This is a genomic window from Janthinobacterium sp. SUN128 (assembly GCF_030587275.1).
Taxonomy (GTDB): domain Bacteria; phylum Pseudomonadota; class Gammaproteobacteria; order Burkholderiales; family Burkholderiaceae_D; genus Janthinobacterium; species Janthinobacterium lividum.
In genome coordinates, this window is record NZ_JAPWHY010000002.1 from 56,282 (window position 1) to 113,952 (window position 57,671).

At 61.0% G+C, this 57,671-nt stretch carries 44 protein-coding genes and 1 tRNA gene (2 of these 45 running past the window's edge); 4 read left to right on the plus strand and 41 right to left on the minus strand.

Annotated elements, in window-relative coordinates; translation table 11 throughout:
* Positions 1-3,079, plus strand: partial view of a S8 family peptidase gene (locus O3297_RS20250; RefSeq protein WP_151093286.1) — the 3' portion only. It extends 74 nt beyond the left edge of the window; 3,079 of the gene's 3,153 nt are visible here — the last part of the coding sequence; its start codon lies off the left edge, out of view; it ends in the stop codon at positions 3,077-3,079.
* A gap of 112 nt (positions 3,080-3,191) precedes the next feature.
* Complete coding sequence (locus O3297_RS20255; protein ID WP_034782162.1) at positions 3,192-3,611, plus strand: protease inhibitor I9 family protein; 420 nt, start codon at positions 3,192-3,194, stop codon at positions 3,609-3,611.
* Here the strand turns inward: O3297_RS20255 and O3297_RS20260 are convergent.
* From O3297_RS20260 to O3297_RS20275, 4 genes are all read right to left on the minus strand, one after another.
* A complete protein-coding gene (locus tag O3297_RS20260) occupies positions 3,608-4,279 on the minus strand; it encodes a LuxR C-terminal-related transcriptional regulator (RefSeq protein ID WP_305049797.1) in 672 nt (223 codons plus the stop codon). The two genes, O3297_RS20255 and O3297_RS20260, sit on opposite strands and share 4 nt — an antisense overlap.
* Positions 4,276-4,974, minus strand: a complete 699-nt coding sequence (locus O3297_RS20265) for a winged helix-turn-helix domain-containing protein (RefSeq protein WP_305049799.1) — start codon at positions 4,972-4,974, stop codon at positions 4,276-4,278. The genes O3297_RS20260 and O3297_RS20265 overlap by 4 nt, the downstream gene beginning before the upstream one ends.
* A 346-nt stretch (positions 4,975-5,320) precedes the next feature.
* Positions 5,321-5,959 carry an NF038129 family PEP-CTERM protein gene (locus O3297_RS20270; RefSeq protein WP_305049800.1) on the minus strand — a complete coding sequence of 213 codons (639 nt, stop codon included), beginning with the start codon at positions 5,957-5,959 and terminating at the stop codon, positions 5,321-5,323.
* 10 nt (positions 5,960-5,969) lie between these two features.
* Positions 5,970-8,963, minus strand: coding sequence for an ExeM/NucH family extracellular endonuclease (locus O3297_RS20275; RefSeq protein ID WP_305049802.1), 2,994 nt, complete (start codon positions 8,961-8,963; stop codon positions 5,970-5,972).
* A gap of 429 nt (positions 8,964-9,392) precedes the next feature.
* On the opposite strand from O3297_RS20275, the gene O3297_RS20280 reads away from it, so the two are divergent.
* Positions 9,393-10,121 carry a PEPxxWA-CTERM sorting domain-containing protein gene (locus O3297_RS20280; protein WP_070282754.1) on the plus strand — a complete coding sequence of 243 codons (729 nt, stop codon included), beginning with the start codon at positions 9,393-9,395 and terminating at the stop codon, positions 10,119-10,121.
* 46 nt (positions 10,122-10,167) lie between these two features.
* Here the strand turns inward: O3297_RS20280 and O3297_RS20285 are convergent, their stop codons facing one another.
* The 12 genes from O3297_RS20285 to O3297_RS20340 form a co-directional block, all read right to left on the minus strand.
* Positions 10,168-11,190, minus strand: a complete 1,023-nt coding sequence (locus O3297_RS20285) for a TIGR03790 family protein (protein ID WP_318526564.1) — start codon at positions 11,188-11,190, stop codon at positions 10,168-10,170.
* 139 nt (positions 11,191-11,329) lie between these two features.
* The gene (locus tag O3297_RS20290; protein ID WP_305049803.1) at positions 11,330-11,908 is read right to left on the minus strand and encodes an FxDxF family PEP-CTERM protein; all 579 of its coding nucleotides are present in this window, start codon (positions 11,906-11,908) and stop codon (positions 11,330-11,332) included.
* Between the two features lie 84 nt (positions 11,909-11,992).
* The gene (locus tag O3297_RS20295; protein ID WP_034782143.1) at positions 11,993-12,550 is read right to left on the minus strand and encodes an FxDxF family PEP-CTERM protein; all 558 of its coding nucleotides are present in this window, start codon (positions 12,548-12,550) and stop codon (positions 11,993-11,995) included.
* Between the two features lie 182 nt (positions 12,551-12,732).
* The gene (locus O3297_RS20300) at positions 12,733-14,187 is read right to left on the minus strand and encodes a mannose-1-phosphate guanylyltransferase/mannose-6-phosphate isomerase (RefSeq protein WP_305049806.1); all 1,455 of its coding nucleotides are present in this window, start codon (positions 14,185-14,187) and stop codon (positions 12,733-12,735) included.
* A gap of 97 nt (positions 14,188-14,284) precedes the next feature.
* Positions 14,285-15,550: a glycosyltransferase family 4 protein gene (locus O3297_RS20305; RefSeq protein ID WP_305049808.1), complete on the minus strand. Its 1,266-nt coding sequence runs from the start codon at positions 15,548-15,550 to the stop codon at positions 14,285-14,287.
* Positions 15,531-16,841 carry a nucleotide sugar dehydrogenase gene (locus tag O3297_RS20310; RefSeq protein WP_034782139.1) on the minus strand — a complete coding sequence of 437 codons (1,311 nt, stop codon included), beginning with the start codon at positions 16,839-16,841 and terminating at the stop codon, positions 15,531-15,533. The genes O3297_RS20305 and O3297_RS20310 overlap by 20 nt, the downstream gene beginning before the upstream one ends.
* Positions 16,838-18,853, minus strand: coding sequence for an alginate lyase family protein (locus tag O3297_RS20315; RefSeq protein WP_305049809.1), 2,016 nt, complete (start codon positions 18,851-18,853; stop codon positions 16,838-16,840). The genes O3297_RS20310 and O3297_RS20315 overlap by 4 nt, the downstream gene beginning before the upstream one ends.
* Before the next feature lie 7 nt (positions 18,854-18,860).
* A complete protein-coding gene (asnB, locus tag O3297_RS20320; protein ID WP_305049810.1) occupies positions 18,861-20,729 on the minus strand; it encodes an asparagine synthase (glutamine-hydrolyzing) in 1,869 nt (622 codons plus the stop codon).
* Between the two features lie 26 nt (positions 20,730-20,755).
* On the minus strand, positions 20,756-21,838 hold the full coding sequence (locus tag O3297_RS20325) for a glycosyltransferase family 4 protein (protein WP_080753338.1): 1,083 nt from the start codon (positions 21,836-21,838) through the stop codon (positions 20,756-20,758).
* A 119-nt stretch (positions 21,839-21,957) separates the two neighbouring features.
* Positions 21,958-22,644 carry an acyltransferase gene (locus tag O3297_RS20330; RefSeq protein ID WP_305049813.1) on the minus strand — a complete coding sequence of 229 codons (687 nt, stop codon included), beginning with the start codon at positions 22,642-22,644 and terminating at the stop codon, positions 21,958-21,960.
* A gap of 61 nt (positions 22,645-22,705) precedes the next feature.
* A complete protein-coding gene (locus O3297_RS20335; RefSeq protein WP_305049814.1) occupies positions 22,706-23,689 on the minus strand; it encodes an acyltransferase family protein in 984 nt (327 codons plus the stop codon).
* A gap of 37 nt (positions 23,690-23,726) precedes the next feature.
* Positions 23,727-24,932, minus strand: coding sequence for a glycosyltransferase family 4 protein (locus O3297_RS20340; protein ID WP_305049815.1), 1,206 nt, complete (start codon positions 24,930-24,932; stop codon positions 23,727-23,729).
* Positions 24,933-25,086: 154 nt separating this feature from the next.
* Between O3297_RS20340 and O3297_RS20345 the strand changes: the two genes are divergently transcribed.
* Complete coding sequence (locus tag O3297_RS20345) at positions 25,087-25,620, plus strand: serine O-acetyltransferase (RefSeq protein ID WP_305049816.1); 534 nt, start codon at positions 25,087-25,089, stop codon at positions 25,618-25,620.
* Between the two features lie 59 nt (positions 25,621-25,679).
* Here O3297_RS20345 and O3297_RS20350 read toward each other — a convergent pair whose 3' ends face one another.
* The 25 genes from O3297_RS20350 to O3297_RS20470 form a co-directional block, all read right to left on the minus strand.
* Complete coding sequence (locus O3297_RS20350) at positions 25,680-27,899, minus strand: heparinase II/III family protein (RefSeq protein WP_305049817.1); 2,220 nt, start codon at positions 27,897-27,899, stop codon at positions 25,680-25,682.
* 378 nt (positions 27,900-28,277) lie between these two features.
* A complete protein-coding gene (locus O3297_RS20355) occupies positions 28,278-28,952 on the minus strand; it encodes a glycosyltransferase family 32 protein (protein WP_052140108.1) in 675 nt (224 codons plus the stop codon).
* Positions 28,953-28,999: 47 nt separating this feature from the next.
* A complete protein-coding gene (locus O3297_RS20360; protein WP_305049820.1) occupies positions 29,000-30,262 on the minus strand; it encodes a lipopolysaccharide biosynthesis protein in 1,263 nt (420 codons plus the stop codon).
* Positions 30,259-31,851, minus strand: coding sequence for a hypothetical protein (locus O3297_RS20365; protein WP_305049821.1), 1,593 nt, complete (start codon positions 31,849-31,851; stop codon positions 30,259-30,261). The genes O3297_RS20360 and O3297_RS20365 overlap by 4 nt, the downstream gene beginning before the upstream one ends.
* Positions 31,852-31,929: 78 nt before the next feature.
* Complete coding sequence (epsI, locus tag O3297_RS20370) at positions 31,930-32,631, minus strand: exosortase-associated protein EpsI, B-type (protein ID WP_305049822.1); 702 nt, start codon at positions 32,629-32,631, stop codon at positions 31,930-31,932.
* Positions 32,628-33,536 (minus strand): exosortase B, encoded by a 909-nt coding sequence (gene xrtB, locus O3297_RS20375; RefSeq protein WP_070282731.1) that lies wholly within the window; start codon positions 33,534-33,536, stop codon positions 32,628-32,630. Before xrtB ends, epsI begins: the two co-directional genes overlap by 4 nt.
* A complete protein-coding gene (gene epsG / locus O3297_RS20380; RefSeq protein ID WP_034782117.1) occupies positions 33,536-34,414 on the minus strand; it encodes a chain length determinant protein tyrosine kinase EpsG in 879 nt (292 codons plus the stop codon). The genes xrtB and epsG overlap by 1 nt, the downstream gene beginning before the upstream one ends.
* A gap of 18 nt (positions 34,415-34,432) precedes the next feature.
* Positions 34,433-35,842 (minus strand): chain length determinant protein EpsF, encoded by a 1,410-nt coding sequence (epsF, locus tag O3297_RS20385; RefSeq protein WP_034782114.1) that lies wholly within the window; start codon positions 35,840-35,842, stop codon positions 34,433-34,435.
* 62 nt (positions 35,843-35,904) lie between these two features.
* Positions 35,905-36,693 carry a polysaccharide export protein EpsE gene (gene epsE, locus O3297_RS20390; RefSeq protein ID WP_034782113.1) on the minus strand — a complete coding sequence of 263 codons (789 nt, stop codon included), beginning with the start codon at positions 36,691-36,693 and terminating at the stop codon, positions 35,905-35,907.
* Between the two features lie 45 nt (positions 36,694-36,738).
* Positions 36,739-37,722, minus strand: coding sequence for an EpsD family peptidyl-prolyl cis-trans isomerase (locus tag O3297_RS20395; RefSeq protein ID WP_342355193.1), 984 nt, complete (start codon positions 37,720-37,722; stop codon positions 36,739-36,741).
* Between the two features lie 630 nt (positions 37,723-38,352).
* Positions 38,353-39,735, minus strand: coding sequence for an undecaprenyl-phosphate glucose phosphotransferase (locus O3297_RS20400; protein WP_034782111.1), 1,383 nt, complete (start codon positions 39,733-39,735; stop codon positions 38,353-38,355).
* 8 nt (positions 39,736-39,743) lie between these two features.
* Positions 39,744-41,015, minus strand: coding sequence for an XrtB/PEP-CTERM-associated polysaccharide biosynthesis outer membrane protein EpsL (gene epsL, locus O3297_RS20405; protein ID WP_305049823.1), 1,272 nt, complete (start codon positions 41,013-41,015; stop codon positions 39,744-39,746).
* Between the two features lie 40 nt (positions 41,016-41,055).
* Entirely contained in the window at positions 41,056-41,745 is a 690-nt protein-coding gene (locus O3297_RS20410) for a CAAX prenyl protease-related protein (protein WP_305049824.1), read from the minus strand.
* Positions 41,746-41,894: 149 nt separating this feature from the next.
* Positions 41,895-43,787 carry an ATP-binding cassette domain-containing protein gene (locus tag O3297_RS20415; protein WP_305049826.1) on the minus strand — a complete coding sequence of 631 codons (1,893 nt, stop codon included), beginning with the start codon at positions 43,785-43,787 and terminating at the stop codon, positions 41,895-41,897.
* Between the two features lie 172 nt (positions 43,788-43,959).
* Positions 43,960-44,034, minus strand: a tRNA-Arg gene (locus O3297_RS20420).
* Between the two features lie 70 nt (positions 44,035-44,104).
* Positions 44,105-44,839 (minus strand): PEP_CTERM-anchored TLD domain-containing protein, encoded by a 735-nt coding sequence (locus O3297_RS20425; protein WP_305049827.1) that lies wholly within the window; start codon positions 44,837-44,839, stop codon positions 44,105-44,107.
* Between the two features lie 122 nt (positions 44,840-44,961).
* Complete coding sequence (locus tag O3297_RS20430) at positions 44,962-45,354, minus strand: RidA family protein (RefSeq protein WP_305049829.1); 393 nt, start codon at positions 45,352-45,354, stop codon at positions 44,962-44,964.
* Between the two features lie 26 nt (positions 45,355-45,380).
* Positions 45,381-46,541: an acyl-CoA dehydrogenase family protein gene (locus tag O3297_RS20435; RefSeq protein ID WP_305049830.1), complete on the minus strand. Its 1,161-nt coding sequence runs from the start codon at positions 46,539-46,541 to the stop codon at positions 45,381-45,383.
* Between the two features lies 1 nt (position 46,542).
* Positions 46,543-47,397 carry an enoyl-CoA hydratase family protein gene (locus O3297_RS20440; RefSeq protein ID WP_151093258.1) on the minus strand — a complete coding sequence of 285 codons (855 nt, stop codon included), beginning with the start codon at positions 47,395-47,397 and terminating at the stop codon, positions 46,543-46,545.
* Positions 47,398-47,399: 2 nt separating this feature from the next.
* On the minus strand, positions 47,400-47,912 hold the full coding sequence (locus O3297_RS20445; RefSeq protein ID WP_081345395.1) for a MarR family winged helix-turn-helix transcriptional regulator: 513 nt from the start codon (positions 47,910-47,912) through the stop codon (positions 47,400-47,402).
* Positions 47,913-47,925: 13 nt separating this feature from the next.
* On the minus strand, positions 47,926-48,714 hold the full coding sequence (locus O3297_RS20450) for an SDR family NAD(P)-dependent oxidoreductase (protein WP_305049834.1): 789 nt from the start codon (positions 48,712-48,714) through the stop codon (positions 47,926-47,928).
* A gap of 1 nt (position 48,715) precedes the next feature.
* Entirely contained in the window at positions 48,716-51,097 is a 2,382-nt protein-coding gene (locus tag O3297_RS20455) for a bifunctional salicylyl-CoA 5-hydroxylase/oxidoreductase (RefSeq protein WP_305049836.1), read from the minus strand.
* Entirely contained in the window at positions 51,094-52,713 is a 1,620-nt protein-coding gene (locus O3297_RS20460) for an AMP-binding protein (RefSeq protein WP_305049837.1), read from the minus strand. Before O3297_RS20460 ends, O3297_RS20455 begins: the two co-directional genes overlap by 4 nt.
* A 93-nt stretch (positions 52,714-52,806) precedes the next feature.
* The gene (locus tag O3297_RS20465) at positions 52,807-53,517 is read right to left on the minus strand and encodes a response regulator (protein WP_034782102.1); all 711 of its coding nucleotides are present in this window, start codon (positions 53,515-53,517) and stop codon (positions 52,807-52,809) included.
* Positions 53,518-53,603: 86 nt separating this feature from the next.
* On the minus strand, positions 53,604-57,671 hold the 3' portion of the coding sequence (locus O3297_RS20470) for a two-component regulator propeller domain-containing protein (RefSeq protein WP_225317213.1). Its footprint extends 162 nt past the window's final position; 4,068 of the gene's 4,230 nt are visible here — the last part of the coding sequence; its start codon lies beyond the right edge, outside the window; it ends in the stop codon at positions 53,604-53,606.

Here is a 57,671-nt window from a genome sequence, read left to right on the forward strand (position 1 = left end):
CCACGCCGACGACCTGCGCCGCCCCTACATCGTGCAACTGAACGACAAACCGATCGCTTCCTACACCGGCTCGGTGGAAGGCCTGGGTGCCACCCAGCCTGCCGCCGGCGGCCGCCTCGACCTGGCCAGCACACAAGTGCAGCTGTACGGCGACTACCTTGAACAGAAACAGGCCCGGGTACAAGCCCTCGTCGCCGCCGCGCCCGTGCAATACCAGTACAAGATCGTCCTCAACGGCTTCTCCGCCCTGCTGACCGACGCCGAAGTGCGCCAGTTGCAGGCGAGCGGCGAAGTGGCCAGCATCGCCCCCGACGAACCGCGCGCCCTGCAGACAAACTACACGCCCACCTTCCTGGGCCTGGACCAGCCGGGCGGCCTGTGGAGCCAGCTGGGCGGCAAGCAGCATGCGGGCGAAGACATCATCATCGGCATCGTCGATGGCGGCGTGTGGCCGGAAAACCTGTCATATGCGGACAAGGTCGACGCCAACGGCGCCCCGACCTTCGACCCGAACGCCACCCTGGCCTACGGCGCCGCGCCGGCCGCCTGGAAAGGCAGCTGCCAGACGGGCGAAGGCTTTACGCAAGACCACTGCAACAACAAGCTGCTCGGTGCGCAATACTTCAATGCCGTGCGCCTGACCGAGACGGACAAGATCCAGCACTGGAGCGAATTCACCTCGCCGCGCGATTCCATCGGCGACCCGAATGGCGAAGGCGGCCACGGCACGCACACCTCGTCCACCGCGGGCGGCAATGCGGGCGTGCCCGTCACGGCCAACGGCACGCCGCTGGGCGCCATTTCCGGCGTGGCGCCGCGCGCCCGCCTGTCCGTCTACAAGGTGTGCTGGTCGTACAATCTGGCTACCCAGCCGACCGGTGCGAAGAACGGCTGCTACGGCGGCGACAGCGTGGCGGCGATTGAAAAAGCCGTGCAGGATGGCGTACACGTCATCAATTACTCGATCAGCGGCGGCGGCACCGTCAACGATCCCGTCGAGCAAGCCTTTTTGCACGCCTCGAATGCGGGCGTCTTCGTTGCCGCTTCGGCCGGCAATGCGGGACCGGCCAATACCGTGGCCCACGTCAGCCCATGGATCACCACGGTGGCCGCCTCGACGCACAACCGCGCCAACCAGGCCAAGGTGACCTTGAGCAACGGCGCCAGCTACACGGGCGCCTCGCTCAACTACAATCCGCTGCCGGCCACCACCCTGATCCGCGCGCAAGACGCGGGCCTGGCCGGCGCCGATGCGCAAAAACTGGCCCTGTGCTACCGCGCCGGCGACAACGGCGGCGTGGCCCTGCTGGATCCGGCCAAGGTCGCCGGCAAGGTCGTCAGCTGCCTGCGCGGCACCACGGCGCGCACCGACAAGGGCGTCGCCGTGCTCGAAGCGGGCGGCGCCGGCATGGTGCTGGTCGACACGGGCGTGGGCCTGGTGTCCGACCCGCACGTACTGCCGGCCGTGCACGTGAGCGCCGCCGATGGTGCGCTGATCAATGCACAGGCGCAAACGGGCACGGCCACGGCCGCCATCTCGCGCTTCGTCACCAACGGCAACGGCCCTGCCGCGCCCGTGGTGGCCGACTTCTCGTCGCGCGGCCCGAACCTGTACGACGCCAACCTGCTCAAGCCGGACGTCACCGCGCCTGGCGTGGACATCCTGGCCGGCGGCACGCCTGCCCTGTCGCGCGCCCAGCGCGACGCCGTGCAGGATGGCAGCCTGGTACCTGCGCAAGCCTACATCTTCCTGCAAGGCACCTCGATGGCCAGCCCGCACGTGGCCGGCCTGGCCGCCCTGCTGCGCCAGCAGCATCCGGACTGGAGCCCGGCCGCCATCAAGTCGGCCCTGATGACGACCGGCAGCACCACCTTGCCCGACATCCAGGCAGGCGACGCGCGCGGCATCCTGCCATGGGGCCAGGGCGCCGGCCACGTGACGCCGAACAAGGCGACCGATCCCGGCCTCGTGTATGACGCCAACCTGGCCGACTACAAAAAATACATGTGCGGCGTCGGCATGACGGCCGAGTGCGCGGGCGGCACCCTGGCCGGCTACAACCTGAACATGCCGTCCATCACCATCGGCAACGTGCTGGGCACGCAAACGGTAACGCGCCGCGTCACCAACGTGGGCAGCAGCAGCGCCACCTACACGGCCAGCGCCTCGCTCAGCGGCTACAGCGTTGCGGTGGCGCCTGCCACCCTGGCGCTGGCGCCCGGCGAAACCAAGTCCTTCACCGTCACCCTGACGCGCACCACGGCGCCGGACAACGCCTGGCAGTATGGCGCCCTCGTGTGGAGCGACGGCGTGCATACGGTACGCAGCCCCGTCACGGCCCGCTCGGGCCGCGCGGTGCAGTCGCCGGCATTGCTGCAGGCCGACAAGGTCAGCGGCCTGCGTTCGCTGACCCTGTCCACCGGCTTTGCCGGCAAGGTCGGCGCGGCGACGGGCGGCCTGAAGGAAGTGGCGCGCAGCGCGCAAACCATCAGCCAGGCCGCGCCGGGCAGCGTGGAAACGCTGGTGCAGATGGCCGACGCGTGCAAGGCGGGCGGCAGCGGCGTGCGGGTCGTCAATGTCAGCATTCCCGCCAGCACCGTCGTGGCGCGCTTCGAAATCTTCGACCGCGACACCAGCGAAGGCGCGGGCAATGACCTCGACCTGCTGCTGCTCAACAGCGCGGGCGCGACCGTTGCCACCTCGGCCACGGCCGGCTCGAACGAGGCGATCACCGTGACCACCCCGGCGGCAGGCAGCTACAAGGTGTGCGTGGTCGGCTATGAGCTGGCGAATGGCGCGTCGACCGGCTTCGGCCTGTCGTCGGCCGTCGTCACGACAGCCGACAAGGGCGGCAACCTGAAAGCCACCCTGCCTACCAAGGTGTATGTGGGCGGCAGCGCCACGGCCGGCGTCAGCTGGTCGGGGCTGGAAACGGGCAAGCGCTACCTGGGCGGCGTAGTCTTCCTTGATGGCAACAACGCGGCAGCGTCCACCACCGTGCTGTCGGTGGAGACCAACAGCCCGTTGCCGCTGGCCGTCCCCAGCCAGCGCAACGTGAAGGCGGACGCCAAGCTGTAACGGTATCGCTCCAGGCGGTAACACGACGCGCCCTGCGGGGCGCGTTTTTTATGCGTAACACGCGTACAATCGGCGCACGGGCAACTCGTCCGCCATGCGCAAAGGAGTTTGCATGTCCGCATTTCGCCTCAGCATTGCCATCCTGGCCGGCATGGCCAGCCTCCATGCACTGCCTGTCGCGGCGCAGGCCGCTGCGGCGCGACTATCCTATCTGGTGCAATTGCGCGCCCCGCCGCTGGCCTCGCAAGCGGACGGCGTGCATAGGCTCGATACGGACAGCGACGCGGCGCGGCGCTACACGGCCCAGCTGGAAGCGCAGCAGCGCGCCGTGCTGGCGCTGGTGCCCGATGCCCCAGTGCAATACCGCTACACGGTGGCCTTCAATGGCTTTGCCGCCATGCTGACACGCGCCGAAGTGGCGCGCCTGCAAGCGAGCCCGGACGTGGCACGGGTATCACCCGGCAGCATCGAACACACGCAAGATGGCGGCGGCAGTGGCAAGCCGCAGGCCAGGCCGCAGGACCAGCGCTAATGGCTGAGCAAGCGCAGCGCGATGCCGCGCGACACGGCTTGCATGCGATTGCTCACGCCCAATAATTTGTAGATACGCTGCAAATGGCTTTTCACGGTGGCGCCGCTGATACCGAGAATTTCCCCCACCTCGTCATTGCTTTTCCCCTCGCGCACCCAATGCAGCACTTCCAGTTCGCGCGCACTGGCCGCGCGCGTGGCAGCGGGGCCCGTCATGCGCGCACGCTGGCCGCCTGGCAGCGCCAGCCAGTGCACGTGGAGGTAGGGCAACAGCAGTTCCAGCACATACGCCTGGCGCGCAGCGTCCGCCGGTATCACGGCGAACAGGGCAAAAAAGCTGCCGCCGGCATCGCCCACGCTGCCGTGCACCAGCACGCCGTCGATCACGGCAGCCCCCTGGCCGCCCGCGCGCCAGGCCAGCGCAAGGTGCGCCAACTGGCCCTGGCGCTCGCGCAGCAGCGCGTGATCGGGCGCGGCGCTGTGCCAGGCTTCGCTGCGCAGCACGGCACCATCGGCATCCAGTTGCGCGCACATTAATATGTCGTGCGGCAACAGCGTTTGCAGCGGCCCCTGGCTCCACAAAAAGAAATCGCCGGGCGCGGCGATGCCATGCGCGCCGAGGATGGCGTGCAGCAGGTATTCCTGCTCCCGCCCCGTCAGCAGCATCATGCGCACATGGCGGCGTCAAACGCCAGATAGCGGTAGCCGCTGCCGCGCACGGTTTCGATGCGGTGGCCGCAACCGCCCGGCTGCAGCGCCTGCCGCAAACGCCCCACGTGGGCGTCGACCGTACGCTCGTCGAGATACGCTGCATGGCCCCATACCTGGTCCAGCAACTGCGCGCGGCTATGCACCCTGCCCGGATGGTTCATCAGGAAATGCAGCAGCTTGAATTCCACGCGGCCCAGGTTGACGGGCACGTTACCGGCCGTCACGCGCAGGGTGTGCGGGTCGAGCCGCAGCGCTGCCGTGCCTGCGCGCAAGGCCGATGGCGCGCGCCGGCGCAGCAGCGCGTGCACGCGGGCCAGCATTTCACGGGGACCGAAAGGCTTGCACAGATAGTCGTCGGCGCCGCTTTCCAGCGCCAGCACCTTGTCCTGTTCGCTGTCGCGCGCGCTGACCATGATGATGGGCAAGTCGCACAGCACGCCATCCTGGCGCACCTGGCGCAGCAGCGCGATACCGGACGCATCCGGCAGCTCCCATTCCAGCAGCAGTACATCGGGCGGGTCGGCCGCCAGCAGCGCCAGCGCGCCGCGCGCATCCAGGGCGCAGCTGACCCGGTAGCCGGCGCCTGCGAAGTTATGCGCCAGCAGCGCTTGCATGGCAGGCGCAGGGTCCAGCACCAGGATATGGCCAGGCATCGATGCATCTCCCGAAAAAAGTTGGCGGCAATCTATGAAGAACTAAGTAATCGCCAGAAAATTATTGTGAATTTATAGCAAACAGAAGTGGATGTGATGCAAGGCGCCCGGCGCGACGCAGTGCGAGCACTGCTAGCGATGGGTAACGCAGCAGCGCGCCACTTATGGAAGCTAGAAAACACAAGAATTTATTGGGGGTTACTTAGACTGCCCGACAAGTTTTTTACTATGCATCAAGCGTAAAACGGTGACCAATACAATTTAGTTTCCTGATTTATAGCTATTTCAAATAAATAAACAAAAAAACACAGCGGCCCGCAGGCGCGCTGTGTCCAGGCTGGAAAGACTAGGCCCGTGTGCCAGGCTGGCGGCGGCGCAGGGCAAAGCCGATCAGCGCCAGGCCGCCCGTCAGCATCATCCATTCCGACGCTTCCGGCACGGCCGAGATCGTCGCGATGCTGGCGTAGCTACTGCCCGCAATGCTGGCGGGCAAGCCGCCGTTGAGCGGGGTCAGTTCGAATTGCACGAGGTTGCCGTTCGCATTGCCCAGATAAGCCATGCCGGTGTAGTCGAGCAAGCCCACGCCAAACGTCGTGCCCGCGTTGCCGGCCGTGTTCAGGAAGTCGCCGCCGAAGACGATATTGAAACCGAACTTGCCGCCCAGGGTCACGTTGTGAAACCAGTCGTTGTAGGCACCGCTATTGCCGAAGGTCAAGGTACCGGGCAAGCTGCCGCTGACATTGCCTTCCTGCGATGCCAGCGCGCCGAACGCTCCCGAAAAATTGCTGAGCACAGCGCTGGCGCCCGGCGCGGGACTGTTGCCGGCGATAAAGGCGAAGTCGAGGAAACCGGCGCCCGAGAACTGGCTCGTGTCGATTTCCACGCGGTAGCCGAGCGGATCCGCCAGCGCCAGGCTGGAGCTGGCGGCCAGCACGGCGGCCAGGACGGTGCGGCGCAGGGTGAGGTTGAATGTCGGTGCAAACATGGTCATGTCCTTAGAAGTTGCCGGCGAAGATGCTGGCCGAGTAGGTGATCGTCACTTTCGACGGATTGGTGAAACTGACGGCGAACGAGGCTGTCGCGCCTGGCGCCAGGCTGGCCGCGTTGACGGTGACGAAAGCCGCACCCGCATGGCTGCCCGTGGCGTTCGCCAGGGTCACGCCCGCCGGCAAGCCGCCGAACGCCACCTGGAACGGGCCGTTCAAGGCGCTGCTACCCGTGTTGGTGAACGAGAACGTCCCCGTGTATTTCTGCGTGGCGCGGTTGAAGGCCAGGCCCGAGCTGGCTTGCGCCACGCCGGCCGTGATGTCGCGGTAGGCGGGCTGCAAGTCCAGGCTGATGACGACCGGGTCGTGGTCCGAGGCGCGGTAAGGCAAGCCGTTGTACAAGTCTTGCGGCTTGGCCGAGTCGATGTTGTAGTCGATCACTTCCGGCTCATCCGCATTCACATGCCATTCGGCCACGCCTGCCACTTGCGGGCTCAGCGACGCACTGGCCAGCGCATGGTCGAGGTAGCCGCTCTGGCCGCCGAATACATACGAGTACGGCATGCCGGACGGCCGCACGAAACGCTCGAGTTCATTGACGAAGCCAGCGCCCGTGATGACCTGGATCGGGTCTTCCGCGCCATACGAATTCAGGTCGCCGATGACCAGCACGTCCGCGTCGCCGGCAGCGGCCGCCACTTGCGGCACGAAACTGCCCACCAGACGCTGGGCTTGCTGCACGCGGGTGGCATTCCAGCAGCTCTGGCTATCGTTCTGGTCCGCGTCCAGGCCGCTCGATGGACAGCTGCCCTTCGACTTCAGGTGGTTGACGACCAGCGAGAATTTCTCGCCATTGCCGGCGCGGAAGGTTTGTGCCATGGGCGGACGGTTGTTGATGGCGTTGGCATCCGACAAGGCGCCGCCTACCAGGCCCAGCTTGGCCGGCTTGTAGATCATGGCCACGCGGATGGCGTCCGTTCCCGTGGCGGCCGGCTTCGGCACCACGGCATACGTGACGCCGCCGATGGCAGCGTTGAGCTGCTCGACCAGGTAACTGACGGCCGTTTCGCCATTGTTCTGGATTTCCATCAAGCCCACCACGTCCGCATCGATGGCTTTCAGTTCGGCGACGATCTTGTCGCGCTGGCGCACGAATTCGGCCAGGTTGTCGGCGCCGCGGCAATTGCTCTTGGTGGTAGACGAGCCCACGGTGCAGCCCTGCCCCGTCTGGCCAAACACGTTATTGCCATTGGTAAAGGTCGTAAAGAAGTTCAGCACGTTCGCGCTGGCCACCTTGACGTTGCCTGATGGCAGTTCCGGGCTGCCCGTGCGCGGGTTGTCGCGCGAAAATTGCGGCGTTTGCGTCGGCTGCAGTTTGTAGGCGGCACCGCCACCGCCGATGGCGCCAAAGTCCACCACGCCCGTCAGGTCGGCCACCGTGTCGCCGCTGCGCACGGTGTTATCCTGGCCGATGTACGGTATCGTTGGCGGCGCAATGAAAATACCATCATCGAGCACGATCAGGTTGTTCGCATTGGCGGCGATCAAGGCTTGCGCCTCGGCGGAGCCGGCCGGATAACGGTTGGTCGGCACTTCGCGCCGTCCCGCCGACAGAGTCAGTTCGCCGCGCGCGCCCAGGTAGGCGTTTTGCGACACGGTCAAGGGCTGCGTGAAGCGCACCAGCATGCCTTCCACGGCGGCCAGGTTCTCGTTCGGCAAGGTCACATTCGTCGGCACGATGGCGTGGCCCGCGCTTTGCGTGAGGATGGCCGTCACGTCCTTGAATTCCGTATAGGAATTTTTCGCGCCCGACGGCGTGTATTCGACCACCGTGCCCGTCACGCGCACCAGCTCGCCCGGCTGCACGGTGGTGGCCGTCGCGCCCGTGTACACGAAGATGCCGTCCGAGGTCGACGGGTCGCCATCGCCGGCCGCGTCCTGGATGAAGAAGCCGGTGCCTACTTTCAGGGTGACCACGCCCTGCGTCGTCTGCACGGAATTGGCGTAGGGGCTGGTGGCGCCCGATCCCTGGATCTGTGGAATCGTGTGGCTGACGGCAGCCAATCCTTGTACGGCGACATCGATCTTGCAACTGGCGCTTTGCTGCTGGTCGTTGCTGAAATTCACGATGACGGGATAATTGCCCACCGGCACGCCGGCGGCCACCTGCAGGCTGACCATGGCGCTCTCGCCCGCCACGCCGGCCGCGCTGAAATTGGCCAGGCTGATGCCGGCCACGGCCGGCGAGCTCAAGGTGGCGGCGTTCACGACGCCATCGACGTCGGATGCGCGCAGCACGGCGCTGCCGCCATTGCCCACGGCCAGGGCCAGGCTGGCGGGGCAGCTGGTGACGATCTGGTGCACGACAGGGCCGCCGCAGGCATTCAATGGCGAAGCCGTATTGCGCGGCGTCACGCTGCCGGTGGCGAAGTCGGCGCTGTTATCGTCCGTGTCGGCGCAGCCGCCATTCGCACGCGCAATCGACAGCGTATTCGATGGCGCGGGCGCGACGGCGCCCTCAAACCCGTTGGCCGTGCCGAAACCGACCAGGTCGATGACGCCGGGGCCCGTGGGGCTGGTGCCCGTTTGCGCCGTCTTGCTATTGCTCAACAACACCTTGCCCGCCGTACCGGACATGGCCAGGCTGCCCGTGGCATCCGGCGCAGGCAAGTCCTGCGTACCGCCCGCGCCCTTGGCTTGCTGGACCAGCAAATACTGGCCAGGTTGCAATTCGATAGCCGGCAAGGCCGTCACCGACCAGCTGGAACCGGCGGCGGACGCGTATTGCACGCTCCAGTTGCTCACATTCACGGGGCTGGCACCGCGGTTGAACAGTTCGATGAAATCGTTGCGGTACAGCGCTCCCGTATTGCCGCCCCCGCCATACACCTGGCTGATGACGATATCGGAAGCAGCCAGGGCCGGCACGGACAGGCTGGCCAGCAGGGAGGCCATGACGGTCAGGCGCAACGGTGTGCGCAAGGGGGAAAACGAGGTGTGCATGAGGATCCCGGTCGGTAAATAAAGGACGCCGGTCCCGCATGATCGGCCGGCGCGCCACAATTAACAAAAGTATTTCAGACTTGTTATTTGCATATTAAAGGCCCGGGATGACGACTTGATGACATTTGATTAAGCCGAATGGAGTAAGGTGGCGCCCATTAAAGTGGCGACCAAGCAACAAAAATAATTCTGCAGAACATCGCCTCAGCAGCAACAGGCAAAATATGATATATTTCCTACAAATAAGTTTAATTACTTGCAACGATTTAAATGTTGCTGGCGCCCATACTCCAGGTACCAGCAATACAGTCGAAAACGTATCGGGCCCAACCCATGCCTGTTTTTCAGCTGTGCACAGCAACAGCGATGTACCGCATTGGCCCAACGAAGACAGCACACGCTGTCAGCAATAACTCCGCGAGATCAAACATGACCACACCGATCAGTTTCAAATTATCATTCTTACTCGTCACGCTGTTGACCTTGACACACGCGACAGTTAACGCGCAGAACGCGCGCGCGCAAACCGGGGCGGAACAACAGAAACGATGCGAGGCTGCCGGCGGCAACAGCGCCGGTGGCAAGGCAAACAAAAATGACGATATGGACAGCACTTACAGCTCATGCCGGCTGATCGACGGCTATATCGGCATTGATGTCCGCAGCAACGACGGTGTCGGCGAGACAAAGCAATATGACGGCAATGACGCCACGCCCGACCTGAGCAAACCAGCTCAGTCCGGACGCACGCACTCGCTTGGCCTGTTCGACGATGCTGGTTTGAGTGGCATGAATGGCGGCCAGGGCGGCAAAGGCTTAAAGAGCCGCAACTCTGGCAGCAATATCGACCAGTTTACCTATGCGGCCACTGCGGACGAGTTTCCCAGCTGGGATGGCTACCACGCACCCTCGCTCGTGCGTCAGAACGTGCCGGAAGACGTTACGCAATTGCTGAGCTCAACCTCAAGCAGCGGCGGCAGTTTGCCAGCCGGCAGCGGCGTGGGTGGCGGTGGCAGCGGCGGCGGTATCGATACGGGCCGCAATACGGTGCCCGTCCCATTGGTCCCTCCCATTCCTGCCGTTCCTGAACCACAAACCTGGGCCATGCTGATGGCTGGGCTGGCCTTACTGGGCTTTGCCGCACGCCGCAAGGCATAACAAAAAAGGCTCGCAAGAGCCTTTTTTTTCATCGATCAACACCATCTCAGCGCCGGAACCTGGCATACGGCGCCGCCAGGGGATCGCCGATAAACAGGCCTTGCGCGGGCCAGGCCACGCTGCCCCAGTACGCTTCCAGCGCCGTCATGCCGGTCAGGTAGCGCCGCAGCAACACCGTCGAATTGGGAAACTTTTGCCAGTAGTTGCACGGCTCGCTGACGGTACCGTAGCTGGCCGTCGCGCCCGCCTCCAGCCAGCGCTGGCTGCTCATTTGCGCCGTCCCCTGCAGATCGCCACCGAACGAAGTCAGGTGATCCGCCAGGGCGCCAGGCAGGAAGCGCAAGGTGTCGAGCTTGGCGACCTTGGCCATGCCCGTCTGGTACACCATGATGTCCTGCGCCCCATCGAGCACATCGGCCTTCAGGTTCCTGACCGTCAGCTTGCGCTGGCGCACAATCCCGGCAGGCGGAAAAAAAGCGGCACGGCTGTTGCGCGCACTTTCGCTGGTGGTCAGATAATACGCGCTGGCGGCAGGCACGGAAAAACCGCTGACCGTTCCACGATCCACCACGGCCTTGGCCTCTTCCACAAAATCGATGGGCAGCAGCATGGACAGGCGCATGCCCATCTGCGTAAATGGTTGCGGCACATTGCTGTTGAAATAGCTACTGGACTTGCCGGCGTCACACGTCTTCGCGCATTGCCCCGCATCGTAGCCCAGGGTATAGGCGGAAGTGATGGAATTGCATTCGACCGCATATGGCGCACTCCACACCATCAGCACGGCCTGGATATGGGGCTTCAATTGCGCATCGATGCGCTCCTTCAACTGCGCGAACTGATCCACGCTGAGCTTGCGCGGGCGATTCGGGATATTCACGTGCACAACGTTTGCAGGAGGAATGCCATGCGCCTGGCGGTAATATTCGCCCACCGCGATGCTGTTCGGTTCGGCGTCATTGATCACGACAGCCAATTGCGCGGCATGCAATCCCGGCGGCATGGATGGCGCATCCGCATGGGCGATGCCAGCGGCCAACGCCAGCGAAAGGAAGAGAAATTTATGCAAGGTCAATATCGTCGTTGAGGAAGATCGAAGCAGCCGTGCCGCAGCCGCCCACTGTGCGTGACGATTATAGCCCCACGTCGGCCGGCGGCAAAAAAAACGGAGGCCGCAGCCTCCGTTTCATATCCAGAATGTTTTATCTTCAGGCTTGCAGCTTGCGGCGGCGTGCCGCGAATCCCACCAAACCCAGGCCCGCCAGCAACATGCCGTAGGTTTCCGGTTCCGGTACCGGCGTGACGGCCAGGATGCCGCTATAGCTGCCGCCAGTTGGCGAGGCAACATAACCATCAATTTGCAGGAAGTAATTACCAGCAGCCAAAGGCGTGGAACCGGACTGCAGCGACCATGCCTGGTCTTGCGCCGTGAAGTTGATCAGGTCAAGCGCGCCATGAAACAGAATGCCGCTGGCATTACCCAGGCTGAAGCCGGTCAGGGTCAGGCCCGAGTTGGCGCTCGGCTTGAGCGACGTCGCCAATGCGCTCAGGTCATTCAAGCCCGTCACGCTGAACGTGAATTTGTCGCTGAAAAAGTTATTGCCCGCGCCGGCCAACTGGCCTGAGGCCAGCGAAAACGAGCCCAGCAGCTCACTACTGGAATAATCGAGCAAATCTTGCGTCAGATCCACAGTCGCGTGGCTGAGGTCAACCGGCGCCGCATGGGCTGCCAGGCTGCTGCCGGCAAACATGGCGGCCACAAACAGGGATTTCAGGAATTTTTTCATACTTTTCACCAAGAGGACTGCAACTGGCTCAGGCCAGCTGCGGGAAGGAAACGCAAACGAGGATGCCAATCAACCAGGCAGGACTCAAGCCCCATTCTGGCGGCGACGTGCCATGAAGCCCAGCAGACCCAAGCCCGCCAGCAACATCGCATACGTACCTGGCTCAGGCACGGCCGATACCAAGCTGCCATTCGCACTGAAAGCCGCACCCGTGTTCGACACCACATTGCCACTGACTTTCAAGTAATAGGAACCGGCGGCCAGGTTGGCATACGACAGGGTCCACTTGTCATCGATGCCGGTCAACAACTGATCGCCGCCCAGCAGCAAGGTATTGCCAACGCTGCTGTACAAGCCGAAACCCGTCAGGTTCAGGCCATTCGTCGCGCTGCTGCTGCGCGAACTCAGTACCACGCTCAGGTCGCTGGCCTGTGCCACATTGAACGTGAACAGGTCATTGAAAAAATTGCTCTTTTGATTGTTTTTGAACTTGTCACTGAACGTCAGCGAACCGCCCGCTGCCAGATTGACGGCGCCAGGCGTGGAACTGATGTCGACAGGCGCGGCAAAGGCTGCCTGCGCGAATAAAGCTGAGCCGGCAAAGGCCAGCGCGGCCAGCACCGAATACGTATTTTTCTTCATGCGATTCCACTGAGCGTAAATGCGGACGCGCCAGCGCGTCCGCATGAGTTATCTGATCAAACCAGGCAGAATCATAGCATAAAGCAATTTTTTATGTTAACTATTGTTTAATGAAAAGTTACTTTATAGCATCATTCTTTAAGCCAATAGTTTCACGGTGCTGGCATCGCAAAAACCACACCTCAGGCACGCTGGTAGACATCCTCCAGGCGCACGATGTCGTCTTCGCCCAGGTAGCTGCCCGACTGCACTTCGATCAAGTGCAAGGGCAGCTTGCCCGGGTTTTCCAGGCGGTGCGTCATGCCGATGGGGATGTAGGTCGATTCGTTTTCCGTCAGCAAAGTCACCTTCTCGCCACACGTGACTTGCGCCGTGCCGCTGACCACCACCCAGTGTTCGGCGCGGTGATGGTGCATCTGCAGCGACAGTTTGCCGCCCGGATTGACCGTGATGCGCTTGACCTGGAAGCGTTCGCCGATATCGATGCCTTCATAACTGCCCCATGGGCGGTACACCTTGCGGTGCTGCACGTGTTCGCTGCGCCCCGCCTGCTTCAAGTGATCGACCACCTGTTTCACGCGCTGCACCTGGTCCTTGTGCGCCACCAGGATGGCGTCGTCCGTTTCCACCACGATCAAGTCCTGCACGCCCAGCACGGCCACCATGCGGCGCTCGGCGCGCACCAGGCAATTGCTCACGCCGTCGAGATACACGTCGCCGCGCACCACGTTGCCGTTGGCATCACCCTGCTGCACTTCCCACAGGGCCGACCAGGAGCCGACATCGCTCCAGCCGATGGCGGCAGGCAGCACCACCGCATGCGCCGTATGTTCCATGACGGCATAGTCGATCGAATCGGATGGACAGGCGGCGAAGGCTTTCTCTTCCAGGCGGCAGAAATCGAGGTCGCGGTAGCCGTCGCGCACGGCCGTTTCACAGGCGGCCAGCATGGCGGGCTGGAATTGCCCCAGCTCGCCCAGATAGCGTTCGGCGCGGAACATGAACATGCCGCTGTTCCAGAAATAGTTACCGGCGGCCAGGAACGACTGCGCCGTGGCCAGGTCCGGCTTTTCCACGAAGCGCTCGACCTTGCAGCCAGCCGTACCCGACGCCACGGGCGCGCCGCTGCGGATATAGCCATAGCCCGTTTCCGGCGCCGTCGGCACGATGCCGAAAGTAGCCAGCGCGCCATCGGCCGCCAGCAGCGCCGCCTGGGCGATAGCCTGGTGAAACGCAGCCACGTCGGTGATGACATGGTCGGCCGGCAAGACCAGCATCAGCGCCTGCGGGTCGATGGCCAGCAGGTATTGCGCGGCCACGGCCACGGCCGGCGCCGTGTTGCGTCCCACGGGCTCGAGCAAAATGCCCAGCGGCGGCAAGCCGATCTCGCGTAGCTGCTCGGCCACCATGAAGCGGTGCTCATTGCCGCACACCACCAGCGGCGGCATGACCTCGAAATCGGCCAGTCCGCTATCGCCGGCACGGCGGTTGGGCAGGCTGGTCACGCGCAGCGCCGTTTCCTGCAGCATGGTCTTGTCCGTTACCAGCGGCAACAGCTGTTTGGGCAGCACGGCGCGCGACAGCGGCCATAAACGGGTGCCCGAACCGCCGGACAGGATGACTGGATAAATTTTCATGGTTTCACTTCGCAAACAGTTTATTGAGGAGCATGCACGCTCGACACTATAATCCTTCAGACGATCAGCAGGCCGCGCACGGCGCTGTTGTCCGGAGCTATCCGCCGCCATCCTTGCTCAAGGTCACTGAAACGGCGGGCGTGGCGGCGGGAAACAGGCGCGCATACGCGGCCAGCAGCTTGGGCGCTTCATATTCCCACTCCAGCTCGTTGATCACGCGATGGCGGCCGAACGCCCCCATCTGCTCGCGGCGGGCGGGATCGTCGAGTAATTCAACGATCTTGCGCGCCATGTCGATGGGGTCGTTCTTCAAGGCATACAGCGACGCCTGCTGCGCGGACACCTTGCCCTCGACCAGGTCGAATTGCACGATCGGCTTGCCAAGCGCCATGTATTCCATGATCTTGTTCATGGTCGACTTGTCGTTCATGTCGTTGGCCACGTCCGGGTTCACGCACACATCGGACGTGTTGAGCATTTCCAGCAATTGCTGGTCCGGCACGCGCCCGGTAAACGTCACGTAGTCGGCGATACCCATGTCCTGCGCCATCTGCTTCATCTGCTCCAGCGACGTGCCGCCGCCCACCAGGCCGAACTGCACATCCTCGCGCTTCAAGGTCTGCACGATGTATTGCGCCGCCTGCAGCAGCAGATCGATCCCTTCCTGCGCGCCCATCACGCCTACATAGCCGACCAGGTAGCTACGGCCCTTCTTGAGTTCCGGCACGGGCGGCAGCACGCGCAAGCGGTCCAGCTTGGGCCCGCTGCGCACCACGTAGACATCCTCGGGCTTCATGCCGCCCCGCTCGATGGCAATCTTCTTGTACGACTCGTTGGTGGCGATCGACACGTCGGCGCTCTTGAACGACCAGCGCTCGAACAGCACCATCAATTTATAAAAGAAATCGCGCCGGCCGAACTTGGCTTCGTACAGTTCCGGATTGATGTCGTGGTGGTCGAACAGGAAACGCTTGCCCATCGTCAACTTGAAGAAGCCGCCGATGAGGAACAACAGGTCGGGCGGATTGCAGGCGTGAATGACGTCGAAGCCGCGCGCGAAATGCACCTTCCACGCCAGGCGGAAAGTGTGGAACAGCGCCAGCGAATATTCGACCAGGTAGCCCTTCGCCCCTTCCGCTTCCAGCGGGAGGTTGTAGCGGTAGATATGGATGCCGTCGATGGCTTCGTAGCGCGACTCGTAGCCCTTGCCCGTCGGGCAGATGATCGACACTTCATAGCCGTTCGCATGCAGAGTGGTCGCTTCCTGCCACACGCGCCGATCGAATGGCGACGGCAGGTTTTCCACCAGGATCAGCACGCGACGCGGCTGGCCTGCCACGGTGTTACCAGCAGATGCCGTCATACTGCTCTCCACTTTGTTCCTTGCTGATGCGCACCAGGTCGACGATGTGCTGGTGCGGCTTCAGGCTGCCCGGCACGCTCTTGAATTCGGCTGCGCCATTGCCGATGACGATGGTGTCGGCAAAGTCGAGCACGTCCTGCATGTTGTCCACCATCAGCTTGGAAATATGCGGGATCATGTTCAGGATGTAATCCTGGTTGGCACCCGTCAAGGCGGCCAAGTTGACGTTCTTGTCGTACAGCTTCAGTTCGTAACCTTTGCCCAGCAGATACTCGATGACATCGACCAGCGGCGACTCGCGCAAGTCATCCGTGCCGGCCTTGAACGAGAAGCCCAGGATGCCCACCTTGCGCGCACCTTTGTCGACGATCATCTTGATGCCCTTTTCCACTTGCCGCTGATTCGACGGCAGGATGGAGTTAAGCAGCGGCAAATCGAGGTCCAGGCTGCGCGCCTTGTAGGTCAGCGCGCGCACGTCTTTCGGCAGGCACGAGCCGCCGAAGGCAAAGCCCGGCTTCATGTAGTACGGCGACAGGTTCAGTTTGGTATCCTGGCAGAAGATTTCCATCACCGTGTGGCCATCGATGCCGACAGCCTTGCAGATGTTGCCGATTTCATTCGCGAACGCCACTTTCACGGCATGCCAGGTATTGTCCGTGTACTTGACCATCTCGGCCGTTTCCACATCCGTGCGCACCAGCGGCGCGTCCATCTTTTCATACAGCTGCACCAGCAGCGCACCAGCCTTTTCGTCGGATTCGCCAATCACCGTCTTCGGCGGATTGTAGTAATCGTAGACGGCCGTGCCTTCGCGCAGGAATTCCGGGTTGTTGCACACGCCAAAATCGACGCCGGCCACCTTGCCCGACGCCGCTTCCAGGGTCGGAATGACGAGCGAGCGCATGGAGCCGGGCAGCATGGTCGAGCGCGCCACGACGACGTGGAAGCTGTCCTTTTCACGGATGGCGGCGCCGATTTCCTGGCACACCTTGCGCACGTGGCTCAGGTCCAGGTTGCCATTGAGCTGCGAGGGCGTGCCCACGCAGATGAGCGACATGTCCGAGCCGAAGACGGCGTCGCGCACATCGAACGTGGCGCGCAAATGGCCGCTCTTCACGGTGGCGGCGATCATCTCGCCGATGTCTTTTTCAATGATGGGCGTAGTGCCCTGGTTGATCAGCTCAACCTTGGTCCTGTTCGGATCGACGCCGATGACTTCGTGTCCATCCGTTGCCAGGCAACCGGCCGAAACGGCACCCACATAACCCAAACCAAATATGCTAATTTTCATGTTTTCCTCGTATTTTCTGACAGATCAGGGGTAGCCAAACTCAGGTGAAACTGCGTGCGCAAGGTGGCCGCACCTTGCAGCCGCCCACGCCAGACCACCACAGGCGCAGCCTGTTTTTCATCGAAGCGGTACGAAACCCAGCCCAGGGGCGGAGCTTCGCTGCCGCATACCAATTGCACGGAGGTATCCGGCAACGGCGGCAAATGCATTTCCAGCGAGAAGGTGTCGCCCGCCACGCGCAGCACCTGGCCGTCCAGCTGCACGCGGCAGCGGGGATCGATGTGCCAGAACAGCTCCACCTCATGCGCGCCCTCGCATTCGAGCACATCGTCGACCACGATCAGCGCGGCGCCGGGCGCCACGCGCACGTCGCGCCGGTGCAGCACGGCATCTTTCAATCCCAGGTAGCCGTCATGGCTGGCGCTCCAGAATTGCCCATCCGCATCATCGCGCCACGTCAGGCACTCTGCCCTGGCCTTGCGCAGCCACAGGAAGTTACCGCCCGACTCGGACTGGTCGCGGCCATCGATGCGCACGGTGTTGTGCGCGCTGGTGCCGCGGAAATAGTCGCGCCACTGCTTTTGCGTATGGTAGGCATACGTGCCCGGGTCGACCAGCACCATCTGGCCCGCCACGGACAAGGTCAGCGCCAGCGCATCGGCATGACCGTGCGCGGCGATGCCCAGGTAGCCCAGGGGACCGGCGTCGGCGGTCAAGCGCACTTCAGCGGGCGTGCCGAAGCCGGCGCCCATCACGTAATAGCCGCCCTCGGGGAAGGCGCGCGGCAAGGTATCCGGCGCAGCGTCCGGCAAGGCATCAAACGCCTGGCGCCCCGCCTCGCCCAGCAGCCAGGCGCTTTTCTCGTCGAAGGTACGCGCCTTGGCCTTGAAGTCGGCGCGGCCGAACAGAGCTGCACCGCTGGCCAGCAGCGAGGTGTAGGGATTGGCGCCCGGCGCCTTGTCCCAGTGCGCCAGCAGCGCGTCGTCGGCGTCGCCGATCATCGGCACCTCGCCCGCCACGTTCGTCATGGCGGCGATAAAGTCCAGCATGGCTTCCAGGCGCTGCCAAAAGGCGGCCGAGCGGGGCCGACCATTGGCGCGGCCCGCCAGCACGCACAGCAGCATTTCATCGGCCACCGTGTGTTGATAATAAATCGCTTGCTCGCGGTTCACGCCATCCGGGCCGTTTTGCTTGAGCGCCTGCGCTTCCAGCTCGCGTTCCGTCTGCGCCAGCCAGCCGGCACTTTCTGGCCAGCACGGCCATGTGACCGCCGCGATATGCAAGCCCGTCAATTCACCAAACAGGTGATTGTTGGCCGACGAATGGCGCGAAAAATGGCCGGCGATGAAATGGCAATGCTGGTAGATGCTGTCGAGCCAGCGCTGCAGGAAGGCTTGCCCCTGCGCGCCCTGAAACAAGGGACTATTGATGCCACCGAGCAAATGCCACGCATGCGACCAGCTGACCAGGCGCAAGGCCAGTTCCAGCGCGCTGCTCCAGTTCGGCCCCAGCGGATACGGACACTGCTGCCACCACGATTCGAGCAAGGCTTGCGCGCCGCGCGCATGGCGCAGGTCGCCACCGAGGCGGTACGCCATCGCCAGGTCGGCCACAGCCAGGTGGCGGTTCGGTTCCCACAGGCATTTGATGTCGCCTACCACCGCTTCATCGCGGTAATTGAGCGTCTTGCCAAAGCCCAGCGGCACCACGGTGCCCGTCTTCGGATCGCGGTTCCATTGGGGCGGGAAACCCAGGTCCGCATCGCGCAGGGCGAAGACATCGAAGCGGCCCGCCAGGATGCGTTCGGCGGCCGCCAGGTGCGGCGCCGCATCGATGGGCAGGCCCAGCCATGGCGCGCCGAAACGCTGGCGCACGGCGGGCGGCGGTACATGCGCCAGGCCATAGCCGCGCGCCTGCAGCCGCTGCTGCACGGCATCGCGCACACGGTGCGCCACCTCGGGCGCCCCCATGGCGCGCAAGCGGTTCAGTTTCCAGGACAGGTTGCTCAGCATGGACATCTCACAGATACTGGCGGTGCCAGATTTCCAGGGTAAGCAAGCTCCACAGGAGCTTCTCGTGGTTTTGCCGCCCGGCCACGTGCTCGGCCAGCACCTGCTGCAAGGCTTGCGCATGGTAATAGTGGCGCGTGCGCGACTCGGCGCCCGTCAGGTGCTCGTACAGATAATCCTTCATGGGGCCGCGGAACCATTCGTTGACGGGCACGCGGAAGCCCACCTTCGGCCGTTCCAGGATGGCTTGCGGCAGCAACTGCTTCATGGCTTCGCGCAAGATCCACTTGGTGGTGCGGCCCCGCACGCGGTACTCGTCCGGCAGGCTCGACACGTACGCGGCCAGTTCGTGGTCCATGAAGGGCATGCGCGCTTCCAGCGACGCGGCCATGGTCATGCGGTCGCCCCGCTCGAGCAGATTGTCTGGCAGCCAGCTCCGCTGATCGAAGCACAGGATGCGGCGCAAGGCGCTGTTGCCGGCGCTGCCGCAGCCCAGCGAGGGATCGCGCTGGCGCGACGGCGCCGGCATGGCCACCAGGCGCGCGCGTTCCTGGTCGGACATCATGCCGAACCAGCGCGGCATGCGCTCGTCGAACGCTTCCAGGCCCAGGTTCACGATGGCCGTCTTGGCACGGCGGAAACGGTACGGCAAGGCGCCGATGGCCGGCTCGATCAAGCCGTGACGCAGCAGACCCGGCAGCATTTGGTAGTTGCCCGCATAGCGTTCGTACACGTGCTTCGGGTAGCCGCCGAGGATTTCATCGGAGCCTTCGCCCGTCAAGACCATCTTCACCGTCTTGCGCGACTCCTTCGCCAGCAAGTAGATGGGAATGTCTGATGGCTCGGCCACGGGGGCGTCGCGGAAGCGCACGAGGTCGGGCAACAGCGCGATGACCTGGTCGACCGATACTTCCAGCTCATGGTGCTCTGTGGAAAATTGCCGCGCGATATCGGCCGCATACGCCAGCTCGCTGAAGCCGCCCTCCTTGAAACCGACGGAAAAGGTTTTCACGGGCATGTCCGCATGGCGCGACATCAGCGCGACCACGGCCGACGAGTCGATGCCGCCGGACAAGAAAGCGCCGAAGGGCACGTCGGAAATCATGCGGATGCGCACGGACTCATCGAGCTTGTCGAGAAAAGTGGCGACGGGGTCGGCCGGCAACGGTGCCGTCACGCGCGGCCGGCTGTCGGCAGGCGTGAAATACACCTGTTCGCGCAGTGCGCCATTTTCCCATGTCAGGGTGGAGCCAGGCGCGAGCTTGCGTATCCCCTGGAACAGGGTTGCCGGACCCGGCACATAGCGGTAGGCAAAATAATCCCAGATGGCGGACTCGTCAGCTTGCGCGGCCACACCAGGAACGGCCAGCAATGCCTTGATTTCCGAGGCAAACAGCAAGCCGCCTGCGTGCTCGCACAGGAACAGCGGTTTCTTGCCGAACGGATCGCGCGCGATAAACAGGCGGTCGTGGCGCGCATCCCAGATGGCGAAGGCAAACATGCCGCGGAAATGCCGCACGCACTCCTCGCCCCACTGCACATACGCGTGCACGATGGTTTCCGTGTCGGATGCGGTTTTGAACGTATGTCCCAGTGCAATCAGTTGCTCGCGCAGGGGCTGGAAATTATAAATTTCACCGTTAAAAATTACTTGCACCGAACCATCGGCATTGCCCAGTGGCTGGTGGCCGGTGGCCAGATCGATGATCGACAGGCGCCGGTGCACCAGGCCGACACGATATTGTGCATTGCCCGTGGCGACATCGAGTATGCCGGTATCGTCGGGGCCACGATGAGCAATCGCCGCGCCCATCGAGGTCATGATGTCACGCTGTCCAGGAACAGATGCGGGGAGAATGAAACCAGCAATACCACACATGAATAACAGCCTCTTGAAAAGTAATCTTATCGACGCAGTGCGCCATAGGTGTCGCGGAAATCCTGCGCCAGGCGCTCCAGCGAATACTGGCTCTCGATGCGCAAGCGGCAGGCCTGGCCCATGCTTTGCAGCAAGGCACGGTCCCCATCGAGCCGTAAAATAGCCTGCGCCAGTGCCTGTGGATCGCGCAGTGCCACGAAAAAGCCGTGCACGCCATCCTGCATCACGTCGGGAATGGCGCCCACCGGACACACCAGCGCCGGCGTACGGGCTGCCATACTTTCCAACAACGCATAGGGCAGGCCCTCATGATGCGTGGGAAACCCAAATACATCCGCACATTTCCACAACTGGTCTTTCTCCTTGCCAAACACCGGCCCGAGGAAGCTTACGGCGTCTTGCAAGCCCAACTCGGCGGCCCGCGCCCGCAAGGAGGCCTCGGCCGGACCGCTGCCGGCGATCTTCAATGTCGCCGTCACCCCGGCAGAGCGAACCATGGCCAGGGCCGCCAGCAGTTCGAACAGGCCCTTGCTTTCCGCCAGCCTTCCCACGTAGACCAGAAGCAAGGGGCGAGCATGCATCCGCTTGTCCTGCGGATCGTCAGCGATATCGATGGCATTCGGTATCACCGCCAACGGCAGCGCTTCGTCAAAATGCCGGTAGGCGCGCAATTCCGTTTGCGCCAGCAACACGACCTTGTCAGCAGAACGCAACACCTTGCGCAATAGTCCGGTAAGCAATGGCCGATTGCCAAAAAAATCCTCTGGCAGCGCGCCGCCATGCACCTGATAAACGACTTGTTTGCCCATCAGTTTGGCGATAAATACGTACACGATATCGCGCCAGTAACTCTTTTGCTCCATCGACGTGTTCACATGGACAATATCGGGACGTTTCCGCAACAACGATACGGCAAATTGAAACGGGCTGGTCAACAGACGCACCAATTTTCCTGGCGCGGACTCCCCGCGTCCTTCGCTGCCCACCTGGAAATGTACAAGATGAAAATCTCGCGACAAGCTGGATCGGTACATTTGATTCAGATGGGTACTGACTCCACTGACCGCATCAAGGGACGGTCCAAGCAACATCACAGTAATCATTTTCATATTATAAATTATTTTTTTGCAATCTAGTTAATCATGTAACCAGTGTGCGAGCGACATCACTTTGCGCCGGAGAAAAAAGCTGGAGAAAGGCTAAAGGACATGCTTTTCGGAAATAGTGTTCAGTCGCGTATGCCGGCGGCATGGAGAAAAGCCTCGAAGGACGCGAACTGCGCCTTGTGATTCGCTACATACCGCGGATAGGCCCGATCCAGCTGGCGTTTCACCGGCACGCGGTCGTCCAGCTGGTCGCCGTCCATGAACAACGGAAATTCCTCCCAGAAATCCTCCACGACAGGACGCCGCCCCAGCCGTTCCTGGATGCTGCGCGCATACTCAAAGGCTTCTGCCACACATTTGACTTTGCGTTTTTCATAATACTGTTCAACATTTCCGACAATCCGCGCCGGATTACCCGCCACGATCGCGCCAGACGGCACGTCCCTGGTGACGACGGCCCCATAGCCGATCACGCAGTTATCGCCGATGGTCACGCCCTTGAGCACGGTGCAATTGCGGGCAAAATACACATTTCGGCCGATTACCACCCTCCCCGAGGAATTCACGAAGTCGCCATGCAAATCCAGGAACAGGTTGGTGACGAAATCATGCGTCAGAATCTCCGTGCCGGAATTGATCGTCGTTCCCGCGCCGATTTCCAGCAAGGTTGGGCGTGTGACATCGATACTGATGGTCTTCAAATTCCCCCAACGAATGTTTTCGCCAAGCGCAACGCCGCGCCCGCGGAGCATCTGCTCAAAACGACGTACCCGCCGTGCAGCAAGCATTTTTTTTATAGAAGCAAGCATACCGATTATCCCAAGTCATTAATAACAGAACCATCCTCGCGGTGCGGGACAGTCGTGCAACTTACAAAATATAGCGCCAGCGCCGCGCCAGCAGCATCAACGGCAGGCTGGCTAGCAGCGACAGGAACAGCCCTGCCAAGGTCAGGCTTCCCCAGTCTTGCCATCCCCAATAGACGGCCAAGGCCAGGCAAACAGGATGAATAAAGTAGACTGCGGATGACATTCTGGAAGCCAGCATGCTGCCGTGCGAGGGGGCGTGCAGTGCCACCATAAAGCATGCTGGTGCGGCCAGGGCCAGGGCAAACAGCATGTCGAAACTTTTCTTCGTTGCGCCTTGCAAGCGATAGTTCGCATGCGATTCCAGCACAACAAGAAGCAATGCGGCAGCGGCAACGCTCGCCATCGCCGTCAGACCTCGCGGACGCCAAGCATGCCTGGCAATCAAGAAACCCGCACACAGGAAAGGGAAGCCGAAAAACAAAAAGTTACGAGACGTCCAGTTCAACGCCACGATATTTTGTAGCAGAGACGATGAGAAATTGTGATAAACGCGACAATATTGCAGGCAGCCCCCCATGACAAACAAGATGGTCGCCATTGCGGCAAGACGGATGCTTGCCTGCTCACGCAAGCAATACAGCAAGATCCCCCCACAGATCAGACCCGCCATATACCAGAGGTGGTGATACCCCATCACCATCGTGGCAAACAGCATGGCCCAGGCAGTCGCGCCGGAGAGTGTCTGCGGATGCAGATAGCAGGGCAAATACAACACCATCCAGAATACATAAATACCTGCGGCTTTTTTCACCCATGAAAGAAAAGTGGCCCGGTTCGTACATGCCTTGCTGAAATAATAGCCGTTCATGATGAAAAACACGGGTACCGCTATACGGAACAGGCCGTTGACCGTCAAATAAGCCCCCTCTCCCACAGCCGCGCTGCCGGCATGCAAAGCCAGTACCATGACGGCCAGCACCATGCGAAATCCATCAAGCACCCCGTCACGCGACGGCGTGCTATTTACTGGCGACAAAGTTCCCATCCATTGATCTCCTTTGCCCTCGTTACATGGCGAAAGCCTAGGCGGCTGCGATATGGCGATACCGCTGAGCAACTTGCGCCGCAATGATGGCATAGCTGCGCGCGCTGGCAATATACGCCGGCCCACGGCTGGCCCGCAGGCGGGCGCGTTCCGGGTCGGCCAGCACTTCGGCCATGGCGCCGGCCATGGCGGCCGGCACGCTGGCCGTCAGCCAGCCTGCCTGACTGGCCTCCAGCACCTGCACCTGGTCGGGGCTGTCATTGCCGATGGCCGGCATTGCCAGCGCCAGGTATTCCAGTAATTTGGTCGGGGAACTGACATCGTAGCGGACTCCGCGCGGAATATAGGACAGCGCCAGATCGGCGCCCAGCAGCAATTCCCAGGCTTGCGCCGAAGGCAGCCACCCGGTAATGCGCACGGCGTCGGACAGGCCGGCACGCGCCGCGTGCTGCAGCAAGTCCTGCTCATCCTGGGCATAGGGCGAACCGCCGATCAATAACAGACAGGCACGCGGAACCCTTACGCGCAACAACTGGAGCGCATCGATCATGCGTTCCACATTACGCGACTTGTCCAGGGTCCCCAGATAGGCGAGCAGCGGTACGTCCTGCCAGCCTTCCGGACGCCGGCTCGATCGGGGGGCGCCTTCCATGAGTTCCATGTCCACGCCCATCGGCACGGCACTCAGACGCTCGGCGGGAATTCCTTTTGCAATCATATAGTCGCGCATGGCATCGCTTTGCACGAAGATGTGCTTGGCCCCCGGCAAGACGAACCGGTATAGAAGTTGCGCCTCCAACAATCCTTTGAGCAGTACCAGCCGCTGACGCAGGCTGGGCCGGCGAGCCAGCTGATGGCGCGCGTTTTCTATGCGGCCTTCGCACATCAGGTATGAGACCCAATAGGTAAATGGAATTTTCTTGAAACGGGCAATCCACATTCCAAGCAGGCCGATCGATACCATGTCGCGTACCTGGATAATATGGCAATCGCCACGCCGGGCCGACAACAGGCTACGAAGGCCCAACTTGATGAACGACCATTCGCGCCGCAGGCGGCTGGCGTGATAGGGGGGCCGCTGCGCCGAGGCAAAGTTCTGCTCCTGGAATGGCGTACTGTCCGCCGTCCCCACCAGATCACAGACGACTTGATGGCGGGGCAGATACTTACCGAACAGGACAGCCACATCCGGGCGAAAAGTCGGCAATGCCTCAGGCACGAGCTGTAGTATTTTGAGAAACATGTATGAATAGTCGCAGAGGCAGGGTGAATCAATCGTCGAGGACGAAAAATATTATCATAAATGGCATAAAATTATTATAATTATACCATCCATGCCTGGGAACAATGTCAGTTACACCATATCTTCAGCAACATGAGTCGTACTGCAGAACAAAGTGTACAGGGCAACTGGCCACACATCCGATATTTCATTGCAATTTCACCAGCTATCCGGTTACGCTGCCGTCTACCGACGCCACGCCGCCGTCATACATCGCCAACTTGAAAAGGCCGCGCTCTCCATGCTAAGAATATTTCGCCTGTCTGCCTGGCTACACCGTCACCGCATCCCGTTCTTGCCAAGAATGCTGTATGTGCTCAATCGCATGCTGTTTGCCGTGGTGCTGCCGCCAGGCGTAACAATGGGCAGTGACGTATTGCTGGCGTATAGCGGGCTGGGTATCGTGGTGCATGCACGTGCCGTCATTGGCGACCGCGTCAAGATATCGCAGAACGTCACCATCGGTGGACGCGCTGGACTGCTGGAGGTGCCGGTGATCGAAGACGATGTGGAAATTGGTGCGGGCGCCTGTGTCCTGGGCCCCATTACGATCGGCCGCGGCGCGAAGATAGGCGCCAATGCGGTAGTACTGCACGACGTGCCAGCCGGCGCCACTGCGGTCGGCATCCCGGCGCGCGCCATATCGTAGAACCGCAACCACACTTGCAACAATGCCGGCGTTGCGCCGGCATTGTCATCAAGTTTACATCAAGGCAAGACGATAGTCTGCGTGCCTATGGTGAGCTGTCGCCCTGTCGCCGTTTGCGTCAGCTGTGGTTTGATGCCCTTGCACCCCACATCGAGCACCACCAGAAACTCGCCTTTCAATGCCGCAGTCGGTTTGAGGAAGGCCGCGTGGTCTTCTACCGTACCGGCCTTCGATGGTGGACTCAAACGCTTGGCCAGCGCCGTGCCGTCAGTCGACAATGACTGCAAACACAGGCTGCGATCAACGTTGACGATCTTCGCCGCATTGGTAGCGGTAAAAGTAATGGGCGCGGCTGCATGCAGGTTCCATTCGAAAATACGCGGTGTCGCAGAAGCGAGCGTATCGAGCACAACCACCATATCCTGCCCGCGCAAATACCAGACCTTGCGCAATGCCGTCGTCAACAACCCGTTGTAAGCGGGCAAGGCATCGCCTTCGGCATAGTCCAGCGTCGGCGACGTGTGGAAGGCAGTAATGCGCCCCTTGCGATCAAGCAACTCCAGCGTACCGGCGACTGGCTGGCCCAGCCCGCCATCGACCGTCACCGCATTGTGCGCCTTGGTGGTGCGATACCAGCTCATCGCTTGCGGCGACGCAAAATAATCCTGATAACCGGCTTCCGTCAGCAGTTTGCGGCCGCCGCTGTTGATCACGATGCTATTTTGATCACCATGACTATGGTTATAGGAGCCATACGGGCTGGACTTGAAGAAAACGGAAGTGCGCGCCCGATCGGCCATGCTGCTATGCATGGCCACCCAGCCGATACTTGGAAACAGCATTGCATTCGGCGGCGGCGCCGAGGTTGTCACTGTCGCCACTGGCAGGGGGTACGGCGCCTGCAGCAACGTAAGCGGACTTTCCTCCCCCACCGTGTTGCTGACAAACCACGCCGCAGCGGGCGTTTTCTGGCGCGAGATGAACGCCTTCATCAATGCCTGATCAGGCACGCCTTCATGTACGTCGCCAAACACATGGCTAGGGGTGCCAGGCGGAGTGAATTGCATGAAGAAATTGGCAAAGCCTGCTGCCCACGGTTTTTCGAACAGGTTGATGCCGGTTGCCTGGGCCAGTGGTTGCCACACCTGCATCTGCATGTCGATCGTGTATTGCGCATACGCCGTGCCATTTGAATAGCCCCCTTCGGCGCCACTCCAGACATGGATCAAGTGCGCATATGAGCGCACTGCAAAATCGAGCCAGACCTTCGCTTCAGGCGATTCGCCCAGTGCCAGGACAGAAATCAGGCTCAGGTAGCCAAGTGCCTCGATACCGTGCGAGTCCAGCGGTGTCTGGTCGAGCCGGCCATTGGCCACCGCCAGATTATTGTAGATTGGGCGCGCGCGCAGAACCGCCATGTCCATCCAGGCCTTGCGCCGTGGCGCGTCCAGCTCATTCCAGAGCAAGTCGGCCCCCTTGGCCAGCACCAGCGACATCATGCGCGCCACCTGGTCTTGCGATGCAAAACTGGTTGCCCCCTCGGGATTGAGCGAAGCGATCTGGTCGCCTCGCGCAATGGCTTCTTGCAGATACTTCTTGTCGAGGGTGAGCCGATACATGAGCGCTGCGGCTTCAAGCTGCCGTATCACGCCACCCATCGTATTCGACACCAGCGTATATTGCGCGGAAACCGCCGCAGCGCCTGCCGTCGATGACAAGGTCGGGAAGGTCGCATTGGATACCGGCGCCAGTGAAATCATGCGCGTATTCACCTCGGTAGTGAGCTTGGCAAGGGCTCCGCCGCGGTCTGCGCGCATGGCAGCGGACCAGGTGCTTGCCGGCTGGAAGTTGGTCGCCAGTTGCCGCGGACGTGGGTGGGCAAGTATCGCCGTACCAATATTACTATTCTCGGGCACGACAAATTGTTTGGACGTAGCATCAATCATGAAACCACGCCAATCCGACCAGTCGATGACCGTGCTCAGAGGACGCACCCGCCACGCATACTGGCCAGCCTCCAGCGGCTGCGCGAGCAGGATGAAATTGCGGCTGACGGTATAGGACGTCGTCGTCCCGCCCTTACGTTGGATTTCAACGACATATTGCGCCGGATAAGTCCGATGACGCGCCCATGTGATGGAAGGGGGATTTTGCGGCTGCGTCTGTAATTGATCTGGCGCAGGGCGTACGATGCCTGGCGTGGCCGACATGACCCAGTCCGCCCGGCTGGGCAAACAAGTCACCAGCAGGCTGGCCAGCAGCAAGCCCGAACTGGACATTATTCTTGTAGGCATTTGATATCTCCTGATATAGAGGTGAAGGGCATGATAAGCGCCTCCCCGACTGCAGTCAGGCTTGCCGGTGACAATCACCAGTGAACATATCGGACTCAAGGGGGGAACTTCTTCAATTAAAACGGCAACAGGGAATAACGGCAGTGCCAGAAAAACCTGATTAATGTTGCATTCAGCCGTCACTATACACCAAGGAATTGTAAATAACTGTCGCTTGGAGACAACCACTCCACAAAAAAATATATACGCGCAGAGCCGCATGGAATGCGACTTAAGCAACCATTTACGAAAATGAAATGTGAAATATGGATAAATATAGCGCTTTAAGCATGACTAACCAACAAGCGAACAAATATCAAATAATTAATTCCAATTTCCCGGAAAAGGATTGAAGGAAATTTGCCATTTACGGCGAATGGCAAGTTTTGCCAAGGCACGGGATAGAAGCCGCTGCACGCGCCCATCAGCCCAGGAACCATGTAATCCATAGTGATGTACGCCATAAGTTTCCGCCGTCACATCCGCATACATGAATTGCCGGGGATTGCGCGCGATATCAGGATCATACGGATTAAACGGATAAAACGACTTGGGCGTCAGAATCCTGCTATGTTCCTCCCCCGCCAGGGCGACCGCACGTTTGAGGATATGCGGCGAAGTGGCAAACATCTGGCGCTTGCTTAGCTCATCAGCGATAAGACTGCGCGCATGCTGCATCGTTAAATCACCAGCCTGACAGGCGATAAATGCGGTGGCAATTGAACGCTTGCTTTCACGTGCCAGCAGGCAGTCCACGCCAATTAATAATTCATCAATCGGACGGATCAACTCAAGATCGGTATCCAGATAAATGCCGCCATGCGCCACCAGTGCGTCAAAACGAACCCAATCGGCGACAAATGCCCATTTTTTTTGCTTGATCGCCGCGCGACAATAGGCATTATCCAGATTGGAATTACTCTCATTCCACAGCTTGATTTCATAATCGGGACAGTATTTTCTCCATGATGCCACGCACCGCTCGTGCAAGCCATTCATCTGTCCATCGCCAAACCAGCAATAATGTATTAGCTTAGGTATCATATTTATTGAGGCATCAAACGCCGTAGTAAGAATATCTTTAAAATAGCCACTAGAGAAACATGCACGAGAAATGCGCTGACACTGCCTAGCAGGCCGTAGTGCGAGGTCAGCAGCCATAACATCAGCAAGTAAAAGACATTCGACCCTATCGCGATAATAGTCGTCTGCCGCAACTTGCCAAGCGACCAATATAAGGCATGCGTCGTGACGAAGGTTCCCGCCAGCATGGCGCTGGCCAGCACCACGGCGAACTCCCATGGATAACTCTGCAGGCCAGAAAATATCAACGGCATCCATAACGTTTGGCTGGCAAAGCACAGCGCTCCTGCGACCAGCGAAACGCCTGAAAGCACGCGCAGCGTTTTCAGCCACAGCGTAAAAGCACCGCGCACGTCGCCCGCGTTCACGCGTGAAGCAAATTCGGGGATGGAGGCTGAATAGAACGGGGCACTGGCCATATTCACCAGGGCATAAATCCGCTTCAGGATACTGAATACGCCGAGGTACTCTCCCGACAGGGAAAAGCCCAGTATTACGCGGTCCAGCTGAGCCACGGGCAAGTCACAGATCGCCTGGAAAGTACTCCAGCGTCCAGCTCTAACTATGCGACCTTGATCCACGGTGCTGGCCTCGAGGCTGCCATCGAGTCCTTTCCTGGCCAAGTGAATATATAAAAAGAGGCCCGCACAGCGCAGCGCTTCCGGCACAAAATAGGCCAATACCAGCATGAAAGCGCTCGGCGAAAAATGCGCTGCCAAAAATAGCGACAGCAGGCGTAACAGACTGCTCAGCAAACCAGCCAGCATCAACACCTGATATTTGTTAATCAGGCGAAAATAAGCCGTAGGGGTGCCCACAATGGGAAAAATGGCCGCCAAGGCCAGCAATATCAGCTGCGACAAAGAAAAGGTGCTTAGCTGGCTTAGCTGAAACAGCTTCAGTATCAGCATCACGGTCATGACGCCGCACACCGCGATCAATTCGAAACGCGCGCTTTTCCAGACAGCGGCACTCAGTGCCTGCGGCAACAGGCGGCGGCCGGGCAACTCAATCAGCAATCCTTGCCAGTACTGAAAATTGCACACGGTGAACACGGCCAGCGCAATTGACTGCACCAACACCAGGTGACCGAATGCGGCGATACCAATAATCTTCAGGCTGAGTGGAATGGCAAGTACGCTGACGCCTGCCGAAGCTATGTTCAGCAGAAACATCATCGAACTGTTCTTGAGCAAATTATTAAAACTGCTGCGCGAATGGCTCATCGTCCCGGCAGTGCCCCGGCACGCGCTGTGCGCGGCTTCTGAAGCGGCTGAGCAGCTGCCGCATCCGCATGACGGTAACGGCAGAAATGTACGATACAGCCCAGACTGAAAAACATCAGCAATTGCAAGGTGGACTCATCAAGCAAGGCACGGTTGTAGATCACTGTCGTACTGAGCATGATCATTGTGACTGTACTGACATCCACTATCGCCAGCCGTTCCGGATCTGCCCCCGAGAATTTCACGTAACGCAGCCCCGCCACGATGCCCGTCAGGGGAATGGCAAGGAAGGCCAGCAAGCCGAGGACGCCGACATCCCATAGCAACGCGGAAATGGCCGTGGCGTTGATGGCCAGGCGACGATAACGCACCGCAACAATACCTTGTCCCGTACCTGCATTCGTGGCGCTTGCTCCTGGCCCGTAACCGACCAGCCGCTCCACCAGGGTGGGCATGGGGTCGCGATACCATAGATACATGGAAGCGCCGCGCCCCACCTCGCCAGTGGTGTAGTTGACACTGCGTGGGTCAAAGAAATACCCGCCCGTCCGGTCGAGCTTTTCTTCCACCGTCTTGCCGCCACCGATCACATCCCCCCAGTACAGTGCCTTATAGGCACCATACGTGCCACCCATAAACAGGCCAATAAACAGGCCAAAGGTAATAAAAGCAAAGATGTTTTTCAGCACGCGCTGGCGCAGGATCAAAAAGAGGGTCAAAGGCAGCCAGATAAAAACTGCCTTGACTTCGCCCAGGATACTGATTGCCAGAACCACCGCCAGCATAGCCGCTGGCAGCAAAGGGCCGCTCAGGCCGCGTACCCAGCGCGCCACCACATACAGCAGGCCGCTCGTGCTGAACAAGACCAGCGTAGCGCTCATGCCCAGTCCGAAAGTGCCAACGACACCATCCCAACCCAAGCTGCTCATCATGAAGAAATGCTGATAAATTACAATTGGCAACTGGATCACAGTGACGATGGCGATCAGCTTCCAAAGCGTCTGGAGCCGGTTCAACGGCCATTCAAACCAGTACAGCGCAAACAGCACACCAAACATGGGTACGCAAAAGCGAAAGGCGGAAATCATCTTGGGCAAACTCAAGTGCCCAATGGCCATGCCGAAGAAAAAGAAGGACAAGTAGAGGAATGAGGCAACGATGACGGCGCTGGCGCCAAAAGCGGGCTTCGGCGCACGCTCGCGGCGTCCATTGAAGGAACTCAACTCAAGAATGGCTCGGGCGAAGAACAGGGCGCCGAGGCCACTGCCCAGCCATGCCGCCAAACGCAGGTTGAACGCATACTGCGCCATGCCCTGCACCAGGAAAGTAAACACAAACAGGACCGGCAGCAAATTTTTCGTGTTGACCACCGCAACTACCGGCACGATCAGCATGATACCGGCGAGAATGAGGGTCAATTGGTTCGAACCGAGCGCCACCACGGCACCGAGCAGCAGCGCCAGAAAGGCCACTGCAAGCGCAATAAATACGGTGGAAGCACCCGGCATGCGCAAGCCCGCGTTTTTGCGGCGGGGGGAATTCGTTTGCGGCACACCTGCCGGGCTTAGCTTAGCTCGAAAAAAACTCATCTTGATTCCAATTTGGGTGCAGGCTTGCACCACATTGATTGTTTGGGCGGCAAAGCAGGCAACCTCGCCAGGCAGGCGTTAGCTGCCCTGGCCCGAGAAATGACGACGATGCGCCGGTGTCATGGAGGACAGCATCTGATTGACAAACTCCTGGGCTAAAGTAAAGCCACGCGCATTATCCTGCGTAATCGTCGACACGCGCATCAGGGTAGCGTCCGGAATGCGGCCATCCAGCGCATAGGCCAGCTTGACCTTTTTCATCTGCCAGATGTCGTTAACCGCCTTCTCGCCAACCACGACCCAATAAATGATCGGCTCATTGCGATTATTTAAAGTTGCCACCAGGCGCGAGGCAGGAATGCTGCCGGCGATCGTCTCCAGTGGTTCATGCGTGGTGGCGCCGACCGCGAAGCCCTGGCCACCATAACAGCCTTCGGGGAAGTGAACCGACAAATTGTCGCTTTGATCCGTTCCGTAGGCAATCGATAGCATGATGCGTTCGCCATCACGATTGACATAGGTGCGCGTCAGGGTCTGGTTATAAATTTTGTTGATTTCCGCTAGCGCCGTCGGATTGACAACGGCGGAAATCTGCGTACGGTCTTCCTGCCAGTCGCCGAACTCGGCAGGAATCGCCGTTTCCAGCATAATTTTCGGCCGGCTGTCAGCGATGCGGATCGTGGGGGTCGCACGCTGTCCGAGCCATAGTGCGGACAACATGCACAGACCCAGTATCACGCCGCTGATCCAAGACTTGCTCACTTGCGTATGCGTATTCATGGCTGGCCTCCCCGGCTGCGTTTGCTATTGCCGCGGCGCACTATCCATTGCAGCAAGGTGTCGAGACTAATAATCAGTATCAGGGCGCTGATGAAGAGCACCATGCCGGCAAAACCATGCAGGAAACCTTGACCTGCGGCATCACCAAAATAATACGTGATGAGCGTGAGCGTCACGACGCGTATCACATTGGCGGTAAAGGAAATCGGGATGATCAGCGTCGCCAGGACGATATTGCGGAACGGTGAAGTATGGCGCACCAGATTCAGGTAGAACAAGCCCAGCGCCTCAAGCGTCAACAATGTCTGCAAACCGGCACACGCATCGGCGACCAGCAACTGATATTGTCCGATCTGCAGAATCACGCCACTGCGTGCGATGGGATAGCCGGCCCAGAACAACAGGTGTTCCGTGACATAGGAAACGGCGATCTTCATTGGCAGCGTCAATGCCGAGACAATAGCGCTAGGCAATGGGATCATGAAAAACATGAAGAAAAACGGGAACCACACGGCACGCAGCGAAGCCGTGCCAAACTTGAAGCAGACAAGCGACATCGTCACGACAACAAAGGAGCCTATCTCGAACGCCAGGATCTGTTGCGAGACGCCCGCGACATACAGCAGCAGGCCAAATACGAACATGACCGAACCCAGCACAGGGGAACCGCGGGGATCAGCACGTTCCAGGAGCTTGGCGCGCTGGTGATACAGCAGCCACACGGACAGCGCCAAAATGATCGGTCCATGCGCCTGGTCTTCTGTCGCCCAAATACCATGGAAAAGCGAGTAAAACGATGGCAGGTACAGCGCCAGGAAGCCAACAATGATCGGCAACCATTCCAGAATGATCGCGCGCGACGGCAACTTGCCGCGCGCTGACGCAGGATGGCTCAGCGTACTCATCAAAAATCTACCAGCACGGAACCGACGACTTCGACGCCGCTTTGCACCATTTGTTCCGTCATCGCATGGATATCGTGCAGCAGCGTGTAATTCTTGCGCGCCACCAGCAGCACGCCACCAGCCCGGGTTGCCGTGATCAAGGCATCGGAACCAACGGAAAAAGCGGAGGTATCGTACAGCACCACATCATAGCGGGACTCCAGCTGCGCATTGAGTCCGCTAAACGGCGAACGGCTCAGCATCTCCTGCGGGTTCGGAGGAAGCGTACCGGCGCCCAGCACGGACAGATCGACAAAGGAGTCGATTTTCGTGATGGCATCCTGATCAGCGCGTCCGGCCAGCATGTCCGACAGCCCCTGCCGGCCCTTCAAATCAAAGATCTCATGCTGACGCGGCGTACGCAGGTTGGCATCCACCAGCAAGGTGTGCTCCCCAAGCTGTGAAAATACCACGGCCAGGTTAGCAGCGAACAGGCTCGCGCCTTCGCCGGGATTAACGGACATCACGACCAGCGCCTTGTGGTCGCGCGCAAACCAGCGCAACATGAGTTGGCTGCGCACAGCGCGCAACGTTTCCACTTGGGCACTGAATGGCTGGTAGGCCGCCACCAGCTTGTCGGAAAAATCCCCCTGCCCCGCTTGCAGATAGGGGTAGTCGAACTGGCGCGCCAGAACTTGCTGGATATCGGCTTCCGTCACAAGTCCAAGGCGCTGTGCGGCTTCGCCAAAACGAATGCCCAGTTCTTTTTGCATGCGCAATACGCGCTCGGCATTTTCAGGCGAAATCTTGCCCGATTCAAGCAGCAAGCCGCCTATGCTCGAGTCGCCGCCACGCGGCAGGGTTGGGGTGGTCTGAACAGAATGTGGGACTGGATTCATGATGCTTTCCAATAAAAATTAATTTGCGCGCAAAGAGCGCGGCAACAGCGACCAGAAACGGTTCCCCCGTGAACGGGCTGGCGCATTCCAGGCAATGCTGCCAAGCATGGGCAACTGCAAGGCATCGGAAAGATCATTTTCAGAACGCACGCGGCGATCCAGCATTTCAGCCAGCAAGGCCACACCGATACCGAACATTGTGCCAAGGAACAGGGCCAGTACCGTATTCAACAAGACCTTGGGACCCGCCGGCTGGCTAGGTGGCACTGCAGGGTTCAACAGCGAGATATCGGACTGCTCGGATTGCCCTTCCAGGCGCGTCTGCGACAGGCGCTGCGATGTCGCCTCGAAAGCACGCTGGGCGCTTTCCACATCCTTTTGCAACACGCCCATCTCGTCCCGGGTACGGTTCAATTCCAGCACTTTCGCCTTTTGCGCGGCAAGCGCGGCACGAATGGCAGCTTCGCGCTGCGACATGATCTGCGCATTGTTGCCGACGCTATTGGAAGTAACACGCAGGCTTTCCTTCAGGTCACTGCGTAATTTATCCACTTCAGCCTTTGCGGACTGATACTGCGGGTGATTGGTGCCCAATCGCTGGCCAATTTCGGCAAGCTTCGATTCGGCGCTACCCAGCCCCACCTTCAGGCTCTGGATCAGCGGATTGGCCGCCACGTCGGGCGATTCGGCAAAGGCACCGCCCTGCGCCATGCGCTGGCGCGACGTCGCTTCCATTGCCAACCCTTGTGCCGCGACCAACTGCGCCGACAGGTCGTTGAGGCGGTTCGACTCGACATCGAGGCGGTTATCCAGGCTCACGATGCCATTTTTTTGTTGATACTCGGACAGACGGCTTTGTGCGCTCTCCAGGGCATCGCGCAACAGCTTCGTCTGTTCCGTGAAATACGTCGATGCCTTTCTCATGGGATCAACTTTAAGTTGAATACTGGTCTTTTGATACTCATCAGCAAAGGCATTGGCTACTGCCGCAACAAATTGCGGATCGCTACCCTTGAAACTGATGTCGACCACGCTACTTTCGTGCGAGGGAACAATTTCCAGCTTGGCCAACAGTAACTCGGCAAGCCAATCACGCACATTGCCCACGCCCTTCGAGGCTTCATTGAACTGCGCAATCACGGCTGGACTTTCCGCCAGGTGCAATTGATCGACCACACGCAGTGCAACATTCTTGCTGCTGATAATATCAATCTGCGTTGCCATGTAGCCAGGTAACAACTGTCCAGGCATCGCCATCCCGGTGACGGGATCAATGCCCTTGTAGTTCATCAGTACCGACGCCGATGCCTTGTATGTCTTGGGCAGCAGCGCGCTGACGATGACGGTCGCGCCCACCGTAATCAGCAAGGTAATGATCAATATCCATTTGCGCGCACGCAGGATAAGTAAAAATTGTGAAAAATTCATGGTACAGCTCTCATATCAGAGAAATCGGTTCAGACAAATCATCCGGACGTGCGCGACGCAAATTAAAACAGGCTTTCCCTGACATACACGACGTCGTCGGTTTGCAGCAGATCATCGTGCTTCGCTTCAATCGTTTCCAATTTACCAGCGGTGTCGCGGCGCTTGATGCGCATGCTGCGCTCCGTGCCACGCTGCGTCAGGCCGCCACCGACAGACAGCGCCTGCAGGACGGTCATGCCCCGTTCGAGGCGGAAGGTCCCAGGTCGCTGTACTTCTCCATAGATATAGAAACGCGGCGTGCGTTCCACGTAAATCACGTCGTTGCCAGTCAGATTAACGTCACGGTCCAGTGAACCGGCGCGCACCATTTCGATAATGTCGATCACTTCCTTGCTGGTCTTGCCATCACGCTTGCGGATCAGATTGATGGTATCGCCCGCATCGGCTGTAAAGCCGCCCGCCATTGCCAGCACATCCATCAGGCTGCGCTTGCCTTCGAGCGGATAACGTCCAGGGCGATTCACCTGCCCCAGCACGGATACCTGCTGGCTCTGCAACGAAGTTACGATGATATTGACCTGTGCCTTGCGCAGAAAACCGCCGCCTTCGAGAAGGTTGCCAATTTTCTTTTCGGCAGCGGCAACGGAAAGCCCGCCAATGGGCACAGCCCCAACCAGAGGAAACGTGATCTCACCCGCTTCGCTGACGCGCGTTTCCAGACCAAGGTCCGGGCTACCGTACACGGAGATTTTCAGCACATCGCCTGCACCGAGCAAAACATCGGCGGCACCGGCGACACCAGCGGTCAGCGCAAAAAAGGCTGCCATCATCCACATTGCAAGTCGTTTCATGATTTGCCTGCTTCCATAAAAATTGCGTTCATCTTATACCGGGCATTACTTCAGCCCAGCTGCTCCACGTTCATTCATTTCGTTCGACACTGCTGCCGGCGCGGCAGGCGCTGACGCCGGCGGGGCAGCCGAAGCCGAAGCAGCTGTCGAGGCTGCGTCCTTGCCCGCTGCAGGCTTGTTCAGATATTCGATCTTTGCCGTTGCGCGCAAACGCTTGAGCTCAGCATCGGCCACTTCCTTGGTTTTCTTATTGGCGAGAAACTGTTCGATTTGCGGCGCCGCCTGGGCCAAGGTCACTGGGCTATCCTTGATATCGACCAGCGAAATCAGCAAGGTACGGTCGCCTTCGCGAATGATGAATAACTGCCCTTTTGGCATGGTCAGCAGCTTCCCGCTCAACTCCGGCGCCAGATCGGCGCTCGAGCGGGATAATTGCGTACGACCATACTTGACCTGATGCGTGTCGAGCCAGGCGGCCACGTCATCGAGCGACTTGGCTGCGTCCATTGCAGCCTTCAGCGCATCATTCATATCGGCGCTGGCAATAATCAACTCGCGCATATCGAACTGCTTGCGCTGGCTGAAATACTGTGGATTCTTTTCAAAATACGCTTCCACCTCGGCCTTGCCCGGACGGGGCAGCGCACCGATCTTTTTCTGCATATAGGCCTGTGCAATGATCAAAGACTTCGCGCGCTCGACCGCCTGCACTACCTTGGGGTCCCGGTCCATCTTTTCCTTGACCGCTTCGTTCAACAGCAATTGGCGATCGATCAGCGATTCCAGCAGTTGCTTGCTCGCGGCTTCTTGCTGCACAGCCTGTACATTGGCACGCTGCATTTCCTCATTGAGCTGAAGAACAGTAATTTCCTCGCCATTCACACTTGCCAGTGCCTGCCCGGCCTTTTTTTCCTTATTGCCACACGCGGCCATCCCTACTGCAGTCAGCAAGACCAAGGCCGAACACAGCATACGAGAGTTCAGTTCCGGCACGTGGACACTCCAACGTTGTTTATGCAAGAGGTTCAAAATTACTCCTTTAGTTCAGAAAAGAAATCGATCACGACAATTTAATGACAAAAAACACAACTATACTATCAAAAAATATTGCCAAAATAACAGATTTCTCATGAAATTATGGGACTTGGCCACATAATTGTCAATATTATAAATATGATACACAATGTACAAGAGCCGCCGGAAAGTATTTGCTTAAAAATCCATTAAGCAGATTTAAAAACAACTGTTTCCAGGAAAACTCACAGCCAGAGCCATTTCATTCCTTACCTACAGATTAACAAAATAGCATTTCTTGTGCTTGGTACGTATGTAGTTTCCTGCGGGCACGCTGTCGTAACGCGTTCCCGCGCAGGATCGGCGAGGATGGGGCCGTAGTCTGAAGCGCAGCATGGACAAACCACCGGCGGGTGAGAAGGCGAAGCCATGCGAACCAGGCCGGCTGCCGGCAAGACAACCGAAGCAATACGCGTGGCCACCTGCCGTCACATGATGCTGTCGCACCTTTCTCATATTGTTCTTTGCATTACGCCTGGTTCGCCGGAACGGACCATGGGCCCGTACTTCGAATGCTTGCTTCATTTTAACGCGTATTGATCTGACGCAAAACAAATTCCCTACAGTGTTGCGGCGTCACTGCACTCAATGGGCATTGTCACGCTTGAGTACAACTTTCACCGTGCGCATGATGATCCACAGATCCAGCCAGAGTGACCAGTTGCGCAGGTAGTCGAGGTCAAAATGAATGCGCGCTTCCATCTTGTCCAGGGTTTCTGTCTCGCCGCGCAATCCATTCACCTGCGCCCATCCCGTAATGCCGGGCTTGACCTTGTGACGCAGCATGTAGCCTTTGATCAACTTACGATACTGCTCATTGTGCGCCACCGCATGGGGACGCGGCCCGACTATGCTCATGCGCCCCTGCAACACATTGATAAATTGTGGCAGTTCATCGAGTGAACTGCGACGCAGGAAACCGCCGATGCGCGTGACGCGCTGGTCGTTCTTCGTGGCCTGCACCACCTTGTCGCCATCCTCGCTGACCGTCATCGAGCGGAATTTATACACAATAATTTCCTCGCCATACAGGCCATAGCGGCGCTGGCGGAAAATCACGGGACCTTTCGAGGTCATCTTCACGGCAATGGCGATGATCAGCATCACTGGCAACAACATGATCTGGATCAGCAGGCCCAGCACGATGTCGCTGCCGCGCTTGACCATGCTGTTAAAGCCCGTGAACGGCGACTCACGGATGGCGATCACCGGCATGCCGCCCACATTATCGAAGCGCGCCTGCATCAGGTCGAAGATATAGATATCCGGCAGGAAGTACACGGACGCCGTCGTATCCTGCAATTCATCGAGCATCTTGCGGATGCGCGGCTGGGCTGAAATCGGCTGGCTGATGAATATCATCTTGATATTATGTTCGCGCACATAGGCGGCAATATCAGCCATCTTGCCCAGCATGGGTTCACGCATCTTCTCCGGCCATCGGTCATCGGTACGGTCGTCAAAAAACCCCCGCACGCTCATGAACAGGTTCGGATTGCGCTCCACGGTCGTGGCAAACTTCAGGCTGGCGTCATTGGCGCCAATGATGACGACCGAGCGCACTTCGCTGTCGCGCCCGGGATCGGCCACCATGCGCCGTGCGGCAAGATGACTGAGCAGCAATATGAATGGCGTCAGCAGAAACCAGGCCAGTACCAGCTCGCGGTCGAAATGGAACGCCAGTCCCGTCGCCGAGCCGAGAAAGATCAGAATCAGGGCGGTAATGCCCCAGCTGACAAAGACATCGCGGGCGTAAGCGAGCATGCGGCCGCTGCGCCACGTACGGTAGGGGTCGACATACTGAAACACCGACGATGAAATAAAAAACGCCAAAATCATCAGCACCAGCGAATAACCGGTAAAAGGCGAACCCGACAGGACTGACAGCAGGTACAGCATACCCATGATGATCAATGGGTCGAGGATGCGCTGGAAAAACGAAATCAGGGGTATATCATTGACCGTCATAATACTCATCAGAACTGGATGCTGGCGTTAATGGAAGCGCCTTTGGCACGGTAACTACCTGTGTTGATAATGGGAGCGCCTCTGCGCGTATCGCGGAATGCGCTGACGCCCAATTGAATATTGGGCCGCGGCGCATAAGTCAGACCGATGCTGGCCGTCTTCGTGGTGTCGTCGACATCGACGGGCAGCACCAGGCCGCTCGCTGCGGAAAAATCGCGTTTCTCGCGCCGCAGTTGCGCATCCATGCGCACTTTGGCCGAGATATCCCAGGCAGCGGCAAGGCTGGCGCCATTGTTCAAGCTACTGGTAATCAAGGAATTTTCCACTGCAGCAAATTCATGCCACAGGCTCCCCGTAAAACGCACCTTGCCGAGCGGGGCCCAGTTCACGGTGATGCGCCCATTGGCACCGCTGGAATCGCGTCCGGAAAATAGCTCGTTCTTGCGTTTCACCCAGCCGCCAAGCAACTGCACTTGCGTCACGCCGCTGAGAATCCAGTAAATATTCGCCTTCACCTCGTCCTGCTCATACCCCTGTTCAATACCGAACGCAGCCAGGTTTTCCCGGTTCGGATAGCTCCCTTTCAAATGGCGCAGTTGTATGCCGATCCGGCTTCCGCTGGCGGGCAAATAATCGAAACCCAGCTCAATGGCATCTTCTTGCCTGTTGGAAAATCTTTGCGCAATCGAATCATAACTATATCGATCGCGCGAGAATCCCCCCCGCACGCGCCAGCTGGGATGAAAGCGCCAGCCGCCATTCGCATACTCGCGGCGTATCGTGCGCAAGTTACGTTCCGAGCTTCGCAAATCGCTGAATGGCGTCAGGGTCTGCGCATAGCTGGCACCCACGTGGCCTTCGAGGTGATTCGCAATATGCCACTCGAGATCAGCCAGATAATCCTTGCCCGTGTAGTTGAGCTGGTCAAAATGATCAAAATAGACGCGTGACCACTTTACCTGCCCCGTCAGCAATTGCCGGCCGATGGGACGATTGATCAGGAATCCCGCTTGCACCTGGCGCGAGGTGTCGGAGCGCTGCCCATCAAAACCGGGCACATTGTCATCGACGCGGAACAGATTATCGTCATACGAGTACGAGGTCGCAATAAAAGGCGAAATCGTATCGCTGATAGCGGCGCCAGCCGGCAAACTGCATGCCGCGCCACCGGCCGCCAACAGCGTAGCTGGCAATATGCGCGCCAGAGCCGAAGCCAAACGGTTGCGCTGCAATCCTGGTTGCCCGATACGGGCCTGGCAATGATACGGTGAAGTCAACATGGGCATTGTCTTTGAAAGAGCAAACAGTTGGTTAGCAATATTACCAGTAAGTCCAGTGGCCGCCGGAAATAATCCAGAGTCCCAGCACGCCGTTGGTGACGCCATGCGCCAGGATAGGCGACCACAGGTTCTGGCTGCGCATGTACAGCAGACTATACGCGGCGCCGGCAACGATACCGGCCAGCCACAAATTGTGTTCAAAACCAAACAGTACCACGCTGACAACAAAAGCCTTGGCACTGGCCAGGCGTGGCTGAAATTTCAGGAAATCAGGGGCATCGATCCAGCGCAGCAGGAAGGAGCGCCAGAACAGCTCTTCCATCACGGGCACCACCAGGGCCGCTCCGGCGATGCGCAGCACCACCAGGCTCCACTCGATCTGCCCGTCATTGCGCGGATCGAAGCCATCGGCACTGCCGATCATCATCCAGCCTGCGTCAAGGTTAATCCACAACAGAAAAACAACAAGCCCGGTGGCCAGCGCCACCGCCAGAGCACGCGCGCCCAGCGGCATCCACCGCAGTTCCGTGTAACTGCGGCGCCAATACAACAACATGCCCAGCACGACGCCGATCTTGACGGCGTACAGCCAGCGCAGGTCCTGCGCGGCAAAGCCCGCCCGGCCCAGCATGTCGGCGATAAAGATAAAGGAGAGGTAGGCCAGGAATGGCGCTACCCGGGGCAAGGCGGCGCGGTCAAACATGCCGATGCGCACCGGAGGTGGAACCACGCGCCGGACGCCATGGTCCGGTGCGCGTGTTTTTGATAACAAACATGCATCCCCCGATGTAAAAAATATAATTATATAATTATATCAAGCTGAACCGTTGCCGTGGCAAATAATCCTAACTTAATTACAACAGGAGAGGTGGAAAACAATCAACCGTTGGCGCGCGCCTCGATCTGCTCCCACTTTTCCAGCGCTTCCAGCAGTTCGCCTTCGATCTCGGCCACGCGCGCATTCAGGCGCTTGCCTTCGGCCGGCGTCTTTTTGTAGAAGTCCGGGTGCGACAGCTCGGCGGCCAGCACCGATTGCTCGTCTTCCAGCTTGGCGATCAGTTTCGGCAACTCTTCCAGCTCGCGCTGTTCCTTGTAGCTGAGCTTTTTCTGCTTGGCGGCCGGCGCGGCAGCCTCGACCTTCACGGCCGGCTTGCTGGCGGGCGCCGTGGCGATCGGCAAGGTGCGCACGCGCTCCCAATCCGTGTAGCCGCCGACGAATTCGCGCCACTTGCCCTCGCCTTCGGCGACGATCACTTGCGTGACCACGTTGTCGAGGAAGGTGCGGTCATGGCTGACAAGGAAAACGGTGCCCGTGTATTCTTCCAGCAACTCTTCCAGCAATTCCAGGGTATCGATATCCAAGTCATTGGTCGGCTCATCGAGCACCAGCACGTTGGCCGGCTTGGCGAACAGGCGCGCCAGCAGCAAACGGTTGCGCTCGCCACCGGACAGCGACTTGACGGGCGAACGGGCACGCTCCGGCGCGAACAGGAAGTCGTTCAGGTAGGTCATCACGTGACGGCGCTGGCCATTGATCTCGACCCAGTCGCTGCCTGGCGCGATGGTTTCCATCAGGTTGGCCTCTTCGTTCAGCTGCGTGCGCATCTGGTCGAAATACGCCACTTGCAGCTTCGTGCCCAGGCGGATGGTGCCCGTGTCCGACTCTTCCTGGCCCAGGATCATCTTCAGCAAGGTGGTCTTGCCGGCGCCGTTGGCGCCGATCAGGCCGACCTTGTCGCCACGCAAGATGGTGGCGCTGAAATCCTTGACGATGACCTTGTCGCCATAGATCTTCGAAACGTTTTCCAGGTCCGCCACAATCTTGCCCGAGCGTTCGCCGGCCGATACGTCCAGCTTGACCTGTCCCTGCTGTTCGCGGCGCGCATTGCGCGTCAGGCGCAGCGCTTCCAGGCGGCGCACGCGGCCTTCGTCACGCACGCGGCGGGCCTTGACGCCCTTGCGTATCCACACTTCTTCCTGCGCCAGGAACTTGTCGAACTTGGCGTTTTCCACTTCCTCGATTTCCAGCTGCTCCGCCTTGCGGGTCTGGTAAGCCGTGAAATTGCCCGGGTACGACAGCAAACGGCCGCGGTCGAGCTCGATGATGCGCGTGGCGACATTGTCGAGGAAGGAACGGTCATGGGTAATGAACAGTACGCTACCCTTGAAGTCGCGCAACAAGCCTTCCAGCCATAGGATGGAGCTGAAGTCCAGATGGTTGGTGGGCTCATCGAGCAGCAGCACGTCAGGCGCCGAGACCAGCGCGCGCGCCAGCGCCACGCGCTTTTGCATCCCGCCGGACAGGGTCTTCATCAGCATGTCGCCCGTCAGGTTCAGACGGTCGAGTACGGTTTCCACCTTGTTCGGCAAGCTCCATGCATCAGCCGCATCGAGTTTGACCTGGATGTCGTGCATGCGTTCCATCAGTTCGTCGTCTTTGCCCTGGCCAAACTGGCCCGTCAGCGCATCGTATTCCTTCAGCCACGCCTGCGATTCGCCCATGCCGGAAGCGACGGCATCGAACACGGACATTTCCGGGTCGAATTGCGGCTCCTGCTCCACATACGCGATCTTGATGCCTTGCTGCATCACCAACAAGCCGTCATCGAGCTTGAACTTGCCCGAAATAACCTTCAACAGCGACGATTTACCCGTGCCATTGCGGCCGATCAAGCCGACCCGCTCCGTGGTTTCCAGTGAAAATTCCGCGTGATCGAGCAGCGCGACGTGACCGAACGCAAGTTGCGCCGATGAAAGAGAAATGACAGCCATAATGAGTAAGAGTGCTCGGGCGCCGTCTCGCGCACACCGCGTGGTGTGCAAAACAGCCGCCGATTAGATGAATGAAGCACGCATTGTACCGATAACTCGGACTTCAATCGCCATCGACCAGTAACTACCGCCTGGATTACCACAGGCTGCCGACGCGCGTTGCGTGGAAACGTGGTGTCGCCAGCAGGAATCGAACCTGCATTTAAGTCTTAGGAGGACCTTGTACTATCCATTGTACGATGGCGACACGCGCAGCGGCATTATACAGGCAAGCGCCCGTCATTGACAGCGTGGCAAGCGTGCGTTTGACGGGCCATTCAGGCCAGGATATCCGGACGCCCGCGGCGCCGGACCCTAATCAACACGCCCAGGCCAGCCAGCAGCAAGCCATAGGTGGCAGGTTCCGGTACCGCGCTGACAGTAAATATCTGGATGGCGCCAAAGGTCACATTGTTGCCCTGCCAAGTCGACCCATCGAGCAGGCTGATGCCGGAGAGGGGTTGGCCCAATGCATTATAGGTGTACAGAAAAGAGCCGCCGTTGTGCGTCAGGTCGCGCGGCACATACAAGTCATGCCCATAGCCGAAGGTGGGGCCGTAATCGGCATGATTGTACGTTTGATCCTTGCCGATTTCGTCGCCATTGAAATACTGTTTCAATTGGGGCCGCATGAAGCCTGACGTCAAATTGAACAGGAAGCCTGTACGCTGGCTATCGTCCATGGTCACATGCATGCCGTCGGTGGAACTCCAGCTTTGCGGATTGTAACCGCCAATCAGCCAGGTCTGTCCGGTGCTGTTGGTTGCTTCCATGACAGAAAAAGTACGTCCCTTGCCGTCAGATGCCTTGTGAAAATCCAGCGAGGTATCGCCCGCCGCCTTGGTATAAATATTCGTCAGCGACAGGCGCCCTTCGCCGAGCCAGGTTTCCAGCTGTGCCTGATAGCCGGGGGAGAGTAGCGACGTACCGGATCCCGCCTGCGCGCTCAGGCAGAAAACCATACCGGCCACGGCCAGAACCACATTCCTTGTCACTTTGAAATTAGTACGCATCCTCTACCTCGACTGTCAGTATTTAAAACCGGCGTATTTTCCGGTTGCCAAATATAACACGATAGATAATGTTTTTATATTTATTATTTAGATGCCAATATACAATATTTCGTAGCAGAAATTCATCCCGGCAACACCGCCGTCACCTCGATCTCGACCTTCGCCCTGTCTTCGATCAGTCCCGCCACCTGCACCGCCGTCATGGCCGGAAAATGCTTGCCGATCAGCTCGCGGTAGGCAAGGCCGATTTGTGGATATGCCGCCACATATTCCTTCTTGTCCAGTACATACCAGTTCATGCGCACGATGTGCTCGGGCAAGGCGCCCGCCTCGGCCAGCACGGCGACGATATTTTGCAAGGCCTGGCGCACCTGTGCCGCAAAATCGTCCGTGTGGAACAGGCCCTGCGCATCCCAGCCTATCATGCCGCTGACGTACACCGTGCGCCCGCTGGCGGCAATGCCATTCGCATAGCCGCGCGGCCTGGCCCATCCCGGTGGTTGTAACACTTGCATATTGTTTTCCTCGTTGTTCATGCGGTTCATGCGTCCGCTGCCTCGCGCAGCAGTTCGCGCGCGATGATCAATTGCTGTACTTCGCTGGCGCCCTCATAGATGCGCAAGGCGCGGATTTCGCGGTACAGGCGCTCGACCGGATGCCCGCTGACCACGCCCATGCCGCCAAACAGTTGCACGGCCGCGTCGATCACCTGCTGCGCCGTTTCCGTGGCCGTCAGCTTGGCCATGGCCGCTTCCTTCGTCACCTTGCGACCCTGGTCGCGCTGCCAGGCGGCGCGGTAGGTGAGCAGCGCGGCCGCGTCGATGCCGGTGGCCATCTGCGCCAATTTGGCCTGCGTCAGCTGAAAGTCCGCCAGGGTCTGGCCAAACATCTGGCGCTTTGTCGCGTGGCGCAGCGCTTCGTCGAACGCGCACCGCGCAAAGCCCAGCGCCGCGGCGGCGACCGAGGTGCGGAACACGTCGAGTGTCGCCATCGCCACCTTGAAGCCCTGCCCCGCCTCGCCTAGGCGCTGCGACACGGGCACGCGGCAGTTGACGAAGCGCAGGCGCGCCAGCGGATGCGGCGCGATCACGGCGATGCGCTCGGCGATTTCCAGGCCGGGATTGTCGGCGTCGACGATGAAGGCGCTGATGCCGCGCGCGCCGGGCGCCTCGCCCGTGCGGGCGAACACCACGTAAAAGTCGGCGATGCCGCCATTCGAGATCCACGTCTTTTCGCCGTCAAGCACATACTCGTCGCCATCGCGGCGCGCCGCGCACGCCATGGCCGCCACATCCGACCCGGCCTGCGGCTCGGACAGGGCAAAGGCGGCGATGCGCTTGCCGCTGGCCACGTCCGGCAGATAGCGCGCCTTGTTGTCGGCGCTGCCGAACAGGCCGATGGCGCCCGAACCGAGTCCCTGCATGGCAAAGGCGAAATCGGCCAGGCCGTTATGGCGCGCCAGGGTTTCGCGCATCAGGCAAATGGCGCGCGTATCGATCTTGCCGTCGATACCCGTGGCATGCGCCAGCCAGCCGCCCTGCCCCAATTGCGCCACCAGCGCGCGACAAGCCGCATCGACGTCGGCGCCGTGCGCGTCGTCCAGGTGCTGCGTCGCCCAGGCATCGAGTTCACGTTCCAGTTCTGCATGGCGCGCTTCGAAAAACGGCCAGTCCAGGTAAGTCGTATCGCGTGTATGTTGCATCTTAATCGCCCTCGAATTGCGGTGTTTCTTTCGCCACGAAGGCGTGATAGGCGCGGTGAAAATCGTTGGTGGCCATGCAAATGGCTTGCGCCTGCGCTTCCGCTTCGATGGCTTCATCGACACCCATGTTCCATTCCTGCTGCAGCATTTTTTTCGTCATGCCGTGCGCGAACGTGGGACCGCTGGCCAGGCCGGCGGCGAACAGCTGCGCCGCCTGCGCCAGTTCTTCCGGCTCGACCAGGCGGTTGAGCCAGCCCCAGCGTTCGGCCTCCGTCCCTGGCAAGGAGCGCCCCGTATACAGCAGCTCGGCGGCGCGGCCCTGGCCGATCACGCGCGGCAGCAAGGCGCAGGCGCCCATGTCGCAGCCGGCCAGGCCCACGCGGGTAAACAGGAAAGCCGTCTTGCTGCGCGCCGTGCCGATGCGGATATCGGAAGCCAGCGCCAGCATGGCGCCGGCGCCCGCGCAAATGCCGTCGATGGCGGCGATGATGGGCTGCGGGCAGGCGCGCATGGCTTTCACCACGTCGCCCGTCATGCGGGTAAACGCCAGCAGACCGGGCATGTCGAGCTGCGTCAGGGGGCCGATGATGTCGTGCACATCGCCGCCGGAGCAGAAATTGTCGCCGCTGCCCGTGATGACCACGGCCTTGACGTCGTCCGCATGCGCCAGCGCGCGGAACAGCTCGCGCAGTTCCGCATACGAGTCAAAAGTGAGCGGATTCTTGCGCTCGGGCCGGTGCAGGGTCAAGGTGGCGACGCCTGCGTCGACGGAAAACAGGAAATGCCGCGCGGCGTAGCCAGCCAGGCTGGCGCGGTTGCCTGGCAGGTCTTGCGGCTGGCCGGGTAGATGGCGCATGGTCAATCCTTGAGGGAAGTGTTATTCAACTGCTGCTTCATGTGCGACAGCAGGTCGATCAATTGGTTTTTGTCGTCCGGCGTCACGCCGTGCAGCAGTTCCGCGATCCAGCCTTCGTGCACGCGCGCCATCTCGTCGAACGCGCGCCGGCCGGCCGGCGTCAGCTTGACGCTGTACGAGCGGCGGTCCTTCGGATCGACCACGCGCGCCACCAGTTTTTCCTGCTCCAGTTGGTCGGTGATGCCCGTGATATTGCCGCCCGTGACCATCATGCGCTTGGACAGTTCGCCCATGCGCAAGCCATCGGGAAAGCGTTCGAGCTGCGCCATCAAGTCGAAACGGGGCAAGGTGATGCCGAAGGTGGCGCGCAAGCGCGTGCGCACCTCGTTTTCAATCTTGACCGTGCACGAGAGCATGCGCAGCCACAGCTTGAGCGACTGGTGGTGGTCCTGCGTCAGCCGGCTTGCCAGGTCCAGCACGGGTTCTTCCGGTACGTTCTCGGTTTCTTTATCCATGGTCTTCATTCAGTTACATGACTTCGCCGCCGGCGACGGCGATCGATTGTCCATTCATGGCGGCCGACGCGGGCAGGCAGAGCCACGCTACCGCATCGGCCACTTCCCGTGGCTGCACCAGCCGCTGCTGCGGATTGCCGGCCGCCAGTTCCGCGCGCGCAGCGTCTTCGCCGCGCCCCGTCTTGCGCACGATGTTTTGCACGGCCTGCGCCACCATGTCCGTTTCCGTGTAGCCGGGGCAGACGGCATTGACGGTGACGCCGCGCGGCGCCACTTCCAGCGCCAGCGCGCGCGTCAGGCCGATCACGCCATGCTTGGCGGCGACATAGGCGCTGACATAACGGTAGCCTTTCAAGCCCGCCGTCGACGCCACGTTGACGATGCGCCCCCAGCCCGCTTCCAGCATGGCCGGCATGGCCGCCTGGCAGCAGTGGAACACGCCCGTCAGGTTCACGGCCAGCATTTGCTGCCAGATGGCCGCGTCCGTCTTGCCGAAGGGCGCCGCATGCGCCTGGCCCGCGTTATTGATCAAGATATTGATGCGGCCGAAATGCGCGGCAGCTTGCGCGAAGCCCGCCTGCACGGACGCTTCCACGGCCACGTCAAGCACGCAGATGGCGACCCTGCCCGCATGGCCCTCCTCTTCCAGCTGCATGCGCGCACGCGCCAGCCGCGCGCCATCGCGCCCGGCCAGGGTGACGCGGGCGCCCGCCTCCAGCAAGGCGCTCGCGCAGGCGAAGCCAATGCCGCTGCCGGCACCCGTCACCAGCGCATGCTTGTCGATTATCGCTTGCGTCTTCATGTCATCCTTCCAGCAGCCGCGCGGCCACCTGTTGCGGGGTGAGGCCCGTACTGGCGGCGGCCAGCTGGCGCTCGCGCTGCAGATTGCGTTCCAGTTGCTGCTGGCCCGGACGGTACTGTTTCGGCCAGGTTGCGCCTGCTCCGGCGCCGCTGTAGCCGATGCGCGCCATTTCCGTCAGGGTCCAGGCCGGGTTGGCCAGGTGCGGCCGGCCCACGGCGCACAGGTCGGCGCGCCCGGCGGCGATGATGCTGTTGGCGTGATCGGCTTCGAAGATGGAGCCGACGGCCATGCTGGCGATGCCCGCCTCATTGCGCACGCGGTCGGCAAACGGCGCCTGGAACATGCGTCCGTACACGGGTTGTTCGAGTTTGCTGACCTGGCCCGAGGAACAGTCGATCAGGTCGGCGCCAGCCTGCTTGAACAGGCGCGCGATGCGCACCGCATCGTCGGGCGTGATGCCGCCTTCGACCCAGTCGTGGGCCGAGATGCGCACGCTCATGGGTCTATCTTGCGGCCAGGCGGCGCGCATGGCGCGAAACACGCGCAGCGGATAGCGGCAGCGGTTTTCCAGGCTGCCGCCATATTCGTCCGCGCGGCGGTTGGTCAGCGGCGAGATAAAACTCGACAGCAAATAGCCATGCGCGCAATGCAGTTCCAGCCAGTCGAAACCGGCGACGGCCGCAGCCAGGGTGGCGCGCACGAAATCCTGCTCGATGCGCGCCAGGTCGCTTTCCGTGGCCGCCCGCGCCACCTGCGACACGCCCGCCAGATACTGCTGTTCCGATGCCGCCAGCAGCGTCCAGTTATCCTCTTTCAAGGGCAGATCGATACCATCCCACATGGGCCGCGTCGAGCCTTTCGGCCCCGCGTGGCCCAGCTGCAGGGCGATCTTCGCATCGCTGTTCGCATGCACGAAATCGACGATGCGGCGCCAGGCTTGCGTATGCGCTTCGCTGTACATGCCGGGACAGGCGGGCGTGATGCGCGCATCGGCCGACACGCACGTCATCTCGGCAAACACGAGCCCCGCGCCGCCCATGGCGCGCGCGCCCAGGTGCATCAGATGGTAGTCGCCCGCCACGCCATCGACGGCGCTGTACTGCGCCATCGGCGAGACAGCGATGCGGTTTTTCAGCAGCACGCCGCGCAGGCGGAAGGGCGTGAGCATGGGCGGCAAAGCCTCGTCCCGCATCTCCACGCCAGCCTGCTCGCCCGCGCGCCGCGCCAGCCATTGTTCATAGCCGGCCACGTAGGCAGGGTCGCGCAGGCGCAGGTTTTCATGCGAAATGCGCTGGCTGCGCGTGAGCATGGAATAGGCGAACTGCGGCGCTTCCATGGCGCTGTAGCGCTCGACGTTTTCAAACCACTCCATGGAATTGCGCGCCGCACTCTGGATTTTCAGCACCTCGATGGCGCGCAACTGCTGGTAGGCGGCCAGCGCCGCAGCCGTCTCGGCATGCTGATCGAAGCAGCGCGCCAGCTCGATGGCGTCTTCCAGCGCCAGCTTGGTGCCCGAGCCGATGGAATAATGGGCCGTGTGGGCCGCATCGCCCATCAGCACGACGGGCACGCCGTCCTGTACATGCACCCATTGCCGGCAGACGATGCGGGGAAAGGTGATCCACTGGGCCGAACCGCGCAAGTGCGGCGAATTGCTCAGCAGGCCATGGCCGTCGAGTTCCTCGGCGAACAGGGCTTCGCAAAAGGCGATGCCCTGTTCCTGGCTCATGGCATCCAGGCCCGCCGCCCGCCACACGTGCTCCGGCGTTTCAACGATGAAGGTCGAGGTCTCGCCGTCATACTGGTAGATATGCGCCTGGAACCAGCCGTGCGGCGTCTGGCGGAAGGCAAACGTGAACGCTTCGAATTTCTTGCGCGTGCCCAGCCAGACGAAGCGGCAATGGCGCTGCTCGATTTCCGGCTGGTAGCTGGCCGCATAGCGCGTGCGGATGCGGCTGTTCAAGCCGTCGCTGGCGATCACCAGGTCGGCGCCGTACTGGCGCGCGATGGCCTGGTCGTCCTGCACCTCCGTCTCGAATACCAGCTGCACGCCGAGTTCCTCGCAGCGCGCCTGCAGGATATTGAGCAGGCGCTTGCGGCCGATGCCGCAAAAGCCATGGCCGCCGGAACGCACGGTCTCGCCCTTGAAGTGGATCTCGATATCGTCCCAGTGGTTGAACGCCTGCAGGATGGCGCGCGCAGTCGGCTCGTCCGCATTGGCCAGGTTGCCCAGCGTCTGGTCGGAAAACACCACGCCCCAGCCAAACGTGTCGTACGGACGGTTGCGCTCGATGACGGTGATGCGGTGATCCGGGTTCTGCTTTTTCATGAGCAGGCTGAAATACAGGCCGGCGGGACCGCCGCCGATGCAGACAATATTCATGGGGTGTCCGTGCGAAGTTTGAAGCGCTGCAGCTTGCCCGTTTCCGTGCGCGGCAGGGAAGGCAGGAAACGGATGGCGCGCGGATATTTATACGGGGCGATCTGCTGGCGCACGAAGTCCTGCAGTTCGGCTGCCAGCAGGTCGCTGGCCTGGCAGCCATCCTTCAGCACCACGTGCGCCTCGACGATCTGGCCACGCTCGGCATCGGCGCGCCCGACCACGCCGCATTCGGCCACGGCCGGATGGCGCAGCAGCGCCTCTTCCACTTCCGGACCGGCGATGTTGTAGCCGGCCGAGACTATCATGTCGTCGCTGCGCGAGCGGTAATAGAAATAGCCGTCGGCATCCATCTCGAAGGTGTCGCCCGTCAGGTTCCAGCCATTCTGCACATACTCGCGCTGGCGCGGGTCGGACAGGTAGCGGCAACCGGTGGGGCCTTTCACGGCCAGGCGGCCCGTCACGCCGGACGGCTGCGGCACGCCGGCGTCATCGACGATGCACGCCTGGTAGCCGGGAATCGCCTTGCCGATGGCGCCGCGGCGGATGCCCTCGCCCGTGGCGGAAATGAAGATATGCAGCATCTCGGTGGCGCCGATGCCGTCCGTCATGGCCAGGCCCGTCGCCGCCTGCCAGGCGTCGCGCGTGGCCAGCGGCAGCGCCTCGCCGGCCGACACGGACAAACGCAGGCTGCGCACATCGTGGCTGGCCGCCAGGGGCGCCATCTGGCGGTAAAAGGTAGGCGCCGTGAAGCAGATCGTGGCTTGATAGGCGCCGATGGCGCGCAACAGGCCGTCGGGCGTGAGTTTTTCCAGCAGTACGGTGGCCGCGCCAAAGCGCAGGGGGAACAGCAGCAAGCCGCCGAGGCCAAAGGTGAACGCCAGCGGCGGCGTGCCGATGAAGATATCGTCGGCGCGCACCTGCAGCATGGAGCGGGGAAAGCAGTCGCAGATGGCCAGCAGGTCGCGGTGCATGTGCATGGTGCCTTTGGGGACGCCCGTCGTGCCCGAGGTAAAGCTGATCAGGCAGACGTCGTCGGCCGCCGTGTCGCATGCGGAAAATGGCGCATCGTGGGCCGCCATGTGCTGCTCCAGTTCCGTGTCGTCGGCGCCAAAGCACAGCATGGGCGGCAGGGACGCCAGCGCGTCAAGTTCCGCGCGCAAGCCCTGCGCGCACAGCACGGCGTTCACTTCCGCCTTGGCCAGGATGACGGACAGTTCGCGCGCGCGCAGCAGCGGCATGGTGGGCACGGCGATGCAGCCGGCTTTCAGCACGGCCAGCAGGCAGGCGGCCATCATGGGCGTATTCGCGCCGCGCAGCAGCACGCGGTTGCCGGGGATCAGATGCAGGTCGCTGCGCAGCACGTGGGCGATGCGGTCGACCTGCCGCGCCAGCTGTGCATAGGTCCAGCGCTGGCCGTCGGCAAGGATGGCGGTGCGCTCGCCACCGCCGCCGGCCACGGCCACATCGAGCAGCGCGGCGACGCAATTGAGACGCGGCGGATACTGCAGCTCGGGCAAGTCCAGGCACAGCTGCGGCCAGAGTTCACGCGGCGGCAAGTGCGTGTGGGCAAAGTCGTCCTGGGGAGATGCGGTGGTAGGCGAAGGGTCGCTGCTCATGCTCATCCTGGCTGATAGCGGGCGCGTGCACAAGGCCCGGAAGCAGATACTTTAAACCTAAAGTATTTTTCCAGCAAGCGGAAAACAGCAATTTCAGTCGACGCCGTCCTGCTGCCGCAGCAAACGCGCCTGCTGCGCCACACTGCGCGCCAGCGCGGCCAGGGCCGCTTGTATCTGGTCGCCATCGAGCACCGAGGCCTGCAGCAGCGCCATCATGCCCGCTTCCGCGCCATGCAAGCCGAGGGTGCGGCAACCGAGGTGCAGCCGTTCGAGCTGCTGGCGCGCCTGGGCCGGTTCGCCGCGTGCCAGCAAGGCATCGACCTGTTCGCCGGCGGCGACTATCTGCCCCTGGAAGCCCGTCAGATACGCCAGCAGGCGTTCGCTGTCGATGCCCAACCGCTGCAACGTGTCGCGCGGCGCCTCGGCCGGCAAAGCCGAGACGTCGAAGCAGGCGTCGATATGCTGGCGCACCTGCTCCGGCTGGAAAGGCTTGACGATATAGCCGGCAGCACCTGCCTGCACGGCGTCACGCACCGTGTCATGGTCATTGGCCGACGATACCAGCACGAGCGGCATGGCATCGAGCGCGCTGTCGGAGCGGATTTTCTGCAGCAGCTCCATGCCGGACAGGCGCGGCATGCGCAAATCGCAGAAGCACAGCGACGGACGCAAGCCGCCTTCGAGCTGCTCCCACGCGGCCGCGCCATCTTCGGCTTCCACGATATCGTGCACGCCGCAACTGTCGATCAAATGCATCAATACCATGCGCGACACGACATCATCGTCAACCACCAGTACTTTCATTGCTTTCTCCATTGGCGGCAGCGTCAAGGTGCCTGGCCGTATTCTACCCAGTTTCGCCGCGCGCTCGATGGTCGGCATTGCCTATTTTACATTTCCTTGCCCGAAACGGCTATTTGCGCCAACAGTGCGCGCAATTGCGGCAAATGCACGGCCACTTGCGTCCAGCGCCCGCCGTCCGCCGCCTCCTCCATTTCCGTGCACAGCATGTGCAGCTGCGTTTCATCGAGATAGGCGGCGCTGCCCTTCAAACCGTGCAGCAGGCGCCCGGCGTTTTCCTTGTCCTGCGCCGCCAGGGCGGCATCGAGTTCACGCAGGCGTCCCTCCAGGTCGGCGACGAAGGCGACGCGGATGCGCCGTTGCAGTTCGCCGCTGCGGATGGACTGGGACGGCGCCGGAACGGGAATCGCCGGCGCGATGCCGAACAGGGCATCGAGTTCGGCCTGTCCCCGCGCCGCGCCGCGCGGCACGTTCGATGGCATGCGCGGCAACATGAAACCGCGCTGCAGCTGGCGCTCGATGGCGCGCGCCAGCAAGCCATGCAGCGCCGCCTCGTCCACGGGCTTGCTGAGGAAATCATCCATGCCGACGCCGAGATAGCGGCTGCGGTCTTCTTCGCTGGCATTCGCCGTCAGGGCCACGATCATCAGTTCCTGGTCGCGCACGGGCTGGTCCGGCCAGCCGCCCACGCGGATCAGGCGCGTCGCCGTCGCCCCATCCATCTCCGGCATGCGCCCGTCCATCAGGATCAGGTCATAGCGCGTATGCACGCAGGCCGCCACCGCCAGCACGCCGTTGGCGACCACGTCGACCCGGTGCCCCAGCTCTTCGAGCATGACGCGGATGATGATCTGGTTGGTGGGGAAGTCTTCCGCGCACAGCACGCGCAGCTGGTGGCTGTGCGGCGCCAGCGCCACCTGCGGCACCAGCGGCGGTGCCACGCCATCGGCCAGCGGCAAGGTGAAGGCAAACGTGCTGCCCTGCCCCGGCGTGCTGGCCACCTCGATCTCGCCATCCATCAGTTCGACCAGCTGGCGGCAGATCGCCAGGCCCAGTCCCGTGCCGCCGTAGCGCCGCGTGGTGCTGGCGTCGGCCTGCTCGAACTTCTGGAACAGCCGCGCCATGGCTTCCGCATCGATGCCGATGCCGCTGTCGCTGACGGTGAAGCGGATCAGGTTGACCTTGCGTCCGCCGCTGCCGCTGGCCACGCCGGCGCGCTCGACGCACACGCTGACGCCGCCGCGCTGGGTGAACTTGAAGGCATTGCCGACCAGGTTGACCAGCACCTGGCGCAAGCGGGTCGGGTCGCCCACCACGAAGGGCGGCAGGTCGGGCGCAAAGTCGATGGAGAAACCGATGCTGCGCGCGGCCGCCTGCTCCTCGAACAGGCTGACGACCGTCTCGATTGCCGCGCCGAGCGCGAAGTCGATGTTTTCGATGCTCAGCTTGCCCGCCTCGATCTTGGAAAAATCGAGCAAGTCATTGATGATAACCAGCAGCGACTGGGCGTTGGCCTGGCCGCGCAGGATCTGCTCGCGCGTGGCGTCGTGCAGCTGCTCGTCGCGCAGGGCAAAGCCCAGCATGCCGATCACGCCGGCCAGCGGCGTGCGCATCTCGTGGCTCATGTTGGCCAAAAATTCCGACTTCTGGCGCGTCGCATCCTCGGCCTTGCGCTTGGCCTGGCGCAGGCTTTCCTCGTTTTTCGTCAGGCTGCTGTTCACTTGCGCCAGCTTTTCCGACTGGGCCAGCACTTCGATTTCCTTGCTCTGCAACTCGGCCGTGCGTTCGCTGACCTGCTTTTCCAGTTCATTCTGTTGATGCCGCAGCGCGCGCACGCGCTGGCGGTAGGCGCCATAGATGGCGCCCAGCAGCAGCACCGCCATCAGGGTGCGGAACCACCAGGTTTTCCAGAACGGCGGCAGGATCGTGATGGCCAGGGTGGCGCCGCTCTCGTTCCAGACGCCGTCCTTGTTGGCCGCCTTGACGCGAAACACGTAGTTGCCGGCATCGAGGTTGGTATAGGTGGCAAAGCGCCGCCCCGCATCCGTCATGACCCAGTCCTGGTCGAAGCCTTCGAGCCGGTAGGCGAACATGTTGCGCTGGGGCGCGGCGAAATGCAGGGCCGCGAATTCCAGCGAAAAGACGCTTTCGCGGCTGGTCAGCACGAGGTTGCGCGTGTGGTCGATGGCCGCCTTGAGCACGTGCGCGAACTCGCCGCGGCCGATGGCCACCGGCTTGTTGAAGATCTGCAGTTCCGTGATGGCCACCAGCGGCGGCACGCGGTTGTCGTGGATATCCTGCGGCACGAACGCCGTCATGCCGTTGAAGCCGCCGAAATACATGGTCCCGTCCGACGCGCGCAAGGCCGCGCCATCGAAGTACGAGCCTTCCACCGTGCCATCGGCACTGTCGTAGTTGCGAAACAGGCCGCTGCGCATGTCGAGCCGCGTGATGCCGCTATTCGTACTCAGCCACAGCTGCTCGTTGTCGTCGCCGAGGATGCTGGCGACGGCGTCGTCGGCCATGCCATCCTTGCGCAGGAAGCGCCGGAAGCGGATCTCGCCCTTGGCATCGACGTCCATGCGGTTCAAGCCATTGGCCGTGCCCACCCACAGCACGCCGCGCTTGTCTTCGTGCAGGAAATGCACTTCATCATGGCTCAGGCTATGCGGATTTTGCGGATCGTGGCGGAAATGGCGGAAGTGCCCGCTGGCGCGGTCCAGCAAGTCCAGACCGTGGAAGGAACCGATCCACAGGCGCCCCTTGCCATCTTCCAGCACGGGCCGCACCATGTTGTCGGACAGGCTGTTCGGGTTGGCCGGGTCGTGGCGGTAGGTGGTGAAGCGCTTGGTGACGGGGTCGAAGCGGTGCACGCCGCCCCGCGTCGAGACCCACAGCATGCCGCTGCGGTCGCTCACGATATTGCGGATGGTGTCGCTGTTCGGGTCGCCGGCGGCAAAGCGCATGGTGAAGAAGCGCCCCAGTGCGGGATCGAAGCGGTGCAAACCCGTCGAGCCACCCACCCACAGGGTGCCGTCCGGCGCCTTGTACAGGGTAGTAACCTGTTCGTCGCGCGACATGCCGGGAGAACTGCGCAGGTCGAACAGGCGCGAGCTGCCGTCGCGCGTGTCATACAGTTTCAGGCCGCCCTTGGTGGCCAGCCACAGCTTGCCATTGCCCGCGTCGGCCACGGCGCGCACTTTCTTGTCCGCCAGCGCGCCCACATCGCCGGGCGCGCGCGCCATGCGCGAAAAGCCGCCGCTGCCCAGGTCGACCCGGCTCACGCCGTTGTACCAGGAGCCGACCCAGAAGGTGCCGGCGCGGTCGCGGTACAGCGACGACAGCTGGTTATCGGCGACGCTGAATTTGTCGCCCGTCTGGTGGCGGTACTGCAGGAAGGTATCGCTCTCGGGCAGCCAGCGGAACAGGCCATCGGCATTGCTGCCCAGCCAGACAGTGGCGTCGACATCCTGGTACAGGCTGGCGACGCGGATGGCGGAAAAACCATTTTTCTCACCGAAGCGCACTCTTGCCTGCGGCGGCTGACCGGCGGCGCCCAGGCGCCAGCGCTCGGCGCCGGCCATGGTGCCGATCCACAGGTTCTGCTGGCGGTCGATCAGCAGCGACTGGATCACGTTGTACTTCGAGCCGGGCTCCGTGTCGACGGCAAAATGCTCGAAGCGCTCGCTGCCCGGTGCCAGCATGTCCAGGCCCGTTACCGTGCCGATCCACAGGCGCTGCTGCGCGTCCAGCGCCAGCGCCTTGATTTCATTGTCGCCCAGGCTGTGCGGGTTTCCCTCTTCATGGTGCCAGGTACGGAAGACGCCCGTGGCGGGATCGAAATGCTGCAAGCCGTCCGAGGTGGCGATCCAGAAGCCGCGCGCGCCATCTTCGAGAATGGCGTGGATATGCCGGTTGCCGTTGCCGCGCTTGCTCTTTTCCGCCGGGACGTAATGGATGAAGGTCTGGCTGGCGGCATCGAAGCGGTCCAGGCCATTGTCGGTACCGACCCACAGCTGGCCCTGGCTATCGACATGCAGTTCGCCCACCCAGTTGTCGGCCAGGCTGGTCTTGTCGCCTTCGATATTCTTGTAGACGACCATGCGGTAGCCATCGTAGCGGCTCAAGCCTGACTGGCTGCCGAACCACATATAGCC

Bases quoted from the DNA above. Each gene is read 5' to 3' on its own strand.
- O3297_RS20340 (WP_305049815.1), bottom strand. From the start codon at position 24,932: ATGTTTCTCAAAATACTACAGCTCGTGCCTGAGGCATTGCCGACTTTT.
- O3297_RS20275 (WP_305049802.1), bottom strand. From the start codon at position 8,963: ATGCACACCTCGTTTTCCCCCTTGCGCACACCGTTGCGCCTGACCGTC.
- O3297_RS20280 (WP_070282754.1), top strand. From the start codon at position 9,393: ATGACCACACCGATCAGTTTCAAATTATCATTCTTACTCGTCACGCTG.
- O3297_RS20300 (WP_305049806.1), bottom strand. From the start codon at position 14,187: ATGAAAATTTATCCAGTCATCCTGTCCGGCGGTTCGGGCACCCGTTTA.
- O3297_RS20310 (WP_034782139.1), bottom strand. From the start codon at position 16,841: ATGAAAATTAGCATATTTGGTTTGGGTTATGTGGGTGCCGTTTCGGCC.
- O3297_RS20335 (WP_305049814.1), bottom strand. From the start codon at position 23,689: ATGGGAACTTTGTCGCCAGTAAATAGCACGCCGTCGCGTGACGGGGTG.
- O3297_RS20445 (WP_081345395.1), bottom strand. From the start codon at position 47,912: ATGGATAAAGAAACCGAGAACGTACCGGAAGAACCCGTGCTGGACCTG.
- epsL (WP_305049823.1), bottom strand. From the start codon at position 41,015: ATGTTGACTTCACCGTATCATTGCCAGGCCCGTATCGGGCAACCAGGA.
- O3297_RS20365 (WP_305049821.1), bottom strand. From the start codon at position 31,851: ATGAGTTTTTTTCGAGCTAAGCTAAGCCCGGCAGGTGTGCCGCAAACG.
- O3297_RS20260 (WP_305049797.1), bottom strand. From the start codon at position 4,279: ATGATGCTGCTGACGGGGCGGGAGCAGGAATACCTGCTGCACGCCATC.
- O3297_RS20325 (WP_080753338.1), bottom strand. From the start codon at position 21,838: ATGAAAATGATTACTGTGATGTTGCTTGGACCGTCCCTTGATGCGGTC.
- O3297_RS20295 (WP_034782143.1), bottom strand. From the start codon at position 12,550: ATGAAGAAAAATACGTATTCGGTGCTGGCCGCGCTGGCCTTTGCCGGC.
- O3297_RS20465 (WP_034782102.1), bottom strand. From the start codon at position 53,517: ATGAAAGTACTGGTGGTTGACGATGATGTCGTGTCGCGCATGGTATTG.
- xrtB (WP_070282731.1), bottom strand. From the start codon at position 33,536: ATGAGTACGCTGAGCCATCCTGCGTCAGCGCGCGGCAAGTTGCCGTCG.
- O3297_RS20360 (WP_305049820.1), bottom strand. From the start codon at position 30,262: ATGAGCCATTCGCGCAGCAGTTTTAATAATTTGCTCAAGAACAGTTCG.
- O3297_RS20400 (WP_034782111.1), bottom strand. From the start codon at position 39,735: ATGACGGTCAATGATATACCCCTGATTTCGTTTTTCCAGCGCATCCTC.
- O3297_RS20315 (WP_305049809.1), bottom strand. From the start codon at position 18,853: ATGCTGAGCAACCTGTCCTGGAAACTGAACCGCTTGCGCGCCATGGGG.
- O3297_RS20330 (WP_305049813.1), bottom strand. From the start codon at position 22,644: ATGCTTGCTTCTATAAAAAAAATGCTTGCTGCACGGCGGGTACGTCGT.
- epsI (WP_305049822.1), bottom strand. From the start codon at position 32,631: ATGAATACGCATACGCAAGTGAGCAAGTCTTGGATCAGCGGCGTGATA.
- O3297_RS20450 (WP_305049834.1), bottom strand. From the start codon at position 48,714: ATGAAGACGCAAGCGATAATCGACAAGCATGCGCTGGTGACGGGTGCC.
- O3297_RS20455 (WP_305049836.1), bottom strand. From the start codon at position 51,097: ATGAATATTGTCTGCATCGGCGGCGGTCCCGCCGGCCTGTATTTCAGC.
- asnB (WP_305049810.1), bottom strand. From the start codon at position 20,729: ATGTGTGGTATTGCTGGTTTCATTCTCCCCGCATCTGTTCCTGGACAG.
- epsF (WP_034782114.1), bottom strand. From the start codon at position 35,842: ATGAATTTTTCACAATTTTTACTTATCCTGCGTGCGCGCAAATGGATA.
- O3297_RS20290 (WP_305049803.1), bottom strand. From the start codon at position 11,908: ATGAAAAAATTCCTGAAATCCCTGTTTGTGGCCGCCATGTTTGCCGGC.
- O3297_RS20355 (WP_052140108.1), bottom strand. From the start codon at position 28,952: ATGAATGGCTTGCACGAGCGGTGCGTGGCATCATGGAGAAAATACTGT.
- O3297_RS20415 (WP_305049826.1), bottom strand. From the start codon at position 43,787: ATGGCTGTCATTTCTCTTTCATCGGCGCAACTTGCGTTCGGTCACGTC.
- O3297_RS20265 (WP_305049799.1), bottom strand. From the start codon at position 4,974: ATGCCTGGCCATATCCTGGTGCTGGACCCTGCGCCTGCCATGCAAGCG.
- O3297_RS20435 (WP_305049830.1), bottom strand. From the start codon at position 46,541: ATGCAACATACACGCGATACGACTTACCTGGACTGGCCGTTTTTCGAA.
- O3297_RS20430 (WP_305049829.1), bottom strand. From the start codon at position 45,354: ATGCAAGTGTTACAACCACCGGGATGGGCCAGGCCGCGCGGCTATGCG.
- O3297_RS20255 (WP_034782162.1), top strand. From the start codon at position 3,192: ATGTCCGCATTTCGCCTCAGCATTGCCATCCTGGCCGGCATGGCCAGC.
- epsG (WP_034782117.1), bottom strand. From the start codon at position 34,414: ATGAATCCAGTCCCACATTCTGTTCAGACCACCCCAACCCTGCCGCGT.
- epsE (WP_034782113.1), bottom strand. From the start codon at position 36,693: ATGAAACGACTTGCAATGTGGATGATGGCAGCCTTTTTTGCGCTGACC.
- O3297_RS20350 (WP_305049817.1), bottom strand. From the start codon at position 27,899: ATGTCCAGTTCGGGCTTGCTGCTGGCCAGCCTGCTGGTGACTTGTTTG.
- O3297_RS20425 (WP_305049827.1), bottom strand. From the start codon at position 44,839: ATGCGTACTAATTTCAAAGTGACAAGGAATGTGGTTCTGGCCGTGGCC.
- O3297_RS20270 (WP_305049800.1), bottom strand. From the start codon at position 5,959: ATGTTTGCACCGACATTCAACCTCACCCTGCGCCGCACCGTCCTGGCC.
- O3297_RS20460 (WP_305049837.1), bottom strand. From the start codon at position 52,713: ATGAGCAGCGACCCTTCGCCTACCACCGCATCTCCCCAGGACGACTTT.
- O3297_RS20305 (WP_305049808.1), bottom strand. From the start codon at position 15,550: ATGACGGCATCTGCTGGTAACACCGTGGCAGGCCAGCCGCGTCGCGTG.
- O3297_RS20440 (WP_151093258.1), bottom strand. From the start codon at position 47,397: ATGCGCCATCTACCCGGCCAGCCGCAAGACCTGCCAGGCAACCGCGCC.